52 protein-coding genes (2 of these 52 cut by a window edge) are annotated in these 56,948 nt (G+C 58.7%); 14 read left to right on the top strand and 38 right to left on the bottom strand.

The annotated features are described in order from the left end of the window. Positions 1-58: the 3' end of a DNA-binding protein gene (locus tag ACQG11_RS24890; RefSeq protein ID WP_223203170.1), read on the top strand. 338 nt of this gene lie to the left of the window's left edge; 58 of the gene's 396 nt are visible here — the last part of the coding sequence; its start codon lies off the left edge, out of view; it ends in the stop codon at positions 56-58. A 292-nt stretch (positions 59-350) separates the two neighbouring features. Here the strand turns inward: ACQG11_RS24890 and ACQG11_RS24895 are convergent, their stop codons facing one another. The 16 genes from ACQG11_RS24895 to ACQG11_RS24970 all read right to left on the bottom strand — a co-directional run bounded on the left by ACQG11_RS24895 (position 351) and on the right by ACQG11_RS24970 (position 15,523). Further along, positions 351-593 carry a DUF2274 domain-containing protein gene (locus ACQG11_RS24895; protein ID WP_004883121.1) on the bottom strand — a complete coding sequence of 81 codons (243 nt, stop codon included), beginning with the start codon at positions 591-593 and terminating at the stop codon, positions 351-353. After that, the gene (locus ACQG11_RS24900) at positions 590-1,870 is read right to left on the bottom strand and encodes a TrbI/VirB10 family protein (protein WP_004883119.1); all 1,281 of its coding nucleotides are present in this window, start codon (positions 1,868-1,870) and stop codon (positions 590-592) included. Before ACQG11_RS24900 ends, ACQG11_RS24895 begins: the two co-directional genes overlap by 4 nt. A gap of 2 nt (positions 1,871-1,872) precedes the next feature. Then, a complete protein-coding gene (trbG, locus tag ACQG11_RS24905; protein WP_004883112.1) occupies positions 1,873-2,865 on the bottom strand; it encodes a P-type conjugative transfer protein TrbG in 993 nt (330 codons plus the stop codon). Beyond that, the gene (gene trbF, locus ACQG11_RS24910) at positions 2,862-3,566 is read right to left on the bottom strand and encodes a conjugal transfer protein TrbF (RefSeq protein WP_004883108.1); all 705 of its coding nucleotides are present in this window, start codon (positions 3,564-3,566) and stop codon (positions 2,862-2,864) included. The genes trbG and trbF overlap by 4 nt, the downstream gene beginning before the upstream one ends. Before the next feature lie 29 nt (positions 3,567-3,595). Continuing rightward, complete coding sequence (trbL, locus tag ACQG11_RS24915; protein ID WP_004883106.1) at positions 3,596-4,960, bottom strand: P-type conjugative transfer protein TrbL; 1,365 nt, start codon at positions 4,958-4,960, stop codon at positions 3,596-3,598. Further along, complete coding sequence (locus ACQG11_RS24920) at positions 4,957-5,283, bottom strand: hypothetical protein (protein ID WP_004883103.1); 327 nt, start codon at positions 5,281-5,283, stop codon at positions 4,957-4,959. Before ACQG11_RS24920 ends, trbL begins: the two co-directional genes overlap by 4 nt. Before the next feature lie 12 nt (positions 5,284-5,295). Beyond that, positions 5,296-6,033 (bottom strand): P-type conjugative transfer protein TrbJ, encoded by a 738-nt coding sequence (gene trbJ, locus ACQG11_RS24925; RefSeq protein WP_004883101.1) that lies wholly within the window; start codon positions 6,031-6,033, stop codon positions 5,296-5,298. Then, positions 6,030-8,480 (bottom strand): conjugal transfer protein TrbE, encoded by a 2,451-nt coding sequence (trbE, locus tag ACQG11_RS24930; protein ID WP_004883099.1) that lies wholly within the window; start codon positions 8,478-8,480, stop codon positions 6,030-6,032. The genes trbJ and trbE overlap by 4 nt, the downstream gene beginning before the upstream one ends. Before the next feature lie 11 nt (positions 8,481-8,491). Next, entirely contained in the window at positions 8,492-8,764 is a 273-nt protein-coding gene (locus ACQG11_RS24935) for a VirB3 family type IV secretion system protein (protein WP_004883097.1), read from the bottom strand. Then, positions 8,761-9,135: a TrbC/VirB2 family protein gene (locus ACQG11_RS24940; protein WP_425267603.1), complete on the bottom strand. Its 375-nt coding sequence runs from the start codon at positions 9,133-9,135 to the stop codon at positions 8,761-8,763. Before ACQG11_RS24940 ends, ACQG11_RS24935 begins: the two co-directional genes overlap by 4 nt. 5 nt (positions 9,136-9,140) lie before the next feature. Beyond that, a complete protein-coding gene (gene trbB / locus ACQG11_RS24945) occupies positions 9,141-10,208 on the bottom strand; it encodes a P-type conjugative transfer ATPase TrbB (protein WP_004883088.1) in 1,068 nt (355 codons plus the stop codon). Then, positions 10,205-10,669: a ribbon-helix-helix protein, CopG family gene (locus ACQG11_RS24950; RefSeq protein WP_004883086.1), complete on the bottom strand. Its 465-nt coding sequence runs from the start codon at positions 10,667-10,669 to the stop codon at positions 10,205-10,207. The genes trbB and ACQG11_RS24950 overlap by 4 nt, the downstream gene beginning before the upstream one ends. Beyond that, entirely contained in the window at positions 10,666-12,681 is a 2,016-nt protein-coding gene (locus ACQG11_RS24955) for a conjugal transfer protein TraG (protein ID WP_004883083.1), read from the bottom strand. Before ACQG11_RS24955 ends, ACQG11_RS24950 begins: the two co-directional genes overlap by 4 nt. A 282-nt stretch (positions 12,682-12,963) precedes the next feature. After that, the gene (locus tag ACQG11_RS24960) at positions 12,964-13,239 is read right to left on the bottom strand and encodes an EexN family lipoprotein (protein WP_004883082.1); all 276 of its coding nucleotides are present in this window, start codon (positions 13,237-13,239) and stop codon (positions 12,964-12,966) included. After that, the gene (locus ACQG11_RS24965) at positions 13,236-14,180 is read right to left on the bottom strand and encodes a LysR family transcriptional regulator (RefSeq protein WP_004883081.1); all 945 of its coding nucleotides are present in this window, start codon (positions 14,178-14,180) and stop codon (positions 13,236-13,238) included. The genes ACQG11_RS24960 and ACQG11_RS24965 overlap by 4 nt, the downstream gene beginning before the upstream one ends. Positions 14,181-14,254: 74 nt before the next feature. After that, on the bottom strand, positions 14,255-15,523 hold the full coding sequence (locus tag ACQG11_RS24970) for an efflux transporter outer membrane subunit (protein WP_228745491.1): 1,269 nt from the start codon (positions 15,521-15,523) through the stop codon (positions 14,255-14,257). A 266-nt stretch (positions 15,524-15,789) separates the two neighbouring features. Here ACQG11_RS24970 and ACQG11_RS24975 point away from each other — a divergent pair, with 266 nt between their 5' ends. The 6 genes from ACQG11_RS24975 (at position 15,790) to ACQG11_RS25000 (ending at position 23,496) form a co-directional block, all read left to right on the top strand. Further along, positions 15,790-16,425, top strand: coding sequence for a TetR/AcrR family transcriptional regulator (locus ACQG11_RS24975; RefSeq protein ID WP_022652140.1), 636 nt, complete (start codon positions 15,790-15,792; stop codon positions 16,423-16,425). Positions 16,426-16,475: 50 nt separating this feature from the next. Then, on the top strand, positions 16,476-17,591 hold the full coding sequence (locus ACQG11_RS24980; protein WP_044256783.1) for an efflux RND transporter periplasmic adaptor subunit: 1,116 nt from the start codon (positions 16,476-16,478) through the stop codon (positions 17,589-17,591). Between the two features lie 22 nt (positions 17,592-17,613). Next, the gene (locus tag ACQG11_RS24985; RefSeq protein WP_004883075.1) at positions 17,614-20,730 is read left to right on the top strand and encodes an efflux RND transporter permease subunit; all 3,117 of its coding nucleotides are present in this window, start codon (positions 17,614-17,616) and stop codon (positions 20,728-20,730) included. A gap of 190 nt (positions 20,731-20,920) precedes the next feature. After that, positions 20,921-21,256 (top strand): DMT family transporter, encoded by a 336-nt coding sequence (locus tag ACQG11_RS24990; protein ID WP_004883073.1) that lies wholly within the window; start codon positions 20,921-20,923, stop codon positions 21,254-21,256. Between the two features lie 12 nt (positions 21,257-21,268). Next, positions 21,269-21,886, top strand: a complete 618-nt coding sequence (locus ACQG11_RS24995) for a DUF3313 family protein (protein WP_004883071.1) — start codon at positions 21,269-21,271, stop codon at positions 21,884-21,886. A gap of 221 nt (positions 21,887-22,107) precedes the next feature. Beyond that, positions 22,108-23,496 (top strand): patatin-like phospholipase family protein, encoded by a 1,389-nt coding sequence (locus tag ACQG11_RS25000; protein WP_004883070.1) that lies wholly within the window; start codon positions 22,108-22,110, stop codon positions 23,494-23,496. On the opposite strand, the gene ACQG11_RS25005 is transcribed toward ACQG11_RS25000, so the two are convergent. The 10 genes from ACQG11_RS25005 to ACQG11_RS25050 all read right to left on the bottom strand — a co-directional run bounded on the left by ACQG11_RS25005 (position 23,489) and on the right by ACQG11_RS25050 (position 31,150). Next, the gene (locus ACQG11_RS25005) at positions 23,489-25,471 is read right to left on the bottom strand and encodes a relaxase/mobilization nuclease domain-containing protein (protein WP_004883068.1); all 1,983 of its coding nucleotides are present in this window, start codon (positions 25,469-25,471) and stop codon (positions 23,489-23,491) included. The genes ACQG11_RS25000 and ACQG11_RS25005 overlap by 8 nt on opposite strands. Then, the gene (locus ACQG11_RS25010) at positions 25,468-25,869 is read right to left on the bottom strand and encodes a hypothetical protein (protein WP_224769917.1); all 402 of its coding nucleotides are present in this window, start codon (positions 25,867-25,869) and stop codon (positions 25,468-25,470) included. The genes ACQG11_RS25005 and ACQG11_RS25010 overlap by 4 nt, the downstream gene beginning before the upstream one ends. A 38-nt stretch (positions 25,870-25,907) precedes the next feature. Then, a complete protein-coding gene (locus tag ACQG11_RS25015; protein ID WP_004883067.1) occupies positions 25,908-26,507 on the bottom strand; it encodes a S26 family signal peptidase in 600 nt (199 codons plus the stop codon). Beyond that, on the bottom strand, positions 26,504-27,049 hold the full coding sequence (locus tag ACQG11_RS25020; RefSeq protein WP_004883064.1) for a DUF2840 domain-containing protein: 546 nt from the start codon (positions 27,047-27,049) through the stop codon (positions 26,504-26,506). The genes ACQG11_RS25015 and ACQG11_RS25020 overlap by 4 nt, the downstream gene beginning before the upstream one ends. Beyond that, complete coding sequence (locus tag ACQG11_RS25025) at positions 27,046-27,321, bottom strand: hypothetical protein (RefSeq protein WP_004883063.1); 276 nt, start codon at positions 27,319-27,321, stop codon at positions 27,046-27,048. Before ACQG11_RS25025 ends, ACQG11_RS25020 begins: the two co-directional genes overlap by 4 nt. Beyond that, positions 27,318-27,956, bottom strand: a complete 639-nt coding sequence (gene parA, locus ACQG11_RS25030; RefSeq protein ID WP_004883061.1) for a ParA family partition ATPase — start codon at positions 27,954-27,956, stop codon at positions 27,318-27,320. The genes ACQG11_RS25025 and parA overlap by 4 nt, the downstream gene beginning before the upstream one ends. A 265-nt stretch (positions 27,957-28,221) precedes the next feature. After that, positions 28,222-29,040: a replication initiator protein A gene (locus tag ACQG11_RS25035; RefSeq protein WP_425267602.1), complete on the bottom strand. Its 819-nt coding sequence runs from the start codon at positions 29,038-29,040 to the stop codon at positions 28,222-28,224. A gap of 50 nt (positions 29,041-29,090) precedes the next feature. Beyond that, on the bottom strand, positions 29,091-29,375 hold the full coding sequence (locus ACQG11_RS25040) for a helix-turn-helix transcriptional regulator (protein WP_004883058.1): 285 nt from the start codon (positions 29,373-29,375) through the stop codon (positions 29,091-29,093). 112 nt (positions 29,376-29,487) lie between these two features. Beyond that, entirely contained in the window at positions 29,488-30,255 is a 768-nt protein-coding gene (locus ACQG11_RS25045; RefSeq protein ID WP_004883055.1) for a DUF2285 domain-containing protein, read from the bottom strand. Positions 30,256-30,598: 343 nt separating this feature from the next. Next, on the bottom strand, positions 30,599-31,150 hold the full coding sequence (locus ACQG11_RS25050) for a DUF2958 domain-containing protein (RefSeq protein ID WP_426728919.1): 552 nt from the start codon (positions 31,148-31,150) through the stop codon (positions 30,599-30,601). Between the two features lie 79 nt (positions 31,151-31,229). Here ACQG11_RS25050 and ACQG11_RS25055 point away from each other — a divergent pair, with 79 nt between their 5' ends. Next, on the top strand, positions 31,230-31,562 hold the full coding sequence (locus ACQG11_RS25055) for a helix-turn-helix domain-containing protein (protein ID WP_004883052.1): 333 nt from the start codon (positions 31,230-31,232) through the stop codon (positions 31,560-31,562). Here the strand turns inward: ACQG11_RS25055 and ACQG11_RS25060 are convergent. The 4 genes from ACQG11_RS25060 to ACQG11_RS25075 all read right to left on the bottom strand — a co-directional run bounded on the left by ACQG11_RS25060 (position 31,559) and on the right by ACQG11_RS25075 (position 35,967). Then, on the bottom strand, positions 31,559-31,825 hold the full coding sequence (locus ACQG11_RS25060) for a hypothetical protein (RefSeq protein WP_034138236.1): 267 nt from the start codon (positions 31,823-31,825) through the stop codon (positions 31,559-31,561). The genes ACQG11_RS25055 and ACQG11_RS25060 overlap by 4 nt on opposite strands. Before the next feature lie 39 nt (positions 31,826-31,864). Next, positions 31,865-32,179 carry a DUF736 domain-containing protein gene (locus ACQG11_RS25065; RefSeq protein WP_004883051.1) on the bottom strand — a complete coding sequence of 105 codons (315 nt, stop codon included), beginning with the start codon at positions 32,177-32,179 and terminating at the stop codon, positions 31,865-31,867. Between the two features lie 810 nt (positions 32,180-32,989). Further along, positions 32,990-35,056 (bottom strand): ParB N-terminal domain-containing protein, encoded by a 2,067-nt coding sequence (locus tag ACQG11_RS25070; RefSeq protein WP_426728920.1) that lies wholly within the window; start codon positions 35,054-35,056, stop codon positions 32,990-32,992. Between the two features lie 80 nt (positions 35,057-35,136). After that, on the bottom strand, positions 35,137-35,967 hold the full coding sequence (locus ACQG11_RS25075) for a DUF932 domain-containing protein (protein WP_004883049.1): 831 nt from the start codon (positions 35,965-35,967) through the stop codon (positions 35,137-35,139). A gap of 679 nt (positions 35,968-36,646) precedes the next feature. Here ACQG11_RS25075 and ACQG11_RS25080 point away from each other — a divergent pair. The 5 genes from ACQG11_RS25080 to ACQG11_RS25100 all read left to right on the top strand — a co-directional run bounded on the left by ACQG11_RS25080 (position 36,647) and on the right by ACQG11_RS25100 (position 43,915). Continuing rightward, complete coding sequence (locus ACQG11_RS25080) at positions 36,647-36,838, top strand: type II toxin-antitoxin system RelB/DinJ family antitoxin (protein ID WP_004883046.1); 192 nt, start codon at positions 36,647-36,649, stop codon at positions 36,836-36,838. A gap of 61 nt (positions 36,839-36,899) precedes the next feature. Next, positions 36,900-38,309: a Shedu immune nuclease family protein gene (locus ACQG11_RS25085; RefSeq protein ID WP_004883043.1), complete on the top strand. Its 1,410-nt coding sequence runs from the start codon at positions 36,900-36,902 to the stop codon at positions 38,307-38,309. A 105-nt stretch (positions 38,310-38,414) separates the two neighbouring features. Then, a complete protein-coding gene (locus ACQG11_RS25090) occupies positions 38,415-40,553 on the top strand; it encodes an AAA family ATPase (protein WP_004883041.1) in 2,139 nt (712 codons plus the stop codon). A 2-nt stretch (positions 40,554-40,555) separates the two neighbouring features. Next, positions 40,556-42,355, top strand: coding sequence for a UvrD-helicase domain-containing protein (locus tag ACQG11_RS25095; protein WP_004883039.1), 1,800 nt, complete (start codon positions 40,556-40,558; stop codon positions 42,353-42,355). 288 nt (positions 42,356-42,643) lie between these two features. Further along, on the top strand, positions 42,644-43,915 hold the full coding sequence (locus tag ACQG11_RS25100; protein WP_259409761.1) for a hypothetical protein: 1,272 nt from the start codon (positions 42,644-42,646) through the stop codon (positions 43,913-43,915). Here ACQG11_RS25100 and ACQG11_RS25105 read toward each other — a convergent pair. From ACQG11_RS25105 to ACQG11_RS25140, 8 genes are all read right to left on the bottom strand, one after another. After that, positions 43,850-44,547, bottom strand: a protein-coding gene (locus ACQG11_RS25105) for an IS1-like element IS1B family transposase (protein ID WP_095033700.1) whose coding sequence is annotated in 2 segments (ribosomal slippage) — positions 43,850-44,298 and positions 44,298-44,547 — 699 coding nt in all. Because the reading frame shifts where the segments join, the coding sequence is not laid out codon by codon here. The genes ACQG11_RS25100 and ACQG11_RS25105 overlap by 66 nt on opposite strands. A gap of 360 nt (positions 44,548-44,907) precedes the next feature. Beyond that, on the bottom strand, positions 44,908-45,975 hold the full coding sequence (locus ACQG11_RS25110; RefSeq protein ID WP_004883035.1) for a PDDEXK nuclease domain-containing protein: 1,068 nt from the start codon (positions 45,973-45,975) through the stop codon (positions 44,908-44,910). After that, positions 45,972-47,171, bottom strand: a complete 1,200-nt coding sequence (locus tag ACQG11_RS25115; protein WP_022652142.1) for a tyrosine-type recombinase/integrase — start codon at positions 47,169-47,171, stop codon at positions 45,972-45,974. The genes ACQG11_RS25110 and ACQG11_RS25115 overlap by 4 nt, the downstream gene beginning before the upstream one ends. Positions 47,172-47,673: 502 nt before the next feature. Beyond that, positions 47,674-50,130, bottom strand: coding sequence for an Ig-like domain-containing protein (locus tag ACQG11_RS25120; RefSeq protein ID WP_022652143.1), 2,457 nt, complete (start codon positions 50,128-50,130; stop codon positions 47,674-47,676). Between the two features lie 315 nt (positions 50,131-50,445). Then, positions 50,446-52,833, bottom strand: a complete 2,388-nt coding sequence (locus tag ACQG11_RS25125; RefSeq protein ID WP_022652144.1) for an Ig-like domain-containing protein — start codon at positions 52,831-52,833, stop codon at positions 50,446-50,448. A 245-nt stretch (positions 52,834-53,078) separates the two neighbouring features. Continuing rightward, positions 53,079-53,255: a hypothetical protein gene (locus tag ACQG11_RS25130; RefSeq protein WP_022652145.1), complete on the bottom strand. Its 177-nt coding sequence runs from the start codon at positions 53,253-53,255 to the stop codon at positions 53,079-53,081. A 14-nt stretch (positions 53,256-53,269) separates the two neighbouring features. Then, positions 53,270-54,946: a DUF4942 domain-containing protein gene (locus tag ACQG11_RS25135; RefSeq protein ID WP_015063091.1), complete on the bottom strand. Its 1,677-nt coding sequence runs from the start codon at positions 54,944-54,946 to the stop codon at positions 53,270-53,272. A gap of 265 nt (positions 54,947-55,211) precedes the next feature. Continuing rightward, positions 55,212-56,366, bottom strand: coding sequence for a ParB/RepB/Spo0J family partition protein (locus ACQG11_RS25140; protein ID WP_022652146.1), 1,155 nt, complete (start codon positions 56,364-56,366; stop codon positions 55,212-55,214). A 339-nt stretch (positions 56,367-56,705) separates the two neighbouring features. Here ACQG11_RS25140 and ACQG11_RS25145 point away from each other — a divergent pair, with 339 nt between their 5' ends. Beyond that, a protein-coding gene (locus tag ACQG11_RS25145; protein WP_166792053.1) for a DNA adenine methylase crosses the window boundary here: on the top strand, positions 56,706-56,948 show its 5' portion. It continues 603 nt past the right edge of the window; 243 of the gene's 846 nt are visible here — the first part of the coding sequence; it begins with the start codon at positions 56,706-56,708; its stop codon lies off the right edge, out of view.

Consider the following 56,948-nt stretch of genomic DNA (forward strand, 5'->3'; position numbering starts at 1 on the left):
AGTTGTGTCGTTCGAAACGAAGGAAGAACTGGACGCCTGGAGCGCAGCGCAGCAATAAAAAATGTCCGCAGTCAAGCGATTGTTGAAATCAGCCTGATGGCCGGAAGTCTATATGGGGTGCGGGTTTGGCTCTACTTCGGGCCGCCTTGCGGGGCTGTGGCGTTGTGGGCTGGGAGCCACATAGGAGCTTCGCGGTAGAAAGCCCGAGCGTGCTGCATCGGGGGCGGTTGCCTGCAGGCGGTAGCCGCGTTTGGTCTTCATAGCCCAATCGGTCGCCGTCCTCCAGAATGAAGAACGCGCAGCCTTGGGCTGCGCGTTTGAGGGATGGCCGCCAGCGGAAACCGGCATCATCAGCTTGGCTTCGGCGGCGCGGCCTTGCCCGCGCCTCCCTTCCTGAATCCCCGATCTCCGACCATGAAGGCTTCTAGCATGTGCGGAATTAGCACCGTGGCATCGACCGCCTCGCCGTAGGTCTGCGCGTGCAGCGTAGCGTAGCGGTCGAGGTCGGCTTTCAGGCTGGCCGGGCAAGCAAAAGTCAGCTTCGTGGATTCCGTTTTCGGCAGCGGCCCGAGCCGTAGCTTGCGCGTCGTCATCGCGAAGTCCCCCTGTTGAAGAAAAGTGGCTGGTACGGCCGCAGCACCAGATCGCGGTTGACGATGATGCGAACCGGCAAGCCGGGGCGCTCCGTCAAGGTGGGCTGGATGTTGAGGTTGCGCCGGGTCATCTCCTGACCGACCTGATTGATGCTGTCCTGGGCGCTATCGCGGCCGGCGATGATGACGCGATCACCGTCCTGCCGGTTCTCCGGCGCAGCCAGTTCGGCACCGATGCCCAGTAGCGTCGTCAGTGCCGCACCGGCAAAGACGCGATCCCAATGCCAATCCACATCATCTTCCAAGCCGGCGTAGCCGGCCGGATCGGTGCCGGCCAAGTTGTCGAGCTTGAGCGAAGACGTGTCGGGCAGGATGATCCGGTTCCACACCACTTGCACGCGGCTCTGCCCGTAGCTGACCTGGCTGTTGTATTTGCCCAGGATGCGTGACCCCTGCGGGATCAGCAGGAACTTGCCGGTAGCCGTGTCATAGACCGGCTCCGTCACTGTGGCGATCACATCGCCCGGCAAGTCCGACTTGATGCCCGTCACCAGCGCCCCGGCGACCACCGTTCCGGCCATGACCTGATACGGCGACGCCGGCAGCGTCAGGTTGCCGGAATCACGGGCTTCCGTGGTTCCGGCTTTCTGGAATGCCTCTTTCTGGTCTTGCCGGTTCTGCACGGCGGTCGGGTCGGCGGGCTGGGCCGCCGTCGACGCAGGCCCGGCCGCCAGCGGGTCGAAGGCCGCATTGGCGGTGAAGCCCGGCGCAGCGGCTACCTGTGTCTGCGCCACCGGCGCGGCCTTCTGCGAACCAGAGCGGAAGAACACCGCCGATGCCGCTGCTGCTTCGGCTTCCTTGCGCAACGCGTCGTTGGGGTCGTTGCCGGGGGCCGCGTAGGCGGCCGTCACCGGCTGCTGCGACTTCACAATGGCCGGGCCAAGATCGCCTGGCAGCGGCGGCCCCAACTCCGGCACGGATGCCGCCAAGGGGGGCGGCAGCTTCGAGTAGTCCGCCGGCAGCGCGTCCAACCCTTCGGACTTCGAGACGCGATCGACGTTGTAAAGCTCGGTCTGCTCGCCTGCACCGCGCCGCTGCGGTTGCAGCGACCACATCAGCGCGCCGAGCACAGCGACCGAGAGACCGCCGACGAGGATGGCCAGCGTGCGCCGGTTCAGGCGCGTGACCGGGCGCGGTTGGGCGCGCAGCGCAACTGCCTCGGGTGCCACCTTGCCCGCATGCGGCGTGGCGAGGTCGGGAGTGTCGTCCTGGCTCATGGTCAGTTCCTCCGCGCCAAGCCATCCGTGCGTTCGATACGCACCACGTCACCCTTGTCGCCGCCCAGGCGCAGTTCGGCCGCGCCGAACAGCCGATCCACGATGTAGTAAGGCGAGCGAAAACGGTAATTCACCAGTTGTCCGTCGCCCTGCGCGCCGATGACGAACAGCGGTGGCAGCTCGCCTTGGGCGATTCCCGGCGGGAACTGGATATAGACCTTCTCGCCATCGTCGAAGGCGCGCAGCGGCTTCCACGGCGGATTGCTGCCTGAGACGGAATATCGGAAGCGGATCTTCTCCAGCGACAGTCCGGTATCGACCGGTGCGGCGGCGCTAGCCGCCTGCGACTGGCGCTGCAAGGCCAACATCCGGTCTTTTGGGTAGTCCCAGGACACCGACGCCATCCATGCCTTTTCCGTCGAGGTCAGTTCCAGCAGGTATGTTCTGCGACTGGTGGTGATGACCAAATTCGTCTTGAGGCCTGAGCGGATGGGCTTGACCAGCACATTGATGCGCATCGCGTCGCCGCTGCCGCTGGACGTGTCACCGACGATCCAGCGCACGGTATCGCCGGCTGCGACCGTCACTAGTTCCTCGCCCGGCTGCAAGGAAACCACGGTCACGCGTCCCGGCGCGGCATAGACTTGGTAGAGCGCACCATCGGTGAAGGGCCACACCTGAATCGCATTGACGTAGCCCTCGCGCGTGGGCGCGATGCGCGCCTCGGCATTGGCACGGGAAACGCGCACCTTCTCATCGGCCGGCTCCGGCTTAGCCGGGGCCGCGTCCAACTCGTGCAGCGGCTTCAACTGCGCTGGCAGCGCCAGCGGCTCGGGCATGGCGACGACTTCCACTGGAGCAGGCGGCTCCGGCAGCGGCTGTGCCTGCACCGGCTCATCGAGCGAAATGGACGGAGGCGGCTTGCCCTGCGAAGCGCAGCCCGACAGGGCCACCACGGTCAGCGCGAAAGCGTATAAGCGGAAAGACAGGTTCATGGCTTGGCTCCTTCAGAAGAATCCAGTTCGCGGCTCCACGACAGGCCGTTGACGTAGATACCCAGCGGGTTCTTGCGCAGGCGCTGTTCGGTGCGCGGGGTTTGCAGGACGGTGGAAAGCACCGCGTTCCATCGCTCGGTCCCGGCGGGGGCACCGTTGATGAACCGTTGCTCCGTCCAACGGACGTTGAACGAGGCATCGCTGGCGCGTACCACGCTGGTGATCTGCACCGTCACCGACTCGCGGCCAACACGGGCGAAAGGATCGTTCTTGCTGGCGTAGTCGTTGAGCACCGCCGCGCCTTTGTCGGTGGTGTAGTCGTAGGCGTCCAGCCAGTTTTGCCGCACCACGATGGGATCGATAGACAGCGAGCGCACCAGCGTCACGAAGCGCGCCAGGTGGTGCGCGATCTGCGCATCGGCGGGCCGGTACGGCGTGGCGGCTTCGCCGACGGCGCGCACCTGCCCCGACTGATCGACCTCGATGACGTAAGGGGTGACGATGGACTGCGCCGAGCGCCACACCAGGCCACCGGCCATCAGCAGCGCAAGCGTGAGGCAGCCGAAGGCCATAAAACGCCAGTTCTTGGCCTGGACGCGGGCCGAGCCGATGCGCTCGTCCCACACCTGCGCGGCGGATTGGTACGGGGTGGCAGGCTGCGGCGTGTCGGCATAGCGCACCTGCGGGCGTTTGAATCGCATAGGGTTCTCCTTGGTGGTCAGGTATCGGGTCACGCATCGGGGCGCAGGCTTGGGCCTTGCCCTGAGCCGCCGCCGTCGCCACTGCGCAGCGTGTGGGCTGCGGTGGTTGCGGCATGGGTGATCTGCTGGCGGCGGTGCATCCGCTTTGCCCAGGCGGGTTGCTCTTGCTTCGGCGCGCTGGCTGCGCCTTCGCCTGCGGCGGCCTGGCCGGAACCGGCAGCGCCGACATCCGCACCGTTCCATCCTGCCCGGAAGGAGTCGGCCACCTTCTGACCGGCAGCGGAAGCGCCCGATGCAGCTCGGCGGCCTGCCGCTTGCGCGCCGGTCTTGGCGACATTGCCGAGGCCCGCAGCCGCGCCTTTAGCCCCGCCGCCCGCAGCGGCGGAACCGGCCTGGAATGCGGACTTGGCGCTGCTGGCCGCCGACGTGGCGGCGCGTGCGCCGCTCCCGGCCAGCTTTGCGGCGGCCGGGGCCATGCGTGCGCCCGCCATGACGGCACCGCCCACGCCGGTCGCGGCGGCACCGATGGCAACACCCGTGCCTACCGCGCCGACGGCAGCGCCCGCCATCGCACCCGCGCCGAGCTGCGGCGCACCGGACACAAGGCCCGTGGCGATGCCGGGGCCGAAGATGCCCAGCGCCAGCAAGGCAAGCGAAGCCAGCATCACGACAAGCGCATGGTCGATGGAAGGCTCGTCGGGATGAACCTGGAACTCCGCGAACAGGCCCGAGCCGATGCCGACGATTACCGCCAGCACCAAGACCTTGATGCCTGACGAAACCACATTGCCGAGCACCTTTTCCGCGAGGAACGAGGTTTTGTTCCAGAGCGCAAACGGGATCAAGACGAAGCCGGCAAGCGTGGTCAGCTTGAACTCGATCAACGTGATGAAAAGCTGAACCGCGAGCACGAAGAAACAGAGGATCACCACCAGCCAAGCGATGAACAGCACCACGATGGGGTCGAGGTTCACGAACACTTCGGGGAAGCCGGCCATGTCACCGATCTGGTCGAGGATCGGCGCAGCGGCGTCGATGCCGGTCTTGGCAAGCCGACCCGGCTGCAAGAAGTTCTCCATCGTTATGGCCGAGCCAGTGGCGGTGATGCCTAGCCCGGCGAACGAGCGGAACACGATGCTCGACAGCCAATTGAAGTTACCGATGATGTAGGCGAAGGCACCGACGTAAAGCACCTTGCGCAGCAGCTTGGCGATCACGTCCTCGCCCTGGCCGGTCGCATGGCTCATGGCCCAATACAGACCGGCAATGGTCATGTCGATGACAATGAGAGTGGCCGTCAGGAACGCGACTTCGCCTTGCAGCAGACCGAAACCGGAGTCGATGTAGCGCGAGAAGGTATCGAGGAATCTGTCGATGATCGTTACGTCGTTCATGGCGTGTCCTCCGCAGCGGCGAGCGACGCATCACCTTCCGGCGCGTCGTCGGTTGGCGTGTCGAAACTCGCCGGAATCGGCGGCAGTTCTGCCAGCGTCCGGTATTCGTCCGGCCCAGTCTGGCCGGTGAAGAAGCGCCGCCGGAAGGCTTCGGCAGCGGCGCGACAGGTGTCTTCGCCTGCGGTTTGCCGGTCGGCTGCGCATTGGGCGCGCAGCGCCTTGAGCCGCACGGGATCGGCGGCCAAGGTGGCGGTCAGGTCTTCAGCCGGCTGCTGGCCGCATGCGGTCAGCAGCACGGCCAGCAGGACAGGAACGCATCGCATGGCCGCCTCCCGTCAGTTGTTGTAGAAGTTGACGGACTGCGGTGTGTACGGCGTGCCGGTGCCCAGGAAGCGCCGCCGCACTTCGCGGGCGCGCTCGGTGGCCGCTGCCTGCCGCGCCAGCTCCAGCGAGGCCGCCCTGTCTTGTGTGATCTGGAGCTGCTGGGCCTGGATGGACTGCTTGGCCTGCAAGGCGAGAAGCTGGTTCGTTGCCTGCATCGCTTGCAGCGCACCCGTGGCCGATTGGCTTTGGCTCACGAGGTCGGCCAGCGCGCTTTCGTCTTGCGTCAGGTTCTGCGACACCTGCGCCTGCATCCGCATCGCGGTGTGCAGGCCGTCGAGCGTGTTCTTCCAGCGTTCGCGTGCGTCCTGTGCCATGCGGTCGCCGCTGATGGTGGCGGCGTACTGCTCCGGGTACAGGCGCGAGAACGTGGCATCCATGCTCTGCACGTCGTAGGCCAGCCCTTGCGCCTCGGCAATCAGGCGTTCAGTCGTGGCGAGCGTCGAGCGCAGCCGGTTGACGATGTTGAAGTCGAGATTCGCCAGGTTGCGCGCCTGGTTCATCAACATCTGCGCTTCGTTCTGGAGCTGGTTGATCTGGTTGTTGATCTGCTCCAGCGTGCGGATGGCAGTCAGCGTGTTCTGCACCAAGTTGACGGGATCAACGAAAGTGAGCGCCGCCGCTGGCTGAGCGAGCATCAGCGAGCCGGCCAGCGCGGCGGCGAGCGAAACGGAAAGTACACGGGTCTTCATGGCGAAATCTCCAGGGGTTGAGTAGCGAGGAAAGAAGCCGCCGACGGCGAGGACGGCAGCAGGTCGGCGGCCCAATCGAGGCCGCGATGGCGTAGCCACGCACCGGCGAAGCCGGGAGCGCCGGCCTGCGTCAGCACTCGGTCAATGTCGCGTTGGTCTTGCGGTGTGGATGCGCCCGAGAAGGCGAGCGCGGCTGGCCCCAGGTCGAGGTCGAACAGACGATTGCCCAGGCGCGATTGGTAGTAGTAGTCGCGCTTGGGCTGCGCGGTGGCGACGATTTCGATTTGCCGACTGTTGAGGCCAAAGCCCTCGTAGACCGTGCGAATCTGCGGCTCGGTCGCCTGCGGGTTGGGCAAGAAAATCCGGCTCGCGCAGCTTTCGATGATCGCGGGCGCGATGGTCGAATCCTTGATGTCGGCAAGCGACTGCGTGGCGAAGATCACCGACACGTTTTTCTTGCGCAGAGTTTTCAACCATTGCCGGATGCGTGCCGCGAAGGACGGTTCATCAAGGAATAGCCAGGCTTCATCGAGAATCAGCAGCGTGGGAGCACCGTCGAAACGTGCATCGAAGCGGGCGAACAAGTAGCGCAGCACCGCTTGCACGGCGGCGGGGCTGTGCATTAGCTCTTCCATCTCAAAGCCCTGCACGTCGCCGCTGCCGAGCCGGTCGCGGTCGGCATCCAGTAGCTTGCCGTGCGCGCCGCCCAGCACATACGGCGACAATGCCTGCCGCAGCGCGTTCGATTGCAGCAGCACCGAAAGCCCGGTCATCGTGCGCTGCTCCACCGGCGCACCAGCGAGGCTGCCGAGCGCCGACCAAATGGCGGCTTTCTCGTCGGGGCCGACGGTCACGCCTTCATGCAGCAGGCGGCCTTCGATCCACTCGGCGGCCCAGGTGCGATAGCCTTCGCTGTCGATACGGGCCAAGGGCTGAAAGGCAATGGCGCCGTCCGCGCCGAGGTCGTAGTGTTCGCCGCCCAGGCCCAGCACCGTCGCCCGCATGGATCGCCCCATGTCGAAGGCGAAGATGCGCGAGCCGCCATAGCGGCGGAACTGCAAGGCGAGCATCGCCAGCAGGACAGATTTTCCCATGCCCGTCGGCCCCGCGACCAGCGTATGCCCCACGTCGCCGATGTGCGTCACCAGCCGGAACGGCGTCGCGCCATCCGTGCGCGTGACGATCAGCGGCGGGCCGTCGAGATGGGCGTTTTTCTCCGGCCCAGCCCACACGGCGGACACCGGCATCATGTGCGCCAGATTCAGCGTCGAGACGATGGGCTGGCGCACGTTGGCATAGGCATTGCCTGGTATGGACGACAGCCACGCATCGACTGCATTTAAGGTTTCGGGGATGGTGACGAAGCCACGTCCTTGGATGACACGTTCCACCATGCGCAGCTTTTCGTCGGCTACGGCAGGGTCGTCATCGAACACCGTCACCGTGGCGGTGAGGTAGCCGAAGGCGACTTGATCGCTGCCAAGCTCTTGCAAGGCGGCATCCGCGTCGGCCGCCTTGTTGCTGGCATCCGTGTCCACCAGCGGCGATTCCTGCTGGAAGATGGTTTCGCGCAGTAGCGCAATGACATTCTTCCGTTTCGCAAACCACTGGCGACGCAGGCGGCCCAGCTCCTTTTCCGCCTCGGCTTTATCGAGGCAGAGAAACCGGGTACTCCAGCGATAGGCAAAGCCCAGGCGATTGAGGTCGTCCAGCAGGCCCGGCCAGGTCGAGGTCGGAAAGCCCCGCACCGACACCACGCGCAGATGCTGGTCACCCAGCATGGGCGCAAGGCCGCCGACTAGGGCGGAATCGGCCAGCAGTGCGTCGAGGTGGAAAGGCACCTCGGGCACGGCCAGCCGGTAGCGCCGCGTGGACACCGTGGCGTGAAGATAAGTCAGCGTCGCGGCATCGTCCAACCAGACGATTTCTGGCATCACGCCATCGAGCAGGTCGAAAACCCGATCCGTTTCTGCCAGGAAGGCGTCAAGCCGACCGCGCCAGTCCACACCATCGCCCGGCGCGTGCTCGTAGAGCAGCTTGGCTGCACGAGCGCGGGATTCCTCCGGCGGCAGATAGGCTAGCGTCAGGTGATAGCTGCTTTCGTAGTGGTTCCCCGATTCCTCAAAGGCAGCGCGGCGTTCTTCGTCCACCAGCCAGGACAGCGGTTCGGGAAAGTCGGAATGCGGATAGTCCGCGGCCGACTGGCGCTCGGCTTCCACGAACAGCGCCCAGCCCGAACCCAGCCGGCGCAACGCGTTGTTTAGCCGTGCCGTCGTGGCGATCAATTCGCCCTGCGTGGCGCTGTCCAGATCAGGCCCGCGAAAGCGCGCCGTGCGCTGAAACGAGCCATCCTTGTTCAGCACCACGCCCGGCGCGATCAGCCCAGCCCAGGGAAGCCAGTCGGCCAGCAAGGCGGGCCGCTGGCGGTATTCGGCAAGGTTAAGCATGGCGGCGTCTCCTACACGTCCAGCAGCGGCTTGTGCTTGATGTGCCGGGCGAAGACCTGCATGAACTGCGGATCGACCCTCGCGCCCCACACGGCCAGCGAGTGACCGACGATCCAGAGCACTACGCCAGGAATCCAGAGTTGCAGGCCCAGCCCGACGGCAGCGGCTAGCGTGCCGTTGGCAATCGCCACCGTGCGCGGTGCGCCGCCCATCAAGAGCGGCTCGGTCAGCGAGCGATGTAGCGGCACCTCGAAGCCGGCCGCGAAGCTATCCGGGCCACTCATACGACAGCCCCGCCGGAGAAGCTGAAGAACGACAGGAAGAACGAGGACGCGGCGAACGCGATGCTCAAACCGAACACGATCTGGATCAGCTTGCGAAAGCCGCCCGACGTGTCGCCGAAGGCGAGCGCGAGGCCCGTGGCGATGATGATGATGACCGCGACGATGCGTGCCACCGGCCCCTGAATCGACTCCAGAATGGATTGCAGCGGGCCTTCCCACGGCATCGAGGAGCCGGATGCCTTCGCCGTGCCCGCCGTCATCAGCATGACTGCGGCCAGCAGCAGGCCGTGGTGCGCGGGGCCGGCCAGCCGCCGCAGGCGTGCGATGGTTGAAACCGGATTTACGGAATTACGGAAAGCGTGAACGTGCATCTGCGTCATGGCAGTTCTCCAGGTAGGTCAAGGGACGAGGAAGGCGCAGCGGCATCGGCTGCGAGAGGAACCGGCATCAGCTCGGGAAACGGTGTTTCCAGCGCGTCCGCCAGGCGATAGCCGGTGCCGTCGAAACCGACGACACGGGCGATGCTTTCGACGCGGCGCTTGCGGCCACGCCCGGCGATGTGGATCACGACGTTGACCGCCTCGGCGATCAGCGCACGCGGTGGGTTCACCGCCACTTCAAGAATCAACTGTTCGAGGCGCAGCAGCGCGCCCAGCGCGGAACCGGCGTGGATGGTGGCGATGCCGCCGGGGTGGCCGGTGCCCCACACCTTAACCAAGTCCAGGGCTTCGCCGCCGCGTACCTCGCCGACGATCACGCGGTCGGGGCGCAGGCGCATCGTGGCCCGCACCAGCTCGGTCATAGACACGACGCCAGCGCGGGTGCGCAGCGGCACATGGTCGCGGGCTGCGCATTGCAGCTCGATGGTGTCTTCGAGCACAAGCACGCGGTCGCCCGTGGCGGCGATCTCCGCAAGCAAGGCATTGGCGAGTGTGGTTTTGCCGCTGCTCGTCGCCCCGGCGATCAGGATGTTCTGGCGCTCACGCACGGCGCGGCGCAGGAACTCGGCCTGGCCTGTGGTCAAGATGCCGTCGGCCACATAGCGATCCAGCCCGATGATGCTCACGGCGCGCTTGCGCAGCGCGAAGGCTGGGCCGGGCGCTGCGGGCGGCAAGATGCCCTCGAACCGCTCGCCGGTTTCGGGCAGCTCGGCGGTCAGCAGCGGCCGCCCGCGATGCACCTCTGCGCCGACGTGCGCAGCCACCAGCCGGATGATGCGTTCGCCATCGTCTTGGGACAGCTCCACGCCCAGCGGCATGCGGCCCGATGACAACCGATCCACCCATAGGGTGCGGTCGGGGTTGAGCATGATTTCCACCACGTCGGGGTCGGCCAGCGCAGCGGCGATGACTGGCCCCATTGCCGTGCGCAGCATCTGGATACGGCGATCCAGAGAGGTTGCGGCGGATGAGAGTTCGGGCGGGGTTTGCGGAATGGCGCTCATGAGGCACGCTCCTGCGCTTCAGCCAGTGCCTCCGCGTCATCCATTCGCGCCGGGTCTGGGTGCAGTTCTTCCACAACGTCGCGCACCAGGCTGCGGCCACGCAGCAGGTGGCGGCCGAGCCGCTCCACGAATTGCTCGAAACGCGCTTTGCCTTGGGCGCGAGCTGCGTCCTGATGGGCTTCGGGAATCGGGGTGCTGACGGTCAGGAAGTAGCGGATGAACAGCGCCAGTGTTTCGATCTGGATGTTCTGGTCGCGCTCCATGCGCTCGGCCTGCCGCGACAGGCGATCGAGCCGCTTGGCGATGGCCGCCTCGCGCTGGTCGCCAGCATCGGGCGATAGCCACGACGCGAGCGCCGCCGCGACAATGGACGACTTGGACACGCCTTTCTTGGCGGCCAGTTCTTCGAGACGCTTGGCGTGCTCGGGCTGAATGAACAGATTGAGGCGGTATTGGCTCATAAGTCGATTCCGTCGTTGGGGTCGAGGGAAGCCAGCCGGGCCGTGCGCTGCATGGCCGGGTCGAGCTGGCCGGGAAGCGGCAGCGGCAGGTCGTCGTCGTCATCGAGCAGAGTCAGGTCATGGCCGGCGAGCAGCGGTTCGGGGCTGTATTCGCTGACTTCGGATAGCTCCGGCTGTCGGCGTGGGCCGCCGTCATCGGCGGTGCCTGTGCCATCGCCGGACAGGCCCGCAGCCCGGACCGTTGACACGGCTGGGATCGATAGGCCGCTCCAGTCGTCGGGCCGGGCCGGTGGCGCGTCCGCGTATTGCCCGGCCGCGAGCACAGGCGGCGGTAAAACGCGGTTCTTGAAATTCGCGTCGGCGTAGTAGCGCAGCTTCTTGGCCTTGATCGGTGCCACGCTGGACACCATCACCACAGCTTCCTCAGTCGGAAGCTGCATCACTTCACCGGGCGTCAGTAGCGGGCGGGCCGTCTCCTGCCGCGACACCATGAGGTGCCCCAGCCACGGTGCCAATCTGTGCCCGGCATAGTTGCGCTGCGCGCGCAGTTCGGTAGCGGTGCCAAGCGTTTCGGAGATCCGTTTCGCAGTGCGTTCATCGTTGGTGGCGAACGTCACGCGGACATGGCAGTTATCCAGAATCGAATGGTTCTGGCCGTAGGCTTTGTCGATCTGGTTGAGCGATTGGGCGATAAGAAAACTGCGGATTCCGTAGCCCGCCATGAAGGCAAGCGCCGTCTCGAAGAAGTCCAGGCGGCCCAGCGCCGGGAACTCATCGAGCATCAGCAGCAGCTTGTGGCGGCGTTCGATGCCGTCGCTGCCGTCGAGCGATTCGGTGAGCCGTCGGCCGATCTGGTTGAGGATCAGGCGAATGAGCGGTTTCGTCCGCGAAATATCCGAAGGTGGCACTACCAGATAAAGCGACACCGGATGCTCGGACGCGATCAGGTCGGCGATACGCCAGTCGCAGCGCGAGGTGACTTCGGCCACCGTGGGGTCGCGGTAGAGGCCCAGGAACGACATGGCGGTGCTCAACACGCCGGAACGCTCGTTGTCCGACTTGTTGAGCACTTCGCGCGCCGCCGAAGCGACGACTGGATGCGGGCCACCACCTTCCACGTTCACGAGGTGCTGTGTGGTCATCATCCGGTGCAAGGTCAGCTCGAAGGGGCTGGCCGGATCGGAGAGGAAATTGGCGACGCCGCGCAGCGTCTTGTCCTCGCCCGCGTAGAGCACATGCAGGATGGCCCCGACCAGCAGCGCGTGCGAAGTCTTCTCCCAATGGTTGCGCTTCTCAAGCGCGCCTTCTGGATCGACCAGAATGTCGGCTATGTTCTGTACGTCACGCACTTCATGTGCGCCGCGCCGAACTTCTAGCAGCGGGTTGTAGGCCGCCGACTTCGCATCGGTCGGATTGAACAGCAGGCAGTGTGAGTAGCGTGAGCGCCAACCTGCGGTGATCTGCCAATTCTCGCCCTTGATGTCGTGGACTACGGCGGATGCAGGCCAAGAAAGCAGCGTCGGCACCACAAGGCCGACGCCTTTGCCTGAGCGCGTGGGCGCGAAAGTGAGGATGTGTTCCGGGCCTTCATGCCGAAGGTACTTGCCATCGTGCTGACCGAGGAACACGCCGATCGGCTGCGTAAGGCCGGCTTTGCGAATGTCCTCCGTACTTGCCCAGCGTGCCGAGCCATAGGTCGTGACTAGGCGTGATTGACGAGAGCGCCAGATCGACATGCAGACTGCGACCACCACCGCCAGCAAGCCACTGCCACCCGCTATGGCACCGCCCGTGTCGAAAACGCGTGGCGCGTAGGCATCGAAGAAGAACCACCACTCAAACAGCTTCCACGGGAGGTAGATCGGTGTGCCGAGGAAATCAAACCAGGGGGAGCCAAGGCGTACCTGATAGCCAAGGGCTGCTGCCGTCCATTGTGTGGCGCCCCACACACCCGCGATCACGATGCCGAATACCACGGCTATCTGACCGAACAGCACATTCGTACCTTGCATAGCCCCGCCTCCAATCTCTCCTACGCTGATTCCCTTGGGAAACGCGGCTTAGAAATGTGCCGCAGGCGTCAGGATCGGTGCTGGCTTAGTGCCGGTCAAAGACCGTTTGGGGCAGAAAGGTCGATAAGAAAGAATGAATTCGCGCTGTGTCTAGCCAGGGAGTGACTCCGTAAGCGCCGGCGAATATCAGCGTGCCGAACAGAAGATTCAGGCAGACTAGCGAATTGCTGAATTGCTGAATTGCTGAATTGCTGAATTGCTGAATTGCTGAATTGCTGAATTTCAGAATTTGGGGGATTCTTTGGGCGGTGTGTATGGCGTTTTTCCGTCACCGTAGAACCGCTTACGTGTTGCCTCCGCTACCCGGTTGCAAAGCAGTTCGCCCAAAGTAGGCCGATCCGTCTTGCATTGCTGGCGCAACTTCTTGAGCTGTTCCGGGTCTGCCACCAGCTCTTCTACTGTCGGGGTTTTCTTTTCTGCACTAGTGGCTTTGTGCGGTTTATCAGATTGACCGCATGCGACTAGCATTGCAGCGACGAGCGTGATGGCGAGTCTCATGGCATCAATTCCTCCGGAAGATCGGGATTTCGGCTTTTTGTTGACCTGAGAAACTCTGGCAATTCGATGGCCTGTACTCGCTGAATGAAGCGCGCAAGCTCGTCAAACGGATCGCCTTCAAGTCTGAGTAGATAGGTCGTCAAAGGTGGTACGCGTGTCGAAAGCGGCCTCGCCACGACTCCTGGCTCTCGGGAGGCTGCAATGTGTGCAGCCCCTGTAAGTCCGAGTGCAAAACCGGCAGATACCAACGCCATCATCAGGTCGAAAGTGGTAACCCGCTCGGCAACTAGAGGCTGCATTTCAGCCCGGCTAAGTACTCGCTCAATGTGCTTGGCGTGGCCCTCGCACACTTGAGGATCAGATAGCACTAGCGGGTAGCGCAGCAGTTCATCCAATGGAATTCGCTTAAGAGCCAGCAACGGATGCCGAGCTGGCAGCGCCACCATAAGCGTGTCAGTCCACGCGGGAAGTGCGACGATTCCATCACCTACGTCGTCGGACTGTGCAAAGCCGACGTCATACAGGTCGTCGTGCAATCCTTTGATTTGTTGGGATAGTGGCACCTCAAAAAAGCGAATCTCAACCTCGGGCTCCTCCTCGCGACACAACGCCAATAGGGCTGGTAAGCACAGTAGTGTTGCGCCGTCTGACAAGGCGACGCGGAGTTGTCCATGAAAGCCATTTTTTGCTGCCTTCACGCAGTCCCGCGCCTGTTGCAAGGATGCGAACACCCGAGGTGCGTGCTCCATGAGCATCAACCCAGCTCGTGTCAAACGCGTGCTTCTCGTGTTCCGAATAAAGAGCTGTGCTCCTAACTCCTCTTCGAGTTCTTTGATCGTGCGAGACAGTGGGGACTGCTCAATATGCAGTTTCGCAGCGGCGCGAGCGAAGTGAAGTTCCTCGGCGAGCGCCATAAAACAACGTAGATGTCGAATTTCCATGCGTCCCCTACTAATCGTCGATCTATTCAGTATTTAAAACTCGCTGCCATGCTGCGTTCTTCCAACTCAAGGACTCAGGGTGAAGATTGCAGATTCACATGCTCTGGCGAACCAGAAAGCGCTTTAGCGAGAACACCCCATTGCACGGCTGCGTCGGCGCGAGCACGGACCAGAGCCGCTCGCTGGGACAAGGTGCCACGCTCCGCTTCTGCAACAACGGTCGCATCCACCTGTCCCGCCTCAAAGAGGCGTCGACTGCGGTCAAGGAGTCGATCAGCGACGACAAGACCATCGACCTGATGCTGCAGAGAAGTCCGCTGGGTCTGCCAGCCCAGATAAGCGTTCTCCACATCCTGAAGCGCAAGCAAAACCGTGCGTTCCAGGTCAGCCTGTGCGCCGCGACTGCGTGCTGAGCCCTCGTCGATTCCCGCTTGTATTGCTCCACCGTCAAAGATCGGAAGCGTCACACCCAAGCCCAGAGAGAAAATGTTCCCTGCCACACGTGTTCCGTTGTTCTCGAAGCGTTGGCGCCCACCACTCAAATCGAGCACAAGTTTGGGGAGCCGCTCGCCTTCTGCTGCGTTCCATCGCGCCGTCGCCGCTGCAAGACGCGCCTGCGCGGCTCTGACGTCGGGGCGCTGCTGCAGCAATTCGCCTGGCACGCTTCTGGGAGTCCAATCGGGCATGGTGAGAGAGGCAAGCGCAGGACCGCTGCCAAGCGCCCCCGGAATCCGGCCAACGAGCACATCCAAGGCATGCGTTGCTTCGCCGCGTACGCGTCGCAACTGCTCTTGCTCCACCCGGAGGGCGATGACCTCGGAACGCGTGCGTTCAATGTCAAAGCCCGTAGCTTGACCTGCCTTGAACTTCTGCTCTGTCAGACGCTCAAGGCGCTCGGCGACTTGAAGTCGCTCTTTTGCCAGATCTTCCAGCTCTGCCGCCTGCCGCTGCTGCAGTGCAGCGGACACTGTCTCAAAGGCGATCTGCCAACGTGTCGCGAACCAGTTCTGTTCGACAGCAACTGCGTCCATCCGTGCGCCATCAGCGGCATGCGAGAGGCGGCCCGCTAGATCAACTTCCCATGAAGCCGACAGCGGAAGCCTGGCATCGCTGCTGATGGTCGGTGCCAAAGAAAAGTCGCGCGCGCGCGTTGCTTGGGGCGTGAGCGCCAAGCTAGGGAACATTGAAGCGCGTGTACGTCGGGTGATCGCCACAGCTTCATCAATCCGCGCTCTTGCAATAGCGAGATCGGTGTTGTGCTCCAGCGCGTTGCGCACCAGCGCGTCAATCAGCGGATCACCGTACGCCGTCCACCACTCGGCCGGGAGTGCTTGTGCTGGCACCTGCTTGCACAGCCAGACCCGCTTCGTTCATGAATTTGGCCGGAACCTCAACGCGTGATGTCTCCACCCTGTGAGGCGAGTGGCTGCACGCGGCGAGAAGCGTGATCGATAGGAATGCAACAGCAGTAAGGCCGCGGCGGGCGTAGGGATCGGACATGTTGAGCCACTAGGTTGTGAATTGAGGAGGCCGTCTTGACGGGCATAGTTCATGGCGTGTACTATACCGTCCAGACGATTCAAAAATCAAGCATCTTTGGAGTTTCACCATGGCAACTCGTATGAAATCAAGCCCAGAGGAGTCGCATTCGGCGGACAACGGCGCTGAAGCCCCCTCCATCTCTAAGAAAGCGCAACAAACACGGGAGCGCATCCTTCAAGCTGCGCGTGACGTAGTCATGGAGGGAGGTGCCGGGCACCTAACGCTTGACGCGGTCGTTGCACGGGCAGGAATGAGCAAAGGTGCGTTCCTGTACCACTTCAAGACCAAGCGCGATCTGCTCCTCACGATGATTGATGACCAGGTCTCGGCGTTTGATGGCGGGCAGGAAGAGCGAGAGCTGCCATTCGTCGGCGATCCAGACCCTTGGCTATCCAGCCAGGTCTCGGCTATGCCTGACGGCGGGATGCAAAAGATGAGCGCTGCATTGCTGGCGGCCGTGGCTGAAGACCCCACGCTGCTTGAGCCTGTGCGCGGCTGGTACCGCAGGCAGTACGAGAACGCGAGCAAATCTCCACGCGGCACCGATATCGCCGGAATCGTTCTATTTGCCTTGGACGGAGTCTTCCTCGCCGAAATGATGGGTTTTCCGACGTTTGCTGCCGAAGACCTTTCTCGACTCATGCACACCCTCCAGGCGCTCGCCCGCGGCGAACTGGAACTCACCCCTATTGATAAACGCTGATGAAAGGCCTTCCCGTGTCTTGCACTCCCTTTAAATCCCAGTCCTGGCAAATGCAGAAAGTCGGCCTCGCGTTTGTTCTGCTCGCATCGCTTGCCGGCTGTGATAGTCAGAAGGAGCCTGCTTCCGATCCACCGCGAGCGGTCAAGCTGCTCACGGTGGGGGATGTAGGTTCTGTGGCCAATCGCATTGAATTGAGTGGTCTAGCTCGCTCCAGTGAGCGGAGTACCTTGGGGTTCGAGACTGGCGGGCGTATCAGCAAGCTTCATGTGGACGTGGGAGATCGCTTCTCTCGCGGACAGCTTCTGGCTGAGTTGGATGTTCAGCCCGAGCAACTCCGCCTAGAACAGGCTCGGGCGACACTCGCTGCTGCGGAAGCCGCATTGGCAGACAGAATCGTGCAGACAACGCAGCAAAGGGGGCTGCTTGAGGGCAACGTAATCTCCCCGGCTGCATTCGAGAGTGTGAAAGCACAGTTGGTTGCAGCTGAAGGCCAGGTGCGCAATGCAAAGGCCGCATTCGGCCTTGCCGAGCGTGCGCGAAGGGGGGCCGCCATTCATGCGCCATTCGACGGCGTCGTCGCGGAGAAACTCGCTCTGCCGTTCACAGATATTGCAGCCGGAGCGCCGGTGCTTCAAGTGGATGGACTACGCAGCGGCGTAGAAGTCCTTGCGACTGCATCGACGACCCAGGCGGCAAATATCAAAATTGGGCAGGTCGCCGAACTGCGCCTGAGCGAGTCAGCAAGTCCCGTTCGTGCTTCGGTACAACGCATCGGCTTGCGTGCTGAAAATGGCTCACTTTTACCTGTCGTGCTCGTTCCTCAAGATGCTACTCTTGCGCGCAGTCTTCGACCCGGGTCTGCCGTTCAAGTATTGCTGAAGGCACCGGAAGCGAAGGATGCCTCACCAGATCGTCTGATGCTTCCCTATTCGGCACTGGTGCTCAGTGAGAAAGCAGGACAAGCCGCAGTGTTTGTATATGACGTGACCGGAAAGAAGGTGCACCGCCGGGAAGTGCAATTCCAGAGCGAGCCAGGCGGCGACAACGTTCGCGTTGTGGGCGGCCTGAAGCGCGGCGAGATGGTAGTCGCGGCTGGCGCGAGTTGGCTGACGAACGAGCAACAAGTCACCCCACTCAAGGCCACGACCCAATTGGCCGGACGCTGACCCGCTACAGGAAGACTTCGCTATGAAGATCACAGAAATGGCGCTGCGCGCCAGCAGACTCACCTACCTTGCCGCGGTCATCATTCTTGTTGCCGGCATTGCCACGTTTCTCAATTTCCCTTCGCAGGAAGAGCCATCGGTCACGATTCGAGATGCGGTTGTTGCCGTTCTGAACCCTGGCATGCCAGCCGAACGTGTTGAGCAGTTGATCGCGCGTCCGATCGAGGAGCGTTTGCGGGAGCTGGCCGAGGTCAAGCGTGTAACCACAACCGTTCGCGCGGGCGGGGCCGTCATACAGGTCACGATCTGGGAGCGGTACACCGACCTAGCCCCCATATGGCAGCGCGTTCGCGCGAAGGTTGCCGATGCTCAGCCTCTGCTTCCACAGGGTACGTTGGGGCCATTTGTCAACGACGACTTCGGCCGTGTTGCCGTGGCCTCCATTGCGGTGACCGCGCCGGGCTACTCCATGGGCGAAATGCGTGTGTCGTTGAAAGAGATGCGCGATCGCCTATACGCGCTTCCCGGCGTTGATCGCATCAGCTTCTACGGCTTGCAGGAAGAGCGCGTCTATCTCGAATTTGATCGACCAAAACTAGCCCAGCTTGGATTGACCCCACAAGGGGTGATCGATCAACTCGTTAAACAAAACGTCGTGCTTTCAGGCGGGCAAATCGCCATCGGTGGCATCAACGCTTCGCTGGCTGTTAGTGGAGAGGTTCGCGACGCCGCTTCGCTGCGCGCGTTGCCGATCATGATGGCGCAAGCTCAGGGTGCGCGCGGTGCTTCGCCTGCTCCTTCAATCTCACTGGGAGAGCTTGCGCGCGTGCAGGTACAACCTGCAGATCCTCCCGAGTCTGCTGCAGTCTATAAGGGCCAGCCTGCCGTAGTGATGGCAGTGTCCATGACCTCGGGCCAGAACGTGGAGCAATTCGGCGTAGCCCTCAAATCCCGTGTGGCCGAGCTTGAGAAACTTCTGCCCGCAGGTTTCGAGCTCTCCTATGTGACATTCCAGGCAGACGTCGTCAAACGTGAAATGGGCAAGATGAACCAGGTGATGATCGAAACGATTGTCATCGTGCTCGGCGTCGTCGTCCTTTTCCTGGGATGGCGCACAGGATTCATCGTCGGGATGATCGTGCCGCTTACCATTCTGGGGGCACTGATCGTGATGCGCGCGCTGAACATCGAGCTGCAAAGTGTTTCGATGGCAGCCATCATCATCGCTTTGGGGCTCTTGGTAGACAACGGCATCGTGATTGCCGAAGACATTGAACGGCGCTTGGCAGCCGGTGAAGACCGCAAACAGGCTTGTCTCGAAGCGGGTCGTACCCTCGCACTGCCGCTGCTGACGTCCTCATTGGTTATCGTCATCGCCTTCTCCCCGTTCTTCTTCGGCCAGAGTGCGACGAGTGAGTATCTGCGCTCTCTCGTCATTGTCCTCGCGCTCACGTTACTCGGATCTTGGCTGTTGTGTCTGACCGTCACTCCACTGCTGTGCTACCACTTCACCAAAGTGCATCATCAACCGGCGAATGACGCGCAAACCTACAACACACGCTTCTATCGCGGCTATCGCAAGTTGCTTGAGTGGGTGCTTGACCACAAGGCGATCTACGTTGGTGTGATGACGGGTGCATTGGCCGTAGCTCTGTACGGATTCACGACACTGCCATACGACTTCTTGCCGAAGTCCGACCGAGTTCAATTCCAAATACCGGTGCAGCTCGCCCCTGGAACGGATTCACGGCTCACTCTTGCCAAAGTGAAGGAAGTGAGCGGCTGGCTCGGTGATCAAGAAATCAACCCCGAAATCACGGATCACATTGGCTACGTCGCTGACGGTGGGCCGCGCTTCATCCTTGGGCTCAATCCCCCATTGCCAGCATCGAACATCGCGTACTTTGTCGTGACGGTCAAGGCAGGCACCAACATTGACGTCGTGATTGCCCGAACTCGGGCTTACTTCGCGCAGCATCATGGAGATGTACGCGCAGAGCCTCAGCGGTTCTCGCTAGGCACTACCGAAGCCGGCACAGCCGTCTACCGGGTCAGTGGGCCGGATCATGAGGTGCTGATGAATGCGGCGGCGAAAATTGAGTCCGCGCTACGGGAGCTGCCAGGTACGGCCAACATCAAGAACAACTGGGATACCCGTGTCGGCCGTCTCGATGTTCGGGTCGATCAAGATCGTGCGCGACGTGCTGGCGTCACCACCGACGACATAGCTGCCTGGCTTGGCACCCGCTACATCGGCCAGTCGATCTCTGTGATCCGAGATGGCGATACCAGCGTGCCAATCGTGATGCGCGGGACGTCCAATGATCGGCGCAGCACTGCGGACGTTGGTTCGACGACCATCTATCCAGCGTCGGGTGGCCAGCCGGTTTCCCTGGCGCAAGTGGCCGATGTCACGCTCGCTAGCGAGCCGTCTGTGATCCAGCGCCGCAATCTCATTCGTACAGTCACAGTTCAGGGGCAGAACACCGCATACACCGCGCAAGAGATCGTGGATCACCTCGCACCTCGGATCGCCGCAATTGAACTACCTGCAGGCTATGCCATAGAGCTTGGTGGAGAAATTGAGGAATCGGCTGAATCGAATGCATCGCTCACGCACTACATGCCGTTCGCTCTTCTGGCGATGTTGCTGCTATTCATCTGGCAGTTCAACTCCTTCCGCAAGCTGATCGTGATTCTCGCAACGATTCCCTTCACGTTGATTGGGGTCGTGATTGCACTGAAGGCAACAGGCACTCCTTTCAGCTTCATGGCGACATTCGGGGTGCTTGCGCTGTTCGGAATCATCGTCAACAACGCCGTTCTTCTGCTCGAACAAATTGAACACGGCCTCTCGGAAGGTCTCGCCCGACATGAAGCCCTGGTGGGAGCTGCGATGCAGCGGCTGCGTCCAATCGTGATGACCAAGGTGACCTGTATCGCGGGTCTCGTGCCCCTGATGTTGTTTGCGGGGCCGCTGTGGAAGGGCATGGCCATCGGCATGATCGGTGGTCTCGCACTTGGCACGCTCGTGACGCTTGGCCTGATTCCGTTGCTCTACGAGGTGCTGTTCGGAATGAAGTGGCCGGGCAGCAAACGGAGTCACGAGGCGGTACAACAACCAGTGCAACCGGTCTGATCCCTCAGCGTAACTGTCCACACGCTTCCCCCGATCTCTCTCGTGGCCGGAGAGATCGGGGAGACAGATTCTCGCCATCAGAGAGTTTAAGAAGAAATCAGAAGCAGAGCGAATTGACCGCCTACTGCCTATTCTTTGATGCTTTGATGCTTTGATAATCAATTTTCACTGAATAGATTTGGAGAAATATATGAACCCGTTGTCATGGAATCCATGGTTGGTTCTACTGATTGCCGGCCTGTTCGAAATCGGTTGGCCACTAGGCCTCAAGATGGGTGCGGCCAATGCAGCGATGCGCTACGTGGGGCCGGCGATTGCAGTTGCCTGTATGGCAGCCAGCGGCTTTTTCCTATGGTTATCTCTTAAACAGATCCCCATAGGAACAGCTTATGCGGTCTGGACCGGCATCGGTTCGCTGGGCGCGTTTTTCGTGGGCGTGTATGTGTTCGGCGATACCGCCTCCTTGATACGTTGGGTTGGAATTGCGCTGGTTGTTGCTGGCATCGTCTGTCTGAAAATGGGATAAATGAAAATATATATGAAACGCCCTATTTCATTAATCCATTTTGTGCTGCTGGCAGGCCTCACGGCAACCTTATCTGGCTGTGCTTCAAACGGAATGACTCGATCAGGGTTTCTTGGTGATTACGATGTATTGGGAAAAACGAAGTACGAAAATGTTCTGCTCTTCAAGGCGCCAGGCTTTGAACCCAGTCGTTACCGGGAAATATTAGTCGAGGATGCTCAGGTAGTGACGGCAACTGGACGCATAGGTGGGCTTGAAGCTGAGCAAGTGCGAGAGCTTCTCGATCACGTCAACAGTGAACTGCGACATCTCCAAACTAAGTCCGAAGCTCCCGCATCGTCAGGCCGCATACGTGTGCGTGTGGCAATTACGACCATTGAGACGCCCAATAGAGCAGTCAACACCCTAACGACGTTGCTTGTTGGACCAGTGACAACTGGGGGAGCTAGTTTGGAGTTTGAGGCAGTAGATGAACAAACAGATCGTCGGGTGGCTGCTGCTAGCTGCTTCGAGCACGGCAACGCTCTCGCGGATTTCAAAGGCTCCTACACACTGCTCGGGCATGCAAAGTCTGCAATCACCACCTGCCTTGAACGGATCAATAGCGCTTGGAGAAGTGCTGGCTCGTGAATAGCTGCTATTCCATAACTTCGCGCGGATCGCGAGGAGCCTCATCAAGGGGATTCGTAGGGTGCCGTTCTTGTAACGTCTGCAGCATTCTGGAGTGGCTCTGCTTCGTCGCAAAATTGCCGGCGTTTCTCGTTCTTGTCTATTCGAAACGCTGCGTGGTGCTGCTTGCAGAGGTAAAGCGCCTGGAGGTGTGTAAATTCACACGATGGAGTTTGGCCGGTGTGCTGGCAACGGTAGTTCTGACAGGGTGTTCCACTTACCGTCCTTGGATCAACCCGACACTTTCCGACGCCGCCTTAATGTCTCTCGCCGAGAACGACCAACGCATCAGGCCGTCGGAGGTCAACCAACCGGTGGTTGTAGCGGTGACACTGTCAGGCGGGGGCGCTCGGGCGGCGGCCTTCGGCCTGGGCGTGCTGCGCGAACTCAAGGCCACACGCTTCGCGCTAGAGGGCCAGGAGACCACTCTGTTGGATCAGGTGTTCCTGGTCAGCGGAGTGTCGGGGGGCAGCATCCTTGCCGCGCACTTCGCGGCCTTCGGCGATGCCACGCTGACTCGTTTCGAGCCGGATTTTCTGCTTGTGCCTTTTGAGGGGCGACTCATACGTGAAGCTCTGTGGCCTGAGCGTCTTTATAGACTAACTTCACCTTGGTTTGGGCGCAGCCAGATCCTGGCTCAACGCTTGGACGAACTTTTTGAAGGCCGCACCTTTGGTGACGTGCGCCGACGACCGGGCGCGCCCGAACTGATGATCACGGCAACCGACCTCACGACCGGTGCCCCTTTCGATTTCACCACCGAGCAATTCCGGCTAATCTGTTCCGACCTCGATGCAACGCCGCTGTCTTTCGCGGTGGCGGCCTCGTCGGCAGTACCGCTGGTGCTGTCGCCCGTAACGGTGCGAAACAACGCCAATACCTGTCCGCCGCCTCTCCGATCTTTGCCTGTCAGAGGGCAAAATTACAGATCACGCATCCTGCAAAGCGGCATAGACAGCTACCTCAATGCGCACGATCGGCCCTATATCCACCTCGTGGACGGTGGTGTCTCCGACAACCTCGGCGTACGTCTGATGCTAGACCGGCTAGTAGCTTCGGGCTCAATGAGCGCCAATTTCTCGGAGGTCAAGCCCGGAAGCTTGCGCCGACTCGTGTTGGTGACGGTGAACTCCGAACGAGGACTGAGCGAGAGAGTGGACAGTAGCGACCGAGTTCCCAGCACGACGCAAGTACTTGAGTCGCTGATCTTCGGTGCCGGCGCTCGCGAGACCCAGGTGACGCTGGCCATGCTTAACGACGACCTGCAACACTGGCGTTCCGAGATTGTCCGCACCCGTGGCCAAGCGGACAGCCCCTTTGCGGCCGACGCAGAAATCTACGTAGTAAGCGTAAGTCTGAACGACGTGCCGGACGACAAGATCCGGCATTCGCTGCTGCGCGTGCCCACAGCCTTCACGATCGAGGCTACGGATGTCTTGGACCTGCAAACTGCGGGAGGCGAAGCACTGAGGCAATCCAAGGAGTTTATGGCATTGATTGAATCTCTAAGAAGAATCACAGCAGCCAAGCAGACTGCGCCTGGTACTCAGCTTCCCTTGATATCTAACTGATACCGATACTGGGCTTTCGTCCAAGTTCCCAAGAGGCACTTCCGCCGATAACCTTTGCGGCAAGCTGTTGTCCCAGTCGCGGCTCAATTACCGGCCGCCACGGCACAAGGCTGAACCCCATGCCGTCATCGAGCATCGCGTAGCGCCCGCTGGCGAGCATAATGGAACGCCGGTAGATACCGGCTACGCGCTGCCCGTCGGCCACCGGGCGATGCTCTAGGCCGGTTTCCGCCGCAATGTCTTTCGCGGCCTGCACTAGTTCCCGATTGCGTAGCGTGCCCAGCAGGTTGCGCGCGAGGATGACGCGCTGCCCGCGGCGCTGTGCCAGCCCCTGTTCTTCGAGGAAATCGGCTCGCTGCTGTATGGCCTGCTTGGTATCACCGCCAAAGCCCAAGTTGCCCAGCCCACGGCCACCGCCGATCAGTTGCTGGTCAAGCCAAGTCGCGCCGATGACGCGGGCCTGCCGTTCAATAGGAAGGTGTGATTTCAGCTCTACGGCTACATCGCCCAGCCGTTGCGCGTCGTATTGGCGGCCACGCTCGGCCAGGTCGTCCGGTACCTTCCATAGCCCTTCGGCCACGCGCTCCACGATGCAAGCCCGGCGCAGGGCTTCCAGCCGCCGGACATGAGCGGCGACGACTTCCTGCGGGTCGCGTCCGGGCGTAGCCCGGCCCTGCTCGATTACCAGGTGATGATCGGTGCGGTACAGGCCATCGCTCGCCAGCGAGGCGATGTTCTTGTCGGCCGTGCGCACCTCAGTCGAACCCTTCACCTCTACCACAGCGCCCGTGGGATAGTTCGCCAGTTCGTCGCGGGCGTTCAGTGCAACGTAGTGGGCCTTACCGTCCGTGCCGTCGATGATCAGATAGCCTCGGTCGTGCAACTCATCGGCAAGCCCCTTCGCGGCCACGCGGCCGATGAGGCTGCGACCATCGTCGCCCGGCTCGAACACCGCCAGCTCACGCGGCTGGCCGCTCATGGCCCGCTGCATCGTTCGGATGATGTCGCCACGCTCACCCAGGGCACGCAAGGTCTTCTCGGCATCGGCATGAATGGCCCAGGTGCCGGGCTGCACCTCGTCGGCTAGGCCCAGGCGCTGCAAGCGTTGCAGGCGGCCGATCAGCAGCAGGCGCTGGCGTTGCAACCTCGGCTCGTTGAGCCGTTCGACATGCACCCGGCCATCCTCGCCGGTCTCGCGCTGCAAGGTGCGATCCAGGCTCGTCCACCGCTCCTGTTCCACCTCGCGCCTCAAGGTCTGCTGAATCTCCAGTTCGGTGCGCGGCCCCAGCCACTCGGTCGCCAGCTCGGCGGCGCGATGGCGGAAGCCGTGGGCGATGTAGTCACCCGCGATGATGAGGTCTTTGCCGGTGTCGTCGCGCCCGCGCACGATCAGGTGGGTGTGCGGGTTGTCGGTGTTCCAGTGATCCACCGCCACCCAATCCAGCCGCGTGCCCAGGTCGGCTTCCATGCGGCTCACCAGATGCCGGGTGTAGGTGCGCAGGTCGTCCAGCTCGGCCCCGTCCTCGGGCGAGACGATGAAGCGGAAATGGTGCCGGTCGTCGGCGCAGCGTTCCTTGAAGGCGTCCAGATCGGCTTCGTCGGCCTGTGGCCCGTAGCCCCGGCCCGGTTCGCCATCGCGACCCGCGCCGTCGCGCTCGATGTAGCGCAGGTGCTTGGCGAGCGATTGCGGGCTGGCCCGCTGGTGATTGACCAGCAAGGTCTTGATGGTCACGCGCCGCGACATGGGCATTAGCTTCGCCCCGGCGAAGCGCGCCGCCGTGTGGCCACGTCCGAGCCGAGAGCCGGGCCGCTGGCCGGTGCCAGCCGCGCCAGGACGGCGTACTGCCGACTTGCCGCTGCTGGCTTTGCCGGCCTGCTTGAGCACCTTGGAAACGAAGCTCTGCCCCTGGCCCTTGCCCCGGTTCTTCGGGGCGCTGGGGCGCACGCGAAAGTCGTCGTCGCGGCTGTCGGTCATGGCTGCGCTCCCCGCAAGCTTGGGCGTGTCCTGTCGTGCGAAGCACGCGGACATGCCAGCATTGGCGCGACCCTCGCGCCAAACGCGGCACGGTGGCGAAGCCGCTCCGTGCCGCGTTCCCCCCATGTGCTGACTGGCTTTCGACGCGGCCAGGTGCCGCGTCCTTTTGTCTTGCCTTCCGCCTTTGCCCTTCGCTGTCGCTCCAGGCAACGGCGGCCCGGCGGCGCTGCTGCGTGAACAGACAGCGCGCCGGCGAAAGCGCCAATGGCCGCAGGCCGGGCGCGTTCGAGGCAAGACGCCTGAACGTTGGACGGCTGCGCCGGATGCTGCGCGACGTGCGGTGCGAATGCACCGGCACGACAGGCGCAGCGACACTGAAGCAGCCAGCAGAACGACATGCCCGATGGCACGTCAGAGCGCAGCGAATCGGCGGCCATCATGGGCGTATCTCCGGCCACACCGGATGCGCAACGCCGATCACGGCGGATGCGCTGACCGGGCCGAAATAGCGGCTGTCGAACGATGCTGGATTCGTCACGCTCAACAGGAGCAGTTCGCCCGGTTCAAGGCGGCGGCAAAGCTGCAAGGACGGCAGCGCCCGGCCCAGCCGGTCGGCGGGCAGTACGGCGGCCGAAGGCACGCCGTCGATGCGTACCTGACCGGCGACGATGCAGACGTGTTGCGGCGCGACCGCGCCCACACGTTTGAGCAGCGGAACGCGCGTCGGCAGGTAGCCGCGCTGCGCAGCGAGCGCGGCAGCCGTGGCCGGAAGCGGCACCAGCACGATGCTGTCCACGGACAACGGACGTGGCAGCGAGGCGGTGCGCGGGTCGAACGGGTCAATGCGATACCAGCCGACCGCCACGCTGTCGGACGGGTTGTAGGTCAGACGCGGCAGCGGCGACACGAAAGCCGCCCAGGCCAGCGCAGCGAAGCCGATGGCGGCCAGTGTCGCCAGCACGATGCGAGCGCGCAGGCGTGAGCGAGGACGCGGCGCCACGTCGGGCGCGTTGGGTGTGGTGGTCGGGGCGGTCATGGCAGCACCTTCCCGGCCAGCCAGGCGGTATGCCGCTCGGTGGTGTATTCGGGCAGCGCAAGGCGAGCCGCAAGACGGTTGCCCAGCGTGCGCCAGTACGCCGGCGACACGTCGATGGCAGCGATGCCCAGCGCCTCGATGCCGTCGATGCGCTCCAGCACGGCGCGCACGTTGGCATCGCCTTCGGTGTGTAGGAGCAAGCGCGCGCCCGGCTGAACACCGGGGATGCGCTGCGCCGCGTCCAGCGGTGTGCAAGCCTGCATCACCATGAGTTGCCAGCGGATCGTGCCGTAGTCGTTGGCCTGCCAGCGGATGCGGCAGAGCATCGCGCCCGGCAGGAACACCGCGCAGCGCCGCCAGCGGTCGAGCTGAAGCGTGCGCGCCGGTTCGCCGAAGCGCAGGTAGAGCTTGAAGCGATGTTCGAGGTAGGCCAGCGAAACGCGCGTCAGCGGCACATTGCCGGCCTGTCCGGCGAGTGCCGAAAGCGCAGGCAGCGGCGCAGCCGGTGCCGCGTTCGCGGCAGGCCAAGCGAATGCGTTCATGGTGTGTTCTCCGGCGGAAACTCCCGCTCCAGCAGGCCGCGCAGCAGGTCGGCCACGGTCACGCCTTGCGTGAAGGCCGACACCTTGATGCGCGCCCGCATGGCGGGCGTGATGTCGAGCGTGAGGCGGGCCGTGTAGAGGTCGCCTTTGCCCAGCGCGTCGGCATCGCCCTGACGAATCCACGCCTCGGCGTGCGGATTCGCGGGCGGACGTGCGCCGATGCCGACGCGCTTGCCCGTGCGTTTGCTGTTGGGTGGCTGCTGCGCTGTCATGTCGGCCACCGCAGCAGTTCGTCCACCAGGGCGGTGATTTCGCGGGCGGCGGCACTGTCGGGCGCTGTCTCGCGTGCGAGCCGGCCAGCGGCCACGCTGTCGGCGAAGACGATGCGCTGATGCACCTCCGAGCGCAGCGCGGGCAGCGGCTGTTCGGCGAGCGATTGCCGCGCCTCGCGCCCGATGATGGTGGTGCTGACGCGCCGGTTGATGACGAAGGCCGCGCGGAGCAGCGGCCGGAACACCTGCGCCTCGCGGATCAGCGAAACCATTTCCGAGCTGGCCCAGAGGTCGTAGGGGCTGGGCTGCACCGGGATCAGCACGCGCTCGGCCGCCAGCAGCGCGGAGCGCGCCAAGGCGGCGATGCGCGGCGGCCCGTCGATGATGACGTGATCGGCCCGCCTGGCGAGTTCTGGCGCTTCCTGATGCAGCGTTTCGCGTGCGAGGCCCACGGCGCTGAACAGCCGTGGCAAGCCTTGCTGGCTTCTGCGCTGCGTCCAGTCCAGGGATGAACCCTGCGGGTCGGCATCGAGCAGGACGACATGCTGGCCGCGCATCGCCAGTTCGCCCGCGATGTGCGTGGCGAGCGTGGTCTTGCCGACACCGCCTTTCTGGTTGAGCAGAGCGAGGATCATGGCGCGGCCCTCCCTGCTGGAAAGCCGGGCTTTACCTGCCGTGCAAAACGCTGTTCGCCGTGCCGTTTCTCGGTTGTCCACCGAAACGGCGCGCTTCTACTAAAAGTTATGTATTTCTTGTTAGGGAAGTTAGAGGGGCCGCAAACCCGCGCCGTTATTGGCTTTCCGGCGTTTTCGTACTCCTGATAGCACGATAGGCGTACTCCCGATAGCACGATACCCGGTACTCCTGATAGCACGAGGCCGTCCACACCTTTTCCACGAGTTATCCCCGTGCCGTGTGCAGCACGGGCCGGAAGGTCAGCAGTTCTTGTCCGTCGTCCGGCATTCGCTCGATGCCCAGGACGTAGCCGGGCAGCGACTGCCGCGCCACCAGGACGCGCAGGTCGTAAGCGAAGTCGGAGAAGCGCGCAGCGCTGCCCGACTTGCGGTGCAGGTGCCGGAAGTCGAATTGCCAGCCGCCCGGCTGCTTGCCGCCGTGCTTGCGCACCAGGCGGTACAGCCAGCGCTCGATCCCGCCCTTCAAGCGGAAATAGGCTGGGTCGATGGTCAGCACCAAGGCGGCATCGAGCACGCCCGCATAGAACCAGTCCGGCAGGATCAGTTCGATGCCCAGCGGCACGCCGCTGGCATCGGCCAGTTCCTTCCACTCGTTGATCCACGAGAAGCGATGCAATCGCCTTCCCGTGGTTTCGCGGATGGACGTGGCCACCGTGGTCGATTGCAGCCGGTCGAGCGCGGCTTTCAGGCGCAGGTAGTCGTTGAGAGACGTGCCGCGCCCGATGAAGCGCAGGATCTCGTAGGGAGTGGCGCGTATCCAGCGCGACGGGCGCAAGCCCGCGTCGCGCGCCTCCACGATCTGCGAGGCGGCCCAAATCAGCAGGTCGGCATCCCATATCGTTGCGATGCCGTGCTCCTGCGTACCCTCCACGCGGATGGTGATGCCGCCGGCGCGGAAGTCGATCGGCGCGGTACGCCGCGACTTCGCCAGCGAGAAGAACGGAAAGGCCATCAAGTCCTGGCTGTCGCGGGGTGCCATGTCGCCCGGCAGCGCGCGGAACAGGTCGAGCTGTTCGCGCTGCAAGGCTTGCCCTGGCGGGCTGGACATGGCGACGGCCACCCACGCGCCAGCGATCAGCGGCCATCACGGTAATCGCCCGCGTGGCGTTCGGCATATTCCGGGTCGGAAGTCGCCTCGTAGCTGCGCTGGTCGGCCCAGGCATCGAGGTCGGACACCGCGTACATGACGCGGCGGCCGAACTTGCGGAACTTCGGGCCGCCGCCGATCACGCGCTGTTTCTCCAGCGTGCGTGGCGACAGGCGCAGGTACTCGGCGGCTTCGTCGTTGGTCAGGTAGCGTTGGGGCTGCGCAGGCGCAGCGACAGCAGCGGCGGCAGGCCGCAAGGGAGCGGGTCGCATGGGATGTACCTCCATCAAGCCCGGCCACACCACGCGGCCGGTTAGAGGCACTTTCAAGAAAGCGAGGCTGCTTGCTAAGGGACGATCTACGGGGGACGCGAAACGTCCCCCCCTACTGCAACGGCGGCGGAAGCTGTGCCAGGCGGCGATAGCCGCCACGCATCAGCGCATCGCCACGACGTACCAGCCGCCGCACGCGGGCACGTAAGGCGCTGTCCTTGTGCCAGTCGGCGGCGACGGCATCGGCGCCGAACAGCCCTTCGGCCACTTCGCGCAATGACGCGCCCGCCAGGGTCGCGTCGAGCGTCTGCAAGGTGTGCAGTTCCAGCACCGCGGCCGTCGTGGGCCTGGAACGGGCCGCCGCCGCAGGCGTGGCAACCGTGGCCACGGCCAATGCGTCCAGCTCGGACGCGAGCGTGCGATAGCGCGCGCAGGGCGTGGCGCAGGCGCGGGTGGCGTAGAGGTAGGCCATGCCGTCTTCCAGGCCCGGCGCGAGCGCGAGCCGCAGGCAGCAGCCGGGCCAATGCGACACCAGCACCAGGCGCTTGCCGTCGTGGATCAGTTGCTTGCGGCCAGGGACGCGCCAGAACTCGAAGGCATGGGCTTCGGGTGGCGGGTCATCGTCCGGGTAAACCTGCACGACGGCATCGTGATCGGGAAACCAGGCCGGATGCGCGTCGCGCGCATCCAGGGCTGGGTCTTCCAGCAGGCGCAGGCCCCACGCCTGCGCCGTGTCCGGCCGGCGGCGGCGGCGCAGCCAGTCGCGGCGGTAGTCGGGATTTCGGCGCAGGTATTCCCACGCCAGCGCAGGGCCGTCAAGGTGCAGAACGTAGAGATAGGCCGCTGTCGGATACCAGTGTTCGGCGCTGCGATCAGTCATGGCGAAACCTCCCTCTGTTTGGGATGCGTCGCCACGATTTCCGCGATGCGGGAACTATCGAAATGCCATCAGGTCGTCATCAAAATTGGTTAGGCTGTAACTGTCGGTGTCAAGACCATTTGGCTCTGCGTGTTGCGGAAATCGTCTGAATGCGACGGCTACGCCTTCAGGAAAATGACGCGCAGCACCGAACACCGTGCCGCAGCCCGCGCCCAAGATCAGGACTGTTTTCAACAGGATCGCACCACTTCGGTGCAAGAATGCGGATTCAGACCTGCACGGTCTTGATCAAGATTGAAATAGTCACGATGCGCCCCGGCTGGCTAGGCCGCGCTGGTTTTCATCAGTCCGTGATCGCGCCGTTCTCCTGCGCCAGCCGGACGTACTCCGATAACGGGCGCACCGCCTGGAAATACCGATCCCGCCGCACCGGCAGCTTGCGCGGCCCGACGATGCCCGCCAGGTCGGACAGCTTGACCATCCCGAGCTCAGGCATACCGATACCGAGGTCGATCAGGCCGTAGGTCGTGTCGCCATCCGCCGGGTCGAGCGACACCAGCAGCCAGGTCACATGCGCGTCCGGGGTGAACAAGCGCACCACGGGCAGCGGGTCGAGCCGCTGACCAGCGGCGAGCGCCGCGCCGTGGGCCAGCAGCCGGGCGCGTTCATCAGCGGTGACAAGCGGCAGGGTCATGGGCAGCTTCTCCACGAAACCGACGATGCGCGAATGCGCTTTGGTGCCGAAGCGCAGAACTGCCGAAACGCATCCGTGCATTCGTGTGGAAGCACCGATGTGCAAGCCATCGCATCCGTAGAAGAACAGAAGCGCCGAAGCGGAATTGTCGGAAGCCGGAAAGACACGGATGCGATTCCCCGGTTCTGTCGGAATCCGCATCTGCGGATTTCCGTAAAAGCACGAAAGCGGGCCTTTCAGCCATGAATGAACACTATAGATTGTAGCCCTATAGGGCGCAATGGGCTGTCATCTTGGTTTTTATGGGGAAACCAAGTTAGTGACAGCGAAACACTCATTGGCAACGGCAATACGGACAGTCAGGAAGGCGCGAGGCTTGAGCCAGGAAGCGTTCTCCGACGTGTCCAGCCGCACCTATATGAGTACGCTGGAGCGCGACTTGAAAAGTCCGACCCTGCACAAGCTGACCGAGCTGTGCGAGGTCATGGAAGTGCATCCGCTGACGCTGTTGACGCTGGCCTACGCCGGCGACGACACGCACAAGGCCGACGAACTGCTGGCGCGGGTGCGCCAGGAGTTCGAGGCCGTGCTGAAAGAGCGCGACGCGCCCTAGCGCGTCTGAATGCCCGCAAGCGGAGCGCGCAGCGCCGCCAGGCGCGAAGGCGTGAGGGATTGAAGCCGAATGGACATGACGCCATTGGCGGCATGGGGCGCAGCCCGAAAGCCCGGCGGCGCAATGCGCCGACACGCCATGCTGTTCCTACTGCCACGGGCTTCGAGCCATTCGACCATCACCAATGCAATGCTGGCCTTGGACATGCGGGACATGGGGCAACTGCCGAAACCCTGTGCGTGCGATGCTGCGATCAGCAGCACCGCGCCCCGCCGCAATGGGCGGGGCGCGGTGGGCGGCCGTCAGGCCGCCTTGGGCTTGCTGCGCGACCAGATGAGGTCGTGCGTGTCATTCTCGCCTTCGATCAGGCGGGCATAGACCGTCGCCGGGAATGAAGGATCGTCGATGGCCACCGACAGGTAATCCCGCCCGGCCTCGCTGGTTTTCTTCCACGCCGCGCCGAAGTCGTGGCCGGCCGCTTGCAGGCGGAAGTCCGGGGCGCTTTCGTTCTCGCCCTTGTCGTTGGGAACCAGCTTGACCTTGAAGTTGAGGGTCAGGGTGCGGAGCTGGCCGGTGAAGCCGTCTTTCTCTGCGGTGAAGGTGCCGATGTTAGCCATGATGATTTCTCCTTTCGGGTTGAACAAGGTCGCGCCAGTGCGTCCTTGTTGTGATCCGTCCGGCGGGGGATGGGCTGGCCGCACCGCGCAGCGGTCGCAACACCGTGGAGAACCTGGAAGCGAAAAGAATTTGTCCCGCGAGGAATGCGCGCAGCGCAGGGGGAATTGTTTTCGCTGGAAGGTTGCGGCCATGAAGCCCAGCCACCGCCAGGATTCACAACAACACAAGGACGTACTGGCCGCCCGCTCCCGAATGGAGGCATGGCCGACTCGGCATCCCCGCGCGACGGCTTCACCGGCCTGCGCCCTGACACGGGCAAGGACAATGCCCAGCGACAAGGTGAAAGCGTCCCTACTGCTGCTTGCGGCCCTTTGCGTGAGGCGTGGCGTGGAAGCTCCATTGCAAGGCCGGGCGGCGTGTCGGTGAACCGTCCTTCGTGACGTACAGGCGACGAACCGCCAGCGTCGAGGACGGCACGCTTTCGTGCAACCTGCGGCAGCAAGCCGGGGCGTAGCCCCACACGCCCGTCCATTGCGGTGGGGCGCGTTCGGAATGTCGTCGGCGCTGTGCGCCGACGCACTTATGGGCTTCGAGGGTTTCCCGCGCACAAGGTCACTTGTGCGCCGCCCCTTCGCCGTCCGCCCGAAGGCGGCGAAGGGGCGTTCTGGCTTTGGGCTTGGAAACCGGGCGCGGCCACCGCCGCGCCCGGATTTTTGACCATCGGCACCAGGGCGGAACGGCCTGGGGCCGATGCTGATGGAACAGCGAAGCGCCCCGGCCGAAACCGGGGCGCTCGGTGGTGGTGAAGGTCAGGCGGCGAGTGCGTGGGCCTGCTGCTCGTCGTCGTTGTCGATGGCTTCCGGCTCGTCGTTCGTCACCGCCTGCGGCGCATCCTGCGCCGTGGTGTCGTCGGTGCCTTCGGCCTTGAAGATGGCAGGCATCCAGCCGGTGCCATCGGCCAGCCGCTCGGCTTCGCTGGCAATGTCGGCCTTCTTCAACTTCGCCAGCCGGGTGACGTGCGCCGGGGCGTACTGCTCCACGGCTTCCAGAATCGCGGCCTTCGGCACATGCCGGAAATAACCCTCATTGGTGGGCTTCCACCATGCGGCCATGTCCAAGCCGACAGCCTGCGCCAGTTCCGCGCCCGGTTGCTGCGGCGTGGCGCGGGGTGTCACCACGTCCACCGTGACGGCCACGGATATCGCCAGCAGCCGCACCAGTTCATCTTGCGACTTCGCTAGCAGCACGGCGAACAGTTCGGCGCTGTCCTCCGGCAAGCCTTCGCCTGCTACCTGCTGCAACTCGCGCAGCGCCACGGCGGCGGGCGAATCCGGTATATCCGGGGCGATGCCTTCCAGCCGGTCTTGCGCTTTCAGGCTCACGCCCAGCGGCAAGTCGTGGCCGTAGTGGCTGCCCTGCAAGACGGTCTGCACCATGCCATGCACCAGCGCGGCCAGCGCCACTTGCGGATGCCGGGCGACTTCGATTTGCAGCGCGGCGGTGCGGTGGGCGCTCAACCGCTGCGCCAGCTTGTCGGACATGGCGGCGGTCTTGGGCTGCTCGTCGTCCTCGCCTTCGTCGTCGTTCCCGGCTTCGCTTTCGCTGCCGAAACCTTGGCGCAGGCGTTCCAGTGTGCGCAGCGCCTTGGCCTCGGCCTCGCGCATCAACCCGCGATGAATCACTGCCTGCCCGTTGCGGTCGATGGTGACGATGGCACCGGCTGCGGCCTTCACGGTCGTGCCGTAGTCCTGCAAGCCATCTTCCAGCGCCTGCAACTGCTCGCCCACGGCTTCGCCTTCTTCCTGCAAGGCATCGGCCTTTTCCTCGTCTTCGGTATCAAGCGCGTCATCCACGGCGGCGGCCAGTTCGTGCATCTTGGTTTGCAGCTTCTCGATGCGCTGCGCTTCGCGCTTGTTCGGTTCGCGGCGCTCCCTCGGCGCACGCTGGAAGGCGTGCAGGTCGGCATGGGTCACGGCGGGGGTGGCATCCACCCACGCCCAGCCTTCGTCCTTCACCTCGGCGGCGATACCTGCCAGCTTGTCTTGCGCCAGCCGTTCCAGCAGCGCGGCATCGGTCAGATACACGCCCGCGTCACCTTCCGCGAACAGGTCACGGCGCACACCACCGCCTGCGGCTCCGTAGGTATCCAGCCCCACGAAACGCACCAGCGGATGCCGGTATGCGTCAATCTCGCGCTCGGTGAGGCGGTCGCGCAATTGGGAAGGGTTGCGCTGCCACGTCGGCGCGTCGTAGAACGCGGTTTCCTGCGCGGCGTGGTCGTCGGTGATGGCAAGGGCCATCAACTGATCGAGCGTCACGGCTTCGGCGCGGTAGTCGGCCAGCAGCCGGGGCGAGACGTTCGCCAGCTTCAAGCGGCGCTGCACCACCAGCGGCGTGACGCTGAAATCGGCGGCTATGTCCTCGATGGGTCGGCCTTCGGCCACCAGCGCGGCGAATGCCTCGAACTGGTCGGCGGGGTGCATGGCTTCGCGCTGCACGTTCTCGGTGAGGCTGGCCGTGCGGGCGGTGCCATCGGCCACCAACAGGCAAGGCACTTCCCATTCCTTGCTGATGCGGCGCTTCTTCGCCAGCAGCTTCAACGCGGCCAGCCTGCGGCCACCGGCCACGACTTCGTAATGCTCGCCATCGGCGGCGGCAATGACGATGAGGTTTTGCAGCAGGCCGACACGCTGAATGCTCGCGGCGAGTTCGGGAATGGACATGCGCGGGGTCTTGCGCACGTTGCGGCCAGCAGGACGCGACACCAGCCGCGACAGCGGAACCAAAATCAGGTTCTTGGTCGGGTCGGCGGCTTCCAGCGGGATAGCGGCGGCGGTGTTGAGGGCGCGGGCTTCGGTTTGGGTAACGGCGTTCATGGTGATAACTCCTATCGGTTCAGGGATGCAGCAGCGAAGAAAGCGGCAAGGGCTGCTGCCTGCCCCTGCCGCGTGGGGAATCAGGCCTTCAACTGGCGCAGGCCATCGGCCAACATCCAGAGGGCGCGATTGAGGCGCACATCGGAATCAATGCCCTGCACGGGGCGGGTCTGCTGGCGGCGTCCGTTGGCGCTGCGGCCATGCAATCCGCCTTTGGTCAGGTTTTCTTGGGTGCGGTTGAACACGCTCCACAAGTCCGGGCGGCGGTCGTCGAACCGGCGCGGCATCAGGATTTGGCTTTCCGTGATGGGCGCGGGCTTGTTATCGGTGGGGTCGTACTTGAGGGCCAGCGCGGAACGGGCGAACACTTCGGCTTCGCCTTCGTCCAGCGTGATAGCGCGCATCAGGTCGCGGGATTCCTTCACGCGTTCGAAGCCGCTCAACACCTCGAAAGCGCCTTCGATGACAGAACCGGCCACGTCGCCCTTGTGCGGCACGCGCACATCGGCCACGGTATCGCCGCACACAAGGCCATTGCTGCAAACGAACCGGAACATTCCGGCCAGCATCTGATAGCTGCTGGTGCCGTCGTGCGAGTTCAGCAGCACGATTTCATTGGCTTCCGCGCCGTTGATCTGACTGGCATGGCGCAGGCGAATCATGTGTTTGGTGTAGTCGCGGCGGTCGTCGTGCCGCACGCGGGTTTGCGCTGCCATGAAGGGTTCAAACCCTTCCTTGCGCAGTTCCGCCAGCACGGCGGCGGTGGGAATGTAGGCGTACCGTTCGGAGCGGCTATCGTGCGGGGCCTCCGCGAAGATGGACGGGGCTACGCGGCGGATTTGGTCGTCGGACAGCGGGTAGTCACTGCGCAGCGTCGGGGAATGGGAAGCGAATCGAGATGCGAGTTGCATGGTTTTCTCCAATGAGTTGCTGTGGTTTCAAAGCTGACCGGATTCCAAGATTCGGAGCCCGTTGTGGCTTCGGTTGGTTCGGCGCAGAGACCTGGGCCGGTCCTGTTTGCCGCCGTCTTTCCTGAGTTCATCGCCCGCGAAAAACCGGGCCAGCGAGGGACTGGCCGTCAAGGGAGAAGCGCAGGGTTGGTGCGGCCCGCAGCGCAGCGAGGACTCGGCCCTGCGCGCCTTGACGGCCAGGCACCGCGGGCTACGGTCGCGGGAAAAAGCGATGAACTTGGGGAAAGACGAACAGCGGCCAATGGGCCAGGGGGTGCGCTGAAACCAACGCCGCGCGGCGAGCGCCCCTGCGTGCCAGCGGCACGCCTAGCTGGATGGCTGTTGGTCGATCAGGTGCAACCTGTTCGGTGCATGCGAGGGGCGCCAAGCAAGGCGCGGCGGGGATGGGCTGTCCAGCCGATCCCCTGGAGGGCAAGCGCCGCGCGCAGGCCAGGAGCGAAGAGACGGCCGGAGGCATCAGGGATCAAAGCCGCATGGCCGCGACTCGGCACGAGGCGCGGGGCAACGCCCGCGAGCCCGACGGCGGCACGCCGGGATGCTCTACTGTTCACAACAAAATGTAAGTGACGCAATAGTACTTATGAGCCACAATGTAGCTACATCTATTGTGAGCGCAACAATGGCAAGTAACGACGTCGTTCGTGCCCGGATTGACGGGCAGATTAAAGAAGCCGCAACTGTTGTTCTGGCTGAAATGGGGTTATCAATTTCGGATGCGATTCGGATGCTGCTGACCCGAATCGCGGCAGATAAGGCACTCCCCTTTGACATCAATCGTGTGTCGTCCGATTCTGATCGGAAGGCACCATAAGGTTGCGCTGAGGCAAGGCCCGCAAATCGTTTCTCTGAACAGTAGGGATCAAGAATAGTTCATGGCATCTATCAGACCTTCAGCATTCAATCAACGTGAGCGTTTGGACGGCGGCCCCTTCCTTGTCATTGAAGCAGCCGAACCGGAAGAGGAAGGCATTAACGTTTTCTTCACTGATATTCCCGCAGCGGAGCGCAAGCCGGATTCGCCAATAGCGAGACTGCTCAATGTGTGTCCAGACAGATTGACCATTTGGCCTCTTAATATTCGAGAAGATCGCGACGATTACCTGCAACCTAAATACGGCACCCTTGAACGCATCGTCGTCGCTCGGCCTGTTATCGAGCCCTACATACTGCCAGAGACTACTGACGATGTCGTTGGGCTTCTTGAGCAGTTGCCGGATGGGTTTGCCAAAGATTTTCGATTCGGTTTGGGGCTTCTGTGGGAATATCGGCAAATTTGCGAAACAGCCGCCAGCTTAGAAAACGTAAGCATACTCATTGTCCACAAAGGAAATGACGCGAAAATTGATTCGCCATTCTTTATTCTCGGAATAAGAAGATTTCATGAATTAAGAAAAGAATTAAATCGCATAGCCTCTCGCCACCAGAGAGACGCGCGCAAGGACAAGCAATTTCATGTCTACCAGACCTTATTACATGCTGCCGATTCAGCACAATTTCCCGCTCTAAAGAAGAGCGTAAGACCTGATGCACTAACGGAAATGACCGATGGTGGGCGGCAGCATGTGACGCTTTCCAAGCGTGATCGGCGCGCCGCTGTTCGCATGGTTCAAGACAATATAGAAGCACTGGCGGAATCTGAGCCGCGCTCGCTGCTGGCATTAAAGAATGATATTGAGCTCATCACACTGAATCAACTGATTGAGCGATACCAGGAAATGCTTGGAAAAGGACTGACGGAAAGCAAGTGGCAAAGCTTCTTTCTGGAAAATCCTTTCATACTTAGTCTTGCATTTGCCGTTCCAGCCATGCTGGTTCAGGGGCAAGCTTATGCAGGTGGCAAGCGACTTAACGGGTCCGGCGGAAAATTTTCAGATTTTCTATACGCATCCGCTTCCACGGGCAATCTTGGCCTCATTGAGATAAAAAAGCCGCAAACCGAACTGCTAGGAAAATCTCCCTATCGTGGAGATGATGTTTTTGGCCCATCGACAGAATTGGGTGGAGCGATTGCTCAAATTCTAGATCAGCGTTTCAAATTGCAGAGTGAACTACCCGTCATAAAAAATAACATGAACCGATACGACCTCCACAGCTATGCGGTTCGCTGCATAGTTGTCGCTGGCATGACGCCACAAGAGCATCAGCAAAGAAAGTCATTCGAGCTCGTTCGAAATGCGTTCGCAGAGATCGTGATCGTGACTTTCGATGAACTACTTGCAAGGCTAACCGAGATTAAAAATGCGCTCCAACCGATTCCTACCTTAGACACGGTGCCGTTCTAAAACCAACTGACAGTTGGCCATTCCGTAGTTGGGATCAATGGCTGCAGTGTTCAACCAATCCATCGGCCGATCGGCATGTGGATTTCAACAACAAGATTGAATCAAATGCATATATCCAAGCTCAGCCTGGTCAACTACCGGAACTTTCCCAACACGAAGCTGCTGTTCCAGAAGGGTATCAACACTGTCATCGGCGAAAATGGATCTGGCAAAACCAATCTCTTTCGCGCAATCAGATTGCTGCTTGATGACAACATGATTCGCTCTGCCTACCGGCTGGAGCATACCGACTTTCATCGCGGCCTAGGGCGCTGGCAGGGACATTGGATCATCATCAGTCTTGAGTTTGAGGAAATCTCTGCGGATGAATCAGTGCAGGCGCTCTTCCGACATGGGACGGGCGTAATTGAGGAAGAGGCGAACGGCAAGGCCACTTACAACCTGATCTTTCGTCCGAAGAAGGAAATCAGGCTGCGACTTTCTCAATTGAACGATGGTGATCAGGCAGGCCTCGACGCTATCCTGAACCCGGTCACCATCGACGACTATGAAACGATTTTCACAGGTCGGAGTGAAGCCGACTTCAACGACGAGGCCTTCTATAAGGATGTGGTCGGCGACTTCGCGAATGTTCGATTCAATGAAGAGGTTGAATTTCGTGTTATCGGCGCGAAGATTCCGAACGTGCTGTCCGTCTCCAAAGAAATTTCGTTCACTTTCGTCCAGGCGCTACGGGACGTCGTCTCCGAATTTCACAACAACCGGACAAATCCGCTCTTTTCGCTTCTGAAGGGCAAGAGCGGCGATATCGACCCCGTGGCGTTCCAGGCTATCACCGACGGGGTAAAGGCATTGAATGACTCCATCGAAGCGTTGCCAGACGTGCAGGTCGTCCGGACGGATATCAGAGACACCATCAAGGATGCGGCGGGTGAGGCGTATTCGCCGTCTTCTCTTTCTATCAAGTCGGATCTGCCAGACGAAGCTGACAAGTTGTTCCAGTCGCTCAAGCTGTTCGTTGGCGAATCGGGGGAGAGCCACGAAGGACCGATCCACGAGCTGAGCCTTGGTGGAGCAAACCTGATATTCCTCACGTTGAAACTGCTTGAATTCAAGTATCAAAAGGCTAAACAGTCGATCGCCAACTTTCTGCTTATCGAAGAGCCGGAAGCTCACATTCACACACATATCCAGAAAACACTGTTCGACAAGCTCAAATACGACGACACACAGATCATTTATTCGACCCATTCGACGCACATCTCTGAGGTCAGCAATGTTCAGAACGTGAACATCCTCGGCAGAGAAGGTGATCGTTGCGAGGCATACCAGCCTGCAATTGGCCTAAACCCAGAAGAGATCGGCAACATTCAACGCTACCTGGATGCTGTCCGTAGCAACTTGTTGTTTGCCAAGAGCGTCCTCTTAGTGGAGGGCGATGCAGAAGAAATTCTCGTTCCGATCCTGATCAAGAACGTGCTAGGCGTCAGCCTTGATGAACTCGGCATCAGTTTAATTAATATCCGCAGCACTGGATTTCAGAACGTCGCGGTTCTTTTCGATGATGCCCGAATCCGGAAGCGGTGCAGCATCGTCACCGACCTTGACAAGTCCATCATTGACACAACGCCGGCGGCGGGAGACTCCGAAGGGCTGCTCCGGCGCAAGGGCAAGTATCAGGCATCCCAGGAAAAAGGGGTCGCCAGGAAAGCGTTATTGGAAGACACCTTCAAAGATAACGGGTGGGTTTCTCCATTCTTTGCCCCCCATACCTTCGAGGTCGACTTCATTGCCGCCGGCAATGCGCGTAAGGTGGTCGGCATCCTTCCTGATGTCTACAAGGATGCACCAACCATCGCGACGGCCAAGGCGGAGCTCGAATCAGCGGACATCGCGTTGTTCGGTCAGCGCGCATTGACCATGGCGGACAACTACGGCAAGGGATGGTTTGCCATCTTGCTGGGAAAGAAGATCGATCCGCAGACCGCCATTCCGAAGTACATCTTGGACGCCATCGCTTTTGCGCATCCGGTGGTCACTAAGGAAGTCTGGTTTAACGTGCTGAGCTACCGCGTGAACTACATCGATGCAGAAGATATCTTCACTGCGTCTGCCGTATTCGACGACTTTAGGGCCAAGCTGCTGGCCTTCCGAAATGGAGACATCGACTTCGTCGGCATCCGAAACGAGATGCTTGCCACGTTCCCAGATGATCGCATCAACGATGTACTCGCGGTGTTCTGATCATGTTCATGTGGAACAAAGATGATCTGAATCCCGAGCAGGAAGCAGCCATTCTGAAGCCAGGGAGCGTCTTTCTCATCGCTTGCCCGGGCAGCGGGAAAACGCGCACGCTCACCTACAAAATCGCCTATGAGTTGTCCAGGCTGAAATCGAACAAGCAGTTTGTCGTTGCCATCACTTATACGCACCGTGCCGCCGACGAAATCCACGAGCGCATTGAGAGCCTTGGGGTGGATACATCCCGATTATGGATAGGAACGATACATTCGTTCTGTCTTGAATGGATATTGAAACCGTACGGCATCTATCACGAAGCGTTGGATCGAGGCTTCCGTGTGATCGATCAGCATGAGCGCGAGAAAATCCTGGAGGCATTGTGCAAGCCTTACCAGAAGCCAAAAATAACATTCTGGGATTGTGAGTTTTATTACACCGAAACTGGATATGTGCTCTCCTGCCCACAAGATTGGAAGCATTCGGGTCTTCACGTCATATTGGGCAAGTATTTTGAGATTCTGCACGAAAGTCGGCAGCTAGACTTTGAGCTCATTCTTTACTATGCGTACCAACTGATCGCACGTCATCCTGCGATCAGCACTCTTCTGGCACAGTTGTTCTCTTTCGTGCTGATCGACGAGTATCAGGACACCAAACGAATTCAGTATTCGATCATCACCGCCATTCTGAAAGCTGGTCAAGGTGCGACCAAGGCCTTTATTGTCGGAGATCCTAACCAGGCGATTTATCAATCGCTTGGCGGATATCCGATTGCCTTCGAGGATTTCAAGGCGATGGCCAATATCGATTTGGACGAACTCGAACTGTCGCGGAACTACCGTTCTTCTGAGCGCATCATTGAGTACTTCGGAAACTACAACGTTCACAACACACGCATCGAAGCCGCATCCGAGGACAAGGCGTACCCAAGCCTTATTTCATTCGACGACACAGTGAGCAAAAATGATCTGGACGCTGAGCTCATCCGGCTCATCCGTTTCAACATTGAGACTATGGGCATCTCACCTCACGAGGTGTGCATTCTCGCGCCACAGTGGACGCATCTTGCAAGCATGACACGTCGTTTGGTCGCCAGCATGCCGGAGTACTCATTCGATGGCCCCGGTATGGTTCCCTTTGCACGGGACACAGAGAATTTCTGGTACAGGCTTTCTAAGATTGCACTTACTCAGGCATCGCCGGGAATGTATGTGCGCAGACTGCGGTGGGCCGGGGAGATTCTGAATGACCTAGAGGCGGCCGGGGCTAGCGTGTCGAAGCTCACGCGGAGGTCCTTGTTGAGGGAGTGCAATGCAATTAAGATCGATGAAACAGATGGTCTTACCTACTTGAGCGCATTTTTCGAGCGTCTGTTTGCAAACTTAGCAATCGACTTTCGCCTTTTCACGCTGCTTCAAGAGCATCACGTTGCCTTCTTCGATAGTTCGCAAGCCCGGGTAAATCGATTGAAGAGTGAAGGTAGCGAATTTATAGGCGATATTGAGACATTCAGGAAGGTATTTCAGCATAGGACTGGAATCACCATCTCGACGATACACGGCGTCAAGGGAGCCGAGTTCGATGCAGTGATCGCTTATGCATTATTAGAAGATATGGTGCCGCATTTCAATGATCCGAACGGTCAAGAAAGCGCGATGAAATTGCTGTATGTCATTGGTTCGCGGGCAAGGAAGAACCTGCACCTTGTTTCGGAACGAGGTCGAGTTCGCCAGTATTCTGGCGAAGAGTATCAAGTAACTCGCAAGCTTGCCTCATGCAGTTTTGGATACGATCAAATTCCATAGAAATCACGAGTAGCGCAACCGCGCTCTCTATGGGATGCCCTACAGCTTTGTTTAGCGTTTGGCTGAATCATCTGCGCGCGGCTCGCTCTGCATGCCCTGCTGTCGCCAGCTCAACATGCAAGCGGAGCGCGCAGGCCCGGATCACAGTGTCGGGCCGTGGAGGGCTGGCGAATGCCAGTCCCGTCAGGGATGAGCGAATAGCGAACGTGGAGCAGCGCGATCCACAAAGTGGAGACGCTCAAGGTTCCGTCGCTTACTATTTGGACTACGGCGAGTTGAGTAAAAAATATGAAAAATATCTTTGAAGAAATCAATGAATTTTCTTCGGAAAAAATCGCGTTATTCAGCTTTGGGAAATTTTGCTACGTCTTTCTTAATAAAGACCCGATCTTTGTCAAGAAATTGCTTCCCCTCATCCAAACCTCTCTGGCAAATGAGAGCTTTCAGGCAGACGTAATGCGTGCTTATACGGAGGGCTGCATGAATGAAAAGGCGGCCATTCTGAAAGAATTTGAAGCCAAACGCGACCATCCAAACGCAGCCAAGTTTTATGGGCCACAGCTTGATCTAGTGGACAAGCGATTGGCTATAAAGACAATCCAGCATTTAATGGACTACTTAAATAATTATCTCAACGAGTATCCGGGATCGCTAGAAATTCTCAACAATTCCTACAAGCATATCCATGACGAAGATGGTGTTTCGTACATAAAAGAAAATTACGCAAATTATCGCATTGGCTGCATTTTTTATTCCAAGCACCAATCAATCATGGGGAGGGCTGAGATGCTGGAGCTAAAATATTCCAAGGTAGTTGAACGTGAGTACGAGAAAATTGGAATTGACATAAGAAAGGAAGATGCTCAGTTCTCTAAATATAGTCTTGTCAGCCTGAACGAGAATATTCAGATATTCAACGACAAGGATAGTCAGACAATACGCGATGAACGCATAGGGCGACACTTCTGGATAAAAGTTCCGAGGAAGCTGCTTACCTCTATCGAGGAACTCATTGAAAAAGGAATGCTGTCCGAAATAGCATTCAGGATTGATTACGTCTCCGATTATGTCCCTGCAATGGAGGAGATGGAGTTTGGCGCTCCGTTGCGATTGAAAATATCTTCCCTTCCTAGATTGTCAAAGTTCTACTCCACCGATAAATATGAGAACAATCTATGGATTCACCATGACGCAGAGAAGCTAAGTTTGACTTTTGAAGAATTGATGGAGGACTTTGAGGTGGCAGGCGACGACGTCGTAACGCAAGTCATCCATCTTGAATACAGTTCAAAAGGCGATGATTTTTTTATAACTCACTTGGATCACGAATTTATCGTATATACGTTGGATAGCTATCAAGAAAGATTGAGCAATGCCAACATCAAGGGGCATAGAAAAATAAAGACATTCAAAATAGATAACTCAATGATCCCGTTTGATATAAATATTAGCGGGGATCTTTTTCTGTTTCAGGTTCTCGGTAATGACTCCAACTTATTGATAGTGTTTTATGTTCAGATAATGCCCGATGACTTTGTCATGCAGCTCCACCGATTTTGAGAACGACAGCGACTTCCGTCCCAGCCGTGCCAGGTGCTGCCTCAGATTCAGGTTATGCCGCTCAATTCGCTGCGTATATCGCTTGCTGATTACGTGCAGCTTTCCCTTCAGGCGGGATTCATACAGCGGCCAGCCATCCGTCATCCATATCACCACGTCAAAGGGTGACAGCAGGCTCATAAGACGCCCCAGCGTCGCCATCGTGCGTTCACCGAATACGTGCGCAACAACCGTCTTCCGGAGCCTGTCATACGCGTAAAACAGCCAGCGCTGGCGCGATTTAGCCCCGACGTATCCCCACTGTTCGTCCATTTCCGCGCAGACGATGACGTCACTGCCCGGCTGTATGCGCGAGGTTACCGACTGCGGCCTGAGTTTTTTAAATGGCGGAAAATCGTGTTGAGGCCAACGCCCATAATGCGGGCGGTTGCCCGGCATCCAACGCCATTCATGGCCATATCAATGATTTTCTGGTGCGTACCGGGTTGAGAAGCGGTGTAAGTGAACTGCAGTTGCCATGTTTTACGGCAGTGAGAGCAGAGATAGCGCTGATGTCCGGCAGTGCTTTTGCCGTTACGCACCACCCCGTCAGTAGCTGAACAGGAGGGACAGCTGATAGAAACAGAAGCCACTGGAGCACCTCAAAAACACCATCATACACTAAATCAGTAAGTTGGCAGCATCACCCAGGTTCTCGATTCGTATTTAAAAAATGATGACTTGATTCGTGAATATTTTGAAAAAATTAACTGACTTTATAGTTTGAGATATTTAATTAAAACAGCGATCGGCATAGAACATGGCGCTGCTGCCCGCGATAATCATGTGATTGGGCGCTCGCGCCCACTAGCCCCAGCGCATCCTTGAGCCGCAGGCCAGTTCCTTATCGGCCTATGGCGATTCCACACTAGCATGGAGCCTCGATAGAGCAAGAGATCCGTTGCCACATGCTCGTGCTGTGGTTTGGGTGTACGGTTGGACAGATGCTGCTGTCAGGACTTCTCGCCAGGCTGCCGCTGCTCGATCTGCAACCGCGCCCGTTCGGTCGCCTGCTGCAACCGCTCCCCCAGCACCGCACGCGGCGGCAGGGTCGTCAGGTATTCGGCTACGTGGATGCCCGACTTGTCCAGCTCCAGCAACTCGATCTGCTCTGACTTCTTGCCGGTACAAAGAATGATGCCCAGCGGCGAGGCTTCCTCCGGTTCGCGTTCGTGCTTGTCGAGCCAACGCAAATAAAGCTCCATCTGCCCCTTGTATGCTGCCTTGAACTCGCCGATCTTCAACTCCACCGCCACCAGCCGCCGCAGCTTGCGGTTATAGAACAGCAGGTCCAGGTGGAAATCCTCGTCGTCGATCTGGATGCGTTTCTGCCGGGCTAGGAAAGAGAAGCCCGCGCCCAACTCCAGCAAAAAAGACTCCATTTCGCGGATGATCGCGGCTTCCAGGTCGCCTTCCTGCCAGGTATCGCGCAGGCCCAGGAAGTCGAGGATGTACGGGTCGCGCATGACCAGCGCCGGCGACATGCGCTGCGCATCGCGCATCGCCGCCAGCTCTTGCGTGATCGTCTCGTCCGGCTTCTTGGACAGCGCCGTGCGCTCGTATAGCATCGAGTCGATGCGCTCGCGTAGCGTCCGCACGCTCCAGCGTTCGGCGCTGGCCATTTGCACGTAGTAGTCCCGCTGGAGCGGGTCTTTTAGCGGCAGCAGCGCCACGAAATGCGACCAGCTCAATTGTCGTGACAGCGTCACGACAATTGGCTCGTCCGAGAAGGTGGCGGCGAACTGCACCATCCGGCGCAGGTTCTTGTCCGCGAAGCTACGTCCGTAGTCGCGGACAAGCTGCGCCGCCAGGGTCGGCAGGATTTCGTCGCCGTACCCGGCCCGCTGCCCGGCAAGCACTTCCGTATGGATGCGCTGGCCAATGCGCCAGAACAGCAATGTCAGCTCGGCATTGACCGCCGAGGCGACGCGCTGGCGCGACGCTTCGATCAGTGCCCGGATGTCGCCCAGCAGCGCGGGCGGCGCTGCTGGCGCTGAGACGGATGCCTTGCGCCGGGTCATGCGGCCACCTCCTTGGCTCCCTGCATCCCGGTGATCGTCTTACGCCGATTCGCCACCAGTTCGGCCGCCTCTCGCACCGGCTTATCCTCGGTGTGGACGTAGCGCATGAACATGACGACGGTCTTGTGCGCCGTTAGCGCCATGCCGACCTTGACCGGGATGCCCGAATTGGCAATGTCGGTCGCCGAACGGTGGCGGATGCCGTGCGTGCCCACGTGCGTAGCGCCAGCCGCCTTGAGCGCACGGCTCCAGCCACCGTAATACTCGCCCGTGGTTAGATGCTTGCCAGCGTGGCTAGGAGAAGGCAGCACATAGCGGCTACCCTCCTGCCGGGGTGCCGTCGAGAGTAGCCGATAGGCTTCCTCGCTCATGGGCTTAGACATGCCGCCTGTCTTGCTGTCAGGCCAGACGACGCGCCGGTTCTGCAAGTCAACCCAGTTCCATTCCAGCGCGATGATTTCCGAGCGGCGGCCGGCGAACTCGAACTGCAGGCGGATTCCCAAAGGGATGACGTAGTTCTCCAGCCCCTCCGACTCGATCTTGTCGAGCTGTCGGAACAGGTTGCCCATTTCTTCGTCGCTGATGAGGTGAGTCGATTTGCCGGCAGGGAACATCGGGACGTGACGGCAAGGGTTGGTACCGTCGGGCCGATAGCCCCATACCTCGGCCATGTTGAACATCTTGCGCAAGACGCTGAATACCTTGTTCGCCTCGGTCTGCTTGTACGAAAGCTTTTCCATCAGTCCGGCGATTTCAGGACGCTTCACGTCCTGAACTTTCTTGCGTCCCAGCAGCGGAATAATGTTGCGATTGATGACAGCCTGATAGCCGGCTTGGGTGCTGAGCTTGTTGCGCTTCTTGGAGTAGTCCTCCATGAACTTCGTGCATAGCTCCTTGATCGTAGGTGCCTGGCGCGCCTCCGCCTTCTCTGCGGCGGGATCTCCGCCTCGGCGGACTTGGGCCAGCCATTCCTGCGCCAGCGACCGCGCCTGTTCGACGGTCAGCTCCCCGTACAGTCCTAGCGAGGGCTTGCGGCGCTCGCCAGCGTTCGTCCGGTACTGGAGCATGAACACCTTGCGACCCGCCGGGGTAATCTTGCACAGGAAGCCGGGGACCAGCGTGTCCCGGAGTTCGACGGCCTCTGCCTGGGGTTGCGCCGCATCGACAGCGGACTTAGTGAGTTTGATCTTAGCCATGATGACTCCTTGGAAAGACCTGGATTCCAAGGGCCGGATAGGAGTCAGGCGGTCGGAAGTCAGGTCAGGTTTCGGAAAGCACCGGCATATGTTGAACTCGCTTAAGTCATTGATAAACCTGCTGTATCGGGCTGTAGCGTAGTCCAGCGAATTTCGGTGCTGGAGTCATGGTGAAATAAAAAAGCCTCCCGTTTAGGCGCCTCTTAAGGATGGGTTTTCGTGGCTAAAGATGAAAAGCAACACGCTTCCCGGTTAGGAGAGTTGCCCAAATCCACTATGCCGGGTGAATGATGTGTTGATCCATGCTGACGGGTAGGTGTATGGGCAGATCCGCAGAGAGCGGCAGGCCAGTTTCATTTGCGGTTTTAGTGATGGGACATCAGGTTATCCACAAAAACGGTGCATAAACCTGTGACCGGAATCTGGATAAGATGGGATAATCATCATCGCGGTGCCATTACCTTGAAAGGGTGACCCGGTACCGGGTCACCCTGCCTCGCTTTTACTTCAGTTCCTCGATATTCAGCATAAATTCTGACGTTCCGCTGACGCCGGAAATCGATGGGAAAATCGGGAAGCTGCGGCTGTCACCCAGACCCAGATCCAGCTGAACGTTTTTGCTCTCCCCTGGTGCTGCGGAAACCCCATTCACCGTAACGCCGAAGGCCGCATCCTTACGTACCGTCAGTATCGCGTCCTGTTTCCCTGTTGCGATAGAACCGTCCTTCTTGCGCAGCTGGCTGGCATACAGTACAGCCAGCGGCGTGTTGTCGGACGTTTTCAGGGCGGTACTGACGGAGATGGTCTTAAGGTTCTCCAGACGTACCAGGTTGTTCGGCAGGTAGTTAAATTCGACGGCGCTTTCTTTAACGTTGTTCATCTCGTCTTTGGCATACACGGTCAACGTGTAGGTTTCACCGTCATTAAGTGACGGGAAGATCTTCGGGTAATTCGGTGTATAGAGATCATTTCCGAGATTTACCCAGGACAACTCAACAGCATCAGATACCGGTCCACCTCGAAGCGTCATGCGAGTTAACGAGGGTTTGGTCAGAGTATCTGCGAGCTGAATTCGGACGTTTTCCAAGCCGAACACTGTCACGTTGCTGGTGATAGGTTTGTTTTCGTAGTTGATACTGATGGACGGCGGCGAGTTATCGACCGTCACGGTTTTGTAGGCTAAGCTTCCCGTGTTGCTGAAAGAATCCTGGGCGTTGAGCTGCACGTTATAGCTGCCCTCCGGGATCTGTTTCAGGTTGAAGTCGTAAGTATAATTCCCGGTTGCTGTGTTACGCCCCGTTTGTTTTCCTGTCACGTTGATATCCGCGTTATTGCGGGATTTGTCAGACAACCACACCCGGCTCAGTTTAACGGCATCGAAATACCATCCGTCTCCTGGCTCGTTGACGAATACCTGAAGAATGTTGGTCGCATCATTGTAGTTGTAGCCAGTAACTGTGGGCCCCTTTGTATGCCAGGCGATGTTTTCCCAGAGCGGCATGAAGAAGGTGGACTCGGTTGTCGAACGCACTTCATAGGCAGTATGTATATAGCCGGTGGTACCGTTTGTAATCGCCTGTGTCAGGTCGACAGTACACGACGTTGACCCGGCAGGGATCTTGCAGGTGGCACTGCCGGTAATTGCTTGTTCGTAGGGGCGTGCTTGCACAGTGAAACGGATCTTGGTTAGGTTCACCGGCATATCTGAAGCCAGAAAATTTTTCCAGTCGACGCTATTGAACCAAGTGCCGTCAGACTTCTGTCGCTCAATCGCAGGACTCCCCCACGCAGGACTTTTTACCGCCGCCGGGTCCCAGTTCAGCCAGGAGGCGTACTGAGTCAGACCGCCACCGGCCCATTGGTACCTGTTCACAGGGCGATAGTAGTTTCCATCCAGAGTACCCTGTGGGAGCTTCACTTCTACGTACACATAGGTCGTGTCTTCTGAAATAACCTTAGAGCCGCCATAATTGTTAAGAATGGTGATGCCGCCGTTACGGTATGGCTGCCAGTTAGTTCGGGGAATACGAATGACCATCCGGTACGGGTTTTCGAGTACAGAGAGCCCCCGCACAAACGGTACGTACCCTGAAGAGATCCCTGGAACCACACTCGTACTGACTCGTGAGTCATGGACCGCAAAGGGCGTATATTCACCTATCTGGTCATCAAATAAAAAGCGCTGCGGAGGAATATTCAGCGTGTTTCCGGCCTTATCAGTGATGATAAAATTGAAGGTGAATTCTTCATTGAGATCGCTGGTGGGCATGCCAGGTTGAGTGACCGCTTCCTTTATCCAGGGGTAAAAGGCACGTTTTGCCGCCGTGTCGTAGCTGAGTGTATTATCGGAAACGACTGTTCCATTGCTGCGCTTGATGACCAACCGGATCTTGTCTATGCCATACGCATCATCAACGCCGTCAGCAAAGATGGAAAACTGGCCAGAACCTCCGCGACCGAGCTCCCAAAGTGGTCCACTCAGGACCATGTCATAGCCTGCGTTCTGGCTTGGGTATATGCTGGTGTACTTCGGCGCTGTAGTATCGATGGTGAAACGATACGTTGTGGAACTTACGACGGCTTGCTGGAGATCTAGCGTGTCATTGATTACCGTGAAAGACCCTTCACCAAGTGCAGGTAACCCCATGTCCTTTCCGTAATACTCTGTGCCGTCGGCAGCAACAATGCGGTCTGCAACACTTATCTTGGCCGTTAGTCCCGAATACATAACCTTTTTATCACTGTCCCTGGTTACAGTCACACGTTCGTACCGGTCTAGACCGGAAATTAAGTTTAGGGTCAGGGCGCCAGCCGGATTGAGATAGCTCTGCGTTGCAGGCTTAAGCGTCATTGCCAGCTGATTGGTGTCGGTATAGGAATAACTGAAAATCTGAGCCGCCGCCGGATAAGTTGAAGAGATGGCCGTGGCAATGATACAGCCTGTCAGTATTTTACGCATGTGATGCTCCCGGGATGTATTTGTCCCTATTTTACAAAATCATTTCTTCTGACCTTGCTGGTTATCAGAGGTATTTCATAGCTTTAAACTTTTGAAAATGTCCGTTATAACAACTTTGGCGAGGTAAAAATTGGCAACGGATTGACTATTGAGATGGATCTTCACCAGGACGAGAAAAAGTGACTTTTCGTACACGAACAAGTAAGCAAGAATTCATGTTTTGATGTAAATGCCACAGTGCGGGAACTGAAAGATATGGGTGGAGGTTTGGCTATATTTCAGCAAGGTGCCGACTTAACGACACCCCAAAATTATTCAGAACTGCGGGAATTCCACGGCAAACTCAGATGTACCAGAAACGCCACTCTTTCCTGGTGTGACAGAATAAATACGTTCTTCACCCTGCCCCATATCAAAAATGATTGCCTTTGTCTCTCCTGGCGCAACGGTTACGCCAGCTACACTTACCGGGAAGTCAGCATCTTTCCGCACGGACAGCGTACCGTTTAACTGCCCAGTAATGACAGAACCATCCTTTCGGCGAAGTACGCTTGTCCGGATAAAAGCCAGTGGCTGGTTATCCGTGGTCTTTAGTGCAGCCGCAGTAGCAAGGGTACGTAGCCTGTCCAGAGTGATCATGTTTGCTGGTTGATAGAGGAAATTGAGCTTTTTCGAGGACCGGTTTCCAGAGGCATCGACTGCGTGAGCTTCAATTGTATAAATGCCATCCTCTTTTGCTATTACGGGAAAGATACGCGGGTACTCTGGCGTATAAACTCCTGAGCCCTGACTGGAATAAGCTAATGTCACCTGTTCACTGTTTGGTCCACCGCTCAACACCAGTGATTCAAGCGAGGCGTCACCTGAAGGGTCAGCTACACTAATTCTGAGGTTTTCTAGTCCCTTAACCAGTTTGCCTTCAGGATCATCATTCAGATACCGGTAGGAAATTAGAGGGGCAGTGGAGTCAATGGTAAGCAAATCATTTATCACGTAGTTTGCCGTGTTGCCCACAAGATCTCTTGCATAGGCGGACAGAACGGTATATTTGCCGTCCGGCAGATCAGCATAGGAAATGACCGCGTTTTTTGTTTTAAAATCACTCTCTGTCCATGTCCTGGCGGGTAGGTCAATCACATTCCCCGTTTCGGTTTTAAGCACCACGCCAAATTCTCGGGTATCCCATGCTCCTATTTGCCATCCATTTATCCGGTCATCATCAGTAACCGTCATGGTTACATTTTTATCCATACGGTTAATTTTTACGGCGTTAATAACCGGTGGGTTGTTATCCCAAATCACTACGAATGCCCCAGCCAGATTATCATAAATAGCAGTACCGTCTTTACCTGAGACCAGATGGATGTATTGCATCCCCTTATCGGAAGTAAAGGTATAATCCACGTTCATGGTACAACCAGTGCTTCCTACCGGGATAAGGCAGTACCAGTTACGGTTCGAATTAGCTGCAACCCGTTGTACATAGTTACGAGGTTCGGTAGTCACGCGTATTTGGGTAAATTTGGCAGTTCTTACATTCCCAGTAGCACTGCTCCATTTACCGGTATCACTACGAAAAATTTCTTTGCTTGTGACCTTTGGTGCAAGTTCCATGGTTGGGGAAGGAGTGAAAGATAACTCAGAGTGATGGTACCGACGAACGCCTCCCGCAAGTGTCTGGAATTCGTGATAAATATCACCGGTACTGGGGAAAACAAAATTGAACGAATAAATATTATATGTGCTGTCAGAACTTTGATAATTGGCATCTGCCCACCCAAAGCTTGTTTTATTAGCAGCAGTAAAGTTACTTTTATTCCTGAGTACCCGCAATGATATTGGATTACTGTAAACAGTTATCCCAGCTGAGTAGTTTTCCCAGGTATTTGTCCTGGTATTAAGCACCTGTAGAACAGAAGGAGGGTTGACCCGATCAATCACACTTTGTCTGCTTACTGATGCTTTATTTCCTGCCTTGTCATAAACATAAAGGCCCATACGGTATTCAGACTGAGAAGCTGGCGCCAGGGCTGGATCGCTCGCAGTAGTATTTTGGACGGTTACTGAATTATCGACCAGGTTAATTACAGCCCCTCTCTTTCGTTCAACGCCGTTCGAATCGACAAGAAAGTACTCAGCCCGGTCGAGACCAGAGCGACTGTCTGAAAGGCCTGAAAAGACGAGAGCCTGAACAGAGGCATACTGCATACCTGAAGGAACGCTGGTAAAGATGGCTTCGCTACCATATTGCCATCCATTTCGCGTATATCCAATTGTGCTAGTTTTAGGGGGAGTGCGGTCGATAGATATAACGTAGTCCCGGCGAGAAATTTCATTATTTTGGAGATCTGTGATCACTTCCCTCAGGGTGTAATTATCTTCACCAAACGCAGGGACACTTAACCTTTTTCCATAATAGTCATACCCGCTACTGGAGGTCATACGGTCATCAACCGTAACTTTGCTACTTTTCGTGCTCCACAAGCTTGCACCGTTGACATTAAGTAACGACAACTGGACGTACCGGTCTAAGCCGGAGATTACATCAGCCTCGAATGAGGTTGCTGGATTAATCCACTGCACAGATGGAACAACAATCTTTGGTTGATTCTGAGTGTCATTGAATCTTAACTCTGCAATCTCAGCTTGTGCCGTAAACGAAAAAGCTATGAGTGGTGCTAAAAGTATCGCCCTGCATTTCATGATTATCCTCCCCCAGTCAGGTATCAATAATACCAAGTGAGCAAGGCTAACTTTTCTGGGAAGGGGATATAAAAAACAAGAAAAAAAGAGTGAAATGTTCGCCAATAAAAGCAGGAATGCGAAGTGCTTAACATGCACTATTAATCACAGTTTATCTCATCCTGAGTAATAACCACTGCTCGGGCTCCCCGCTATCTTGTAGGGAGCCCATAAAGGGAGCAATCTGTACCAACTCCTTTAACAGGTTAGTTTTCAAACCAGGGCGAATCGGCAGCGTTGGCGGAGTCTTCACTTTGCGGTGACTCTCCCAGAAATTGCACTTCATGTACCGGTTTACTTTTCCCCAGGCTCTGCTGGAAATCATCCATCATAAATTCAACATCATTTTGGTCCTCTGGCAGGCCAGGTGAGATTTCAGACATGGTCTTTCCTTCAGTTAAAGGCATTCTACATACAGAACACGGACGGAGACGGCAGTGTTGTCAAACTCGTTATCGAAGGTGTCCATCCATTCAGCACGGTATCCCTCGCCCAGCAGGTTATCGATCCCCTGAAGGGATAGCGGCAGGACGGCCGCTAAACGCCCGCCGGAAACGAGATGAGACGCAGCGGCCAGTAGATGGAGTTTAGCCCGGTTGTCAGCAAAAGGTGGGTTCATCACCACGCAGTCGAATTTCTGATTTGGGTTCGCTGCTGACCATGCCAGAAAATCGGCCTCCGTTGTATCGTAACCTTTAGCTCGGGAGACCAGACAATTTAGTGTATCCAGTTCGATGCCGGTAACGTTGACGCTCTTAGGAAAACATTGCAGCAAATCCCCGTGCCCGATGCTTGGCTCTAGCAGTCGCTCCCCCTCCCCGGTCGCAATAATGGATGCGACGTATTCACTGAGTCGCAGCGATGAAGGGTAAAACTGGTGGGATACAATATCGGGCATGGCACCCATATGACCGATGAAGCGCATCACTTCGGTCGGGTCATAATCAAATGTCACATGGTAGCTAGTAATCCGGGCACCGAGGAACCGCAGAACCTCCGCGTTCACCTGCCGCGTTTTATCAGCGAACTCACCGGCATAACCGAGCGATGTCCAGCTGGACCATTCCTTTTCATTCCGAGTGAATTCCAGCTCTGCGAGCTGCATCCGTGAATGAAAATCGATGCAGCGTTTCAGTGCCGGGAACTCCTGCAACGTGGCTTTGTAATGGGCTAAGCGTTCAGTAGGCAGCGCCAGAGGGACAATGGCAGCAAGAATGTTGTTAAGCCGTTCTGCAATATCAGGATGTACATCAATGTGCATCGAACCATTCTTGTAAACCCGAAAACGAATACTGTTGCCATCCAGGCTGATCCAATTTCTGAACCCAGCATGACCAACCATATTCTCAACCATTTTTTTCGTGTCATAGACCGGTTTAACTGTTTCTCCCCGGAAATAAGAACAGATCACCCGCAGTTCCGACAGTGGCATGAGTCCTGATTCTTTGAATTCAACTTTAAGTTTTACCCACTTGTCTTTCACCCCTTCACAGACACCGACGGTGATCATGCGGGTTGAGAAACCAAAAGCTTTATTGGTTTTGTGGTGACGGCTTAATGATTGAAAAACGGCATAGACGCGCTCTTTAATGAACTGATGCCGGTCATTGAGCAATGTGACAACCGTGGCAACTACTGCGTCGAGTGTAAACTCAGGGATCTCTTGCGGAGGCCGGTGATACCGGTCAGCAGTAAATTGCTTGTCCCATTCGTTCTTTTTTTCGTCAGACATCACGGACAGCACATCGGTAAGGGCCATTACCCGCTTCCAGTACTCAGAACGAAGTGCATTTTCTGCGTACAGGGCATCTGTTTCTGAAATGAGATGGTTATAGCCCGAGAGGTAGGAATAGAGCTTCTGATTTCCGTATTTCATAAACTGAGTGGACATGGACCTCAGTAAACTAAGCTCTTCGTTATAGGATTCGACCTGGCTGGCAATGATGCCAAGCTCTTCCCGCATTTCGGGCAGAAAGTTATCCTCGTTAACACTGAGGCCAGTTAGGGGCATACAAGCGACCAGAGAGTTCCCTGGGGCGCCAATTTGGGGGAAATTAGATTCAACAGCAGACATAGTATCAGTCCTTTATGTAGGAATTATCTATTACCAGGATATCAACCTCGTTCAAAAAGCTAATAGGTTGGGCGACATAAAAATCTCGAAAGTTGCGCTGCGGGAGGTAGGACAGACAGATGTCGTTTTAATGAAGAGAAAGCGTGCCGGAGACAGGACAAAAAAAAGCCCCTACTTAGTAGGGGCAATGGGCGAGAGCCTGGGTGGCTCGTTCTTGAATATCGTACTTCTAATTATGTGCTACTCATAAGTTGAAATGCTTAATTCAAGCCTGTGCTGGTGGTGCTTCAGATTGTGGTTCTCCGCCAGTATTTGTGTTTTTCGCGGATTTGTAAGTCACTTTCTCCCCTTTCAATCGAGCTTGCCGATTTTCGACCCGGCGAAGCTGCTTGTTTTCTGCTTCAGTGATCTCACTTTGCAGGTTCTTGAGCATCTCCAGCATGCTTCGGTTCAACGTAAAGGAAATTTCTTCATCTTCGCTGGAGTCGGTCACTTCGGGAAGTTGGATATCACCGAGTTTCTGCAACAAACTCGTAGTGATGAGTTTGACCCCTTCTACGGCTTTTGTGGCGAGAACAGGTGGAACACGTGCCGGTTTAAAATCGGAAGGGACAACACGAATACTGCCACGTGGCGTCTTCTTAATCTTGATACCGCTTGAATCAGCTTTCTCAAGCTCGGCGATCATTTTTTCGATACGAGAGATGGCTTCCGTTTCACCGAACTCATCAATAAGGGATAGGACTGCAACATAGGAAATAGCATCGGCATGGATTAATTTTTTGATGTAGACAGAGCATCCGGTCAGACGAATGAGAGCAGCAATGGTTGTACTACTCTTGCCCTCACGTTCGGCAATACGATCAAGCGACCATCCGCCCAGCGCCTGAAGACGTCTGTAGGATTCACCCAGTGCCACTGGAGAAAGAGCCAGACCACGGTTCCCGTCAATTGTCGTCAGTTCGCAGCTGATCTCATCGGCTTTCATCTCGATGCAAAGAATGGTGAGGTCAGTATGTCCTTCTGCCTGAGCCATTAAAGCCGCTTTTAAACGGCAATGGCCCTGGCAAACGTACGGAATACCGTCTTTGATCAGAACGCGTATAGGGTCAACGTAATCACCCCGGATGAATGCACACTTGATGTTATTGAGATGATCTACGACTTCCGGCAGCTGGTAATATGCCTCCCCCATCCCCATCTCACGGGAGTTGAAGCCTGGCGAGATTTGAACCACTGAAGGGTTGATAGCCCAAGCTTTTTGTTCAGTGACTTCATTACAAAGGTCAGGGTTCGCGTCGCGGAACTGCTTCATGCCACTGACGAATCGGCCGGAACCTGTCACTGTTGAAAATGACACGAGGGGTGATTTAAAGACCCGTGAGTTAGTTTGCTGGGAATCAGTCATCAGATCACTCATAGATACTCCGTTGTATTCTTTTTTGCCATACCTTTCATCTGTGCGTGAATACTACCGGAAAAAAAAATCTCACTTTTTCGTTAAAAAGGTACTTTTGGGGTTTATTCCGAATTTCGCGAAGCAAAACGTTCTGATGCTCAGACCTAAAAGATTAAATAAACAATTAAAAACAAATGTTTATGCGAGCTAAGAAGGTAGTTAACTTTTTTGCCAAAAAGTGAAAAAAAATAAAAAAATGTGTCGGAATGAAAATTTCTTTCACAACACCCGCGATTTTCCCTGCTTAAACCTTGTTGGTTGTAATCCGGCTTTCGGTACCATAAGGGTGACATACCGATAATGCTTAAAGGAGAATACGCGTTGCGAAAACATACACCAATCATCAAATGGGCGGGGGGTAAAACCAAACTGATGCCATTCATCAGTCAGCATTTCCCACATGATCAGAGCCGTCGGTGGGTCGAACCACTTATCGGCGGGGGCGCTGTGTTCCTTAACATGTTTGCCACCGATGCACTCTTGGCAGACAGTAATCCGGATCTAATCAATCTGTACCGCAACATCCAGCGGAATAAATCGGCA

Source organism: Enterobacter cloacae complex sp. 372C4, assembly GCF_050030615.1.
In the GTDB taxonomy this organism is placed as follows: Bacteria; Pseudomonadota; Gammaproteobacteria; order Enterobacterales; family Enterobacteriaceae; genus Enterobacter; species Enterobacter intestinihominis.

Excerpts from the sequence above, each read along its gene's own strand:
- ACQG11_RS24895 (WP_004883121.1), bottom strand. The coding sequence starts at position 593 with ATGACGACGCGCAAGCTACGGCTCGGGCCGCTGCCGAAAACGGAATCC.
- ACQG11_RS24900 (WP_004883119.1), bottom strand. The coding sequence starts at position 1,870 with ATGAGCCAGGACGACACTCCCGACCTCGCCACGCCGCATGCGGGCAAG.
- trbG (WP_004883112.1), bottom strand. The coding sequence starts at position 2,865 with ATGAACCTGTCTTTCCGCTTATACGCTTTCGCGCTGACCGTGGTGGCC.
- trbF (WP_004883108.1), bottom strand. The coding sequence starts at position 3,566 with ATGCGATTCAAACGCCCGCAGGTGCGCTATGCCGACACGCCGCAGCCT.
- trbL (WP_004883106.1), bottom strand. The coding sequence starts at position 4,960 with ATGAACGACGTAACGATCATCGACAGATTCCTCGATACCTTCTCGCGC.
- ACQG11_RS24920 (WP_004883103.1), bottom strand. The coding sequence starts at position 5,283 with ATGCGATGCGTTCCTGTCCTGCTGGCCGTGCTGCTGACCGCATGCGGC.
- trbJ (WP_004883101.1), bottom strand. The coding sequence starts at position 6,033 with ATGAAGACCCGTGTACTTTCCGTTTCGCTCGCCGCCGCGCTGGCCGGC.
- trbE (WP_004883099.1), bottom strand. The coding sequence starts at position 8,480 with ATGCTTAACCTTGCCGAATACCGCCAGCGGCCCGCCTTGCTGGCCGAC.
- ACQG11_RS24935 (WP_004883097.1), bottom strand. The coding sequence starts at position 8,764 with ATGAGTGGCCCGGATAGCTTCGCGGCCGGCTTCGAGGTGCCGCTACAT.
- ACQG11_RS24940 (WP_425267603.1), bottom strand. The coding sequence starts at position 9,135 with ATGCACGTTCACGCTTTCCGTAATTCCGTAAATCCGGTTTCAACCATC.
- trbB (WP_004883088.1), bottom strand. The coding sequence starts at position 10,208 with ATGAGCGCCATTCCGCAAACCCCGCCCGAACTCTCATCCGCCGCAACC.
- ACQG11_RS24950 (WP_004883086.1), bottom strand. The coding sequence starts at position 10,669 with ATGAGCCAATACCGCCTCAATCTGTTCATTCAGCCCGAGCACGCCAAG.
- ACQG11_RS24955 (WP_004883083.1), bottom strand. The coding sequence starts at position 12,681 with ATGCAAGGTACGAATGTGCTGTTCGGTCAGATAGCCGTGGTATTCGGC.
- ACQG11_RS24960 (WP_004883082.1), bottom strand. The coding sequence starts at position 13,239 with ATGAGACTCGCCATCACGCTCGTCGCTGCAATGCTAGTCGCATGCGGT.
- ACQG11_RS24965 (WP_004883081.1), bottom strand. The coding sequence starts at position 14,180 with ATGGAAATTCGACATCTACGTTGTTTTATGGCGCTCGCCGAGGAACTT.
- ACQG11_RS24975 (WP_022652140.1), top strand. The coding sequence starts at position 15,790 with ATGGCAACTCGTATGAAATCAAGCCCAGAGGAGTCGCATTCGGCGGAC.
- ACQG11_RS24980 (WP_044256783.1), top strand. The coding sequence starts at position 16,476 with ATGCAGAAAGTCGGCCTCGCGTTTGTTCTGCTCGCATCGCTTGCCGGC.
- ACQG11_RS24985 (WP_004883075.1), top strand. The coding sequence starts at position 17,614 with ATGAAGATCACAGAAATGGCGCTGCGCGCCAGCAGACTCACCTACCTT.
- ACQG11_RS24990 (WP_004883073.1), top strand. The coding sequence starts at position 20,921 with ATGAACCCGTTGTCATGGAATCCATGGTTGGTTCTACTGATTGCCGGC.
- ACQG11_RS24995 (WP_004883071.1), top strand. The coding sequence starts at position 21,269 with ATGAAACGCCCTATTTCATTAATCCATTTTGTGCTGCTGGCAGGCCTC.
- ACQG11_RS25005 (WP_004883068.1), bottom strand. The coding sequence starts at position 25,471 with ATGACCGACAGCCGCGACGACGACTTTCGCGTGCGCCCCAGCGCCCCG.
- ACQG11_RS25010 (WP_224769917.1), bottom strand. The coding sequence starts at position 25,869 with ATGTCGTTCTGCTGGCTGCTTCAGTGTCGCTGCGCCTGTCGTGCCGGT.
- ACQG11_RS25015 (WP_004883067.1), bottom strand. The coding sequence starts at position 26,507 with ATGACCGCCCCGACCACCACACCCAACGCGCCCGACGTGGCGCCGCGT.
- ACQG11_RS25020 (WP_004883064.1), bottom strand. The coding sequence starts at position 27,049 with ATGAACGCATTCGCTTGGCCTGCCGCGAACGCGGCACCGGCTGCGCCG.
- ACQG11_RS25025 (WP_004883063.1), bottom strand. The coding sequence starts at position 27,321 with ATGACAGCGCAGCAGCCACCCAACAGCAAACGCACGGGCAAGCGCGTC.
- parA (WP_004883061.1), bottom strand. The coding sequence starts at position 27,956 with ATGATCCTCGCTCTGCTCAACCAGAAAGGCGGTGTCGGCAAGACCACG.
- ACQG11_RS25040 (WP_004883058.1), bottom strand. The coding sequence starts at position 29,375 with ATGCGACCCGCTCCCTTGCGGCCTGCCGCCGCTGCTGTCGCTGCGCCT.
- ACQG11_RS25045 (WP_004883055.1), bottom strand. The coding sequence starts at position 30,255 with ATGACTGATCGCAGCGCCGAACACTGGTATCCGACAGCGGCCTATCTC.
- ACQG11_RS25050 (WP_426728919.1), bottom strand. The coding sequence starts at position 31,150 with ATGCGGATTCCGACAGAACCGGGGAATCGCATCCGTGTCTTTCCGGCT.
- ACQG11_RS25055 (WP_004883052.1), top strand. The coding sequence starts at position 31,230 with ATGGGCTGTCATCTTGGTTTTTATGGGGAAACCAAGTTAGTGACAGCG.
- ACQG11_RS25065 (WP_004883051.1), bottom strand. The coding sequence starts at position 32,179 with ATGGCTAACATCGGCACCTTCACCGCAGAGAAAGACGGCTTCACCGGC.
- ACQG11_RS25070 (WP_426728920.1), bottom strand. The coding sequence starts at position 35,056 with ATGAACGCCGTTACCCAAACCGAAGCCCGCGCCCTCAACACCGCCGCC.
- ACQG11_RS25075 (WP_004883049.1), bottom strand. The coding sequence starts at position 35,967 with ATGCAACTCGCATCTCGATTCGCTTCCCATTCCCCGACGCTGCGCAGT.
- ACQG11_RS25080 (WP_004883046.1), top strand. The coding sequence starts at position 36,647 with ATGGCAAGTAACGACGTCGTTCGTGCCCGGATTGACGGGCAGATTAAA.
- ACQG11_RS25085 (WP_004883043.1), top strand. The coding sequence starts at position 36,900 with ATGGCATCTATCAGACCTTCAGCATTCAATCAACGTGAGCGTTTGGAC.
- ACQG11_RS25090 (WP_004883041.1), top strand. The coding sequence starts at position 38,415 with ATGCATATATCCAAGCTCAGCCTGGTCAACTACCGGAACTTTCCCAAC.
- ACQG11_RS25095 (WP_004883039.1), top strand. The coding sequence starts at position 40,556 with ATGTTCATGTGGAACAAAGATGATCTGAATCCCGAGCAGGAAGCAGCC.
- ACQG11_RS25100 (WP_259409761.1), top strand. The coding sequence starts at position 42,644 with ATGAAAAATATCTTTGAAGAAATCAATGAATTTTCTTCGGAAAAAATC.
- ACQG11_RS25110 (WP_004883035.1), bottom strand. The coding sequence starts at position 45,975 with ATGACCCGGCGCAAGGCATCCGTCTCAGCGCCAGCAGCGCCGCCCGCG.
- ACQG11_RS25115 (WP_022652142.1), bottom strand. The coding sequence starts at position 47,171 with ATGGCTAAGATCAAACTCACTAAGTCCGCTGTCGATGCGGCGCAACCC.
- ACQG11_RS25120 (WP_022652143.1), bottom strand. The coding sequence starts at position 50,130 with ATGCGTAAAATACTGACAGGCTGTATCATTGCCACGGCCATCTCTTCA.
- ACQG11_RS25125 (WP_022652144.1), bottom strand. The coding sequence starts at position 52,833 with ATGAAATGCAGGGCGATACTTTTAGCACCACTCATAGCTTTTTCGTTT.
- ACQG11_RS25130 (WP_022652145.1), bottom strand. The coding sequence starts at position 53,255 with ATGTCTGAAATCTCACCTGGCCTGCCAGAGGACCAAAATGATGTTGAA.
- ACQG11_RS25135 (WP_015063091.1), bottom strand. The coding sequence starts at position 54,946 with ATGTCTGCTGTTGAATCTAATTTCCCCCAAATTGGCGCCCCAGGGAAC.
- ACQG11_RS25140 (WP_022652146.1), bottom strand. The coding sequence starts at position 56,366 with ATGAGTGATCTGATGACTGATTCCCAGCAAACTAACTCACGGGTCTTT.